Annotated in this window: 47 protein-coding genes; 30 read left to right on the top strand and 17 right to left on the bottom strand. The window is 64.5% G+C overall.

Features of this window, described 5'->3' with window-relative positions; translation table 11 throughout:
* Positions 1–133 precede the first annotated feature (133 nt).
* Positions 134–910: an enoyl-CoA hydratase gene (locus QCE83_RS11915; protein WP_309810047.1), complete on the bottom strand. Its 777-nt coding sequence runs from the start codon at positions 908–910 to the stop codon at positions 134–136.
* Positions 911–1,048: 138 nt separating this feature from the next.
* Between QCE83_RS11915 and paaN the strand changes: the two genes are divergently transcribed.
* The 4 genes from paaN to paaK all read left to right on the top strand — a co-directional run bounded on the left by paaN (position 1,049) and on the right by paaK (position 5,546).
* A complete protein-coding gene (gene paaN, locus QCE83_RS11920; RefSeq protein WP_309810050.1) occupies positions 1,049–2,758 on the top strand; it encodes a phenylacetic acid degradation protein PaaN in 1,710 nt (569 codons plus the stop codon).
* A 169-nt stretch (positions 2,759–2,927) separates the two neighbouring features.
* A complete protein-coding gene (gene paaG / locus QCE83_RS11925; protein ID WP_309810053.1) occupies positions 2,928–3,719 on the top strand; it encodes a 2-(1,2-epoxy-1,2-dihydrophenyl)acetyl-CoA isomerase PaaG in 792 nt (263 codons plus the stop codon).
* Between the two features lie 69 nt (positions 3,720–3,788).
* A complete protein-coding gene (paaI, locus tag QCE83_RS11930) occupies positions 3,789–4,175 on the top strand; it encodes a hydroxyphenylacetyl-CoA thioesterase PaaI (RefSeq protein ID WP_309811686.1) in 387 nt (128 codons plus the stop codon).
* 69 nt (positions 4,176–4,244) lie between these two features.
* Positions 4,245–5,546 carry a phenylacetate--CoA ligase PaaK gene (paaK, locus tag QCE83_RS11935; RefSeq protein WP_309810056.1) on the top strand — a complete coding sequence of 434 codons (1,302 nt, stop codon included), beginning with the start codon at positions 4,245–4,247 and terminating at the stop codon, positions 5,544–5,546.
* Between the two features lie 69 nt (positions 5,547–5,615).
* Here the strand turns inward: paaK and QCE83_RS11940 are convergent, their stop codons facing one another.
* Entirely contained in the window at positions 5,616–6,893 is a 1,278-nt protein-coding gene (locus tag QCE83_RS11940) for an MltA domain-containing protein (RefSeq protein WP_309810059.1), read from the bottom strand.
* Between the two features lie 110 nt (positions 6,894–7,003).
* The gene (apaG, locus tag QCE83_RS11945) at positions 7,004–7,378 is read right to left on the bottom strand and encodes a Co2+/Mg2+ efflux protein ApaG (protein WP_309810061.1); all 375 of its coding nucleotides are present in this window, start codon (positions 7,376–7,378) and stop codon (positions 7,004–7,006) included.
* Positions 7,379–7,641: 263 nt separating this feature from the next.
* Here apaG and rpe point away from each other — a divergent pair, with 263 nt between their 5' ends.
* The 8 genes from rpe (at position 7,642) to QCE83_RS11985 (ending at position 14,876) form a co-directional block, all read left to right on the top strand.
* Complete coding sequence (rpe, locus tag QCE83_RS11950; protein ID WP_309810063.1) at positions 7,642–8,331, top strand: ribulose-phosphate 3-epimerase; 690 nt, start codon at positions 7,642–7,644, stop codon at positions 8,329–8,331.
* Entirely contained in the window at positions 8,328–9,068 is a 741-nt protein-coding gene (locus QCE83_RS11955) for a phosphoglycolate phosphatase (protein ID WP_309810065.1), read from the top strand. The genes rpe and QCE83_RS11955 overlap by 4 nt, the downstream gene beginning before the upstream one ends.
* Before the next feature lie 392 nt (positions 9,069–9,460).
* Positions 9,461–10,957, top strand: a complete 1,497-nt coding sequence (gene trpE / locus QCE83_RS11960; RefSeq protein WP_309810068.1) for an anthranilate synthase component I — start codon at positions 9,461–9,463, stop codon at positions 10,955–10,957.
* A 12-nt stretch (positions 10,958–10,969) separates the two neighbouring features.
* The gene (locus QCE83_RS11965; protein ID WP_309810071.1) at positions 10,970–11,557 is read left to right on the top strand and encodes an aminodeoxychorismate/anthranilate synthase component II; all 588 of its coding nucleotides are present in this window, start codon (positions 10,970–10,972) and stop codon (positions 11,555–11,557) included.
* Positions 11,558–11,571: 14 nt separating this feature from the next.
* The gene (gene trpD, locus QCE83_RS11970; RefSeq protein WP_309810074.1) at positions 11,572–12,606 is read left to right on the top strand and encodes an anthranilate phosphoribosyltransferase; all 1,035 of its coding nucleotides are present in this window, start codon (positions 11,572–11,574) and stop codon (positions 12,604–12,606) included.
* Positions 12,607–12,617: 11 nt separating this feature from the next.
* The gene (gene trpC, locus QCE83_RS11975) at positions 12,618–13,403 is read left to right on the top strand and encodes an indole-3-glycerol phosphate synthase TrpC (RefSeq protein ID WP_309810076.1); all 786 of its coding nucleotides are present in this window, start codon (positions 12,618–12,620) and stop codon (positions 13,401–13,403) included.
* 21 nt (positions 13,404–13,424) lie between these two features.
* Positions 13,425–14,087, top strand: coding sequence for a CYTH domain-containing protein (locus QCE83_RS11980; protein WP_309810079.1), 663 nt, complete (start codon positions 13,425–13,427; stop codon positions 14,085–14,087).
* Between the two features lie 9 nt (positions 14,088–14,096).
* Complete coding sequence (locus tag QCE83_RS11985; RefSeq protein WP_309810081.1) at positions 14,097–14,876, top strand: uracil-DNA glycosylase; 780 nt, start codon at positions 14,097–14,099, stop codon at positions 14,874–14,876.
* A gap of 99 nt (positions 14,877–14,975) precedes the next feature.
* Here QCE83_RS11985 and QCE83_RS11990 read toward each other — a convergent pair whose 3' ends face one another.
* From QCE83_RS11990 to QCE83_RS12005, 4 genes are all read right to left on the bottom strand, one after another.
* Positions 14,976–15,572 carry an NAD(P)H-dependent oxidoreductase gene (locus QCE83_RS11990; protein WP_309810084.1) on the bottom strand — a complete coding sequence of 199 codons (597 nt, stop codon included), beginning with the start codon at positions 15,570–15,572 and terminating at the stop codon, positions 14,976–14,978.
* Positions 15,573–15,768: 196 nt separating this feature from the next.
* A complete protein-coding gene (locus tag QCE83_RS11995; RefSeq protein WP_309811689.1) occupies positions 15,769–17,568 on the bottom strand; it encodes a PDZ domain-containing protein in 1,800 nt (599 codons plus the stop codon).
* A 166-nt stretch (positions 17,569–17,734) separates the two neighbouring features.
* A complete protein-coding gene (locus QCE83_RS12000; RefSeq protein WP_309810087.1) occupies positions 17,735–18,466 on the bottom strand; it encodes a DsbC family protein in 732 nt (243 codons plus the stop codon).
* Positions 18,467–18,534: 68 nt separating this feature from the next.
* On the bottom strand, positions 18,535–19,707 hold the full coding sequence (locus QCE83_RS12005; protein WP_309810090.1) for a UbiH/UbiF family hydroxylase: 1,173 nt from the start codon (positions 19,705–19,707) through the stop codon (positions 18,535–18,537).
* A 222-nt stretch (positions 19,708–19,929) separates the two neighbouring features.
* Between QCE83_RS12005 and ychF the strand changes: the two genes are divergently transcribed.
* The 4 genes from ychF to QCE83_RS12025 all read left to right on the top strand — a co-directional run bounded on the left by ychF (position 19,930) and on the right by QCE83_RS12025 (position 24,671).
* The gene (gene ychF, locus QCE83_RS12010; protein ID WP_309810094.1) at positions 19,930–21,024 is read left to right on the top strand and encodes a redox-regulated ATPase YchF; all 1,095 of its coding nucleotides are present in this window, start codon (positions 19,930–19,932) and stop codon (positions 21,022–21,024) included.
* A gap of 224 nt (positions 21,025–21,248) precedes the next feature.
* Positions 21,249–21,557: a DUF3761 domain-containing protein gene (locus QCE83_RS12015; RefSeq protein WP_309811692.1), complete on the top strand. Its 309-nt coding sequence runs from the start codon at positions 21,249–21,251 to the stop codon at positions 21,555–21,557.
* A gap of 164 nt (positions 21,558–21,721) precedes the next feature.
* Complete coding sequence (gene ettA, locus QCE83_RS12020; RefSeq protein ID WP_309810097.1) at positions 21,722–23,389, top strand: energy-dependent translational throttle protein EttA; 1,668 nt, start codon at positions 21,722–21,724, stop codon at positions 23,387–23,389.
* Between the two features lie 154 nt (positions 23,390–23,543).
* Positions 23,544–24,671, top strand: coding sequence for a DUF748 domain-containing protein (locus QCE83_RS12025; protein ID WP_309810098.1), 1,128 nt, complete (start codon positions 23,544–23,546; stop codon positions 24,669–24,671).
* A gap of 19 nt (positions 24,672–24,690) precedes the next feature.
* Here the strand turns inward: QCE83_RS12025 and QCE83_RS12030 are convergent, their stop codons facing one another.
* The 3 genes from QCE83_RS12030 to QCE83_RS12040 form a co-directional block, all read right to left on the bottom strand.
* Positions 24,691–25,314 (bottom strand): HAD family phosphatase, encoded by a 624-nt coding sequence (locus tag QCE83_RS12030; protein WP_309810101.1) that lies wholly within the window; start codon positions 25,312–25,314, stop codon positions 24,691–24,693.
* A gap of 19 nt (positions 25,315–25,333) precedes the next feature.
* Entirely contained in the window at positions 25,334–27,163 is a 1,830-nt protein-coding gene (locus QCE83_RS12035) for an aminopeptidase P family protein (RefSeq protein ID WP_309810104.1), read from the bottom strand.
* A 95-nt stretch (positions 27,164–27,258) separates the two neighbouring features.
* On the bottom strand, positions 27,259–27,531 hold the full coding sequence (locus tag QCE83_RS12040; protein ID WP_309810109.1) for a hypothetical protein: 273 nt from the start codon (positions 27,529–27,531) through the stop codon (positions 27,259–27,261).
* Positions 27,532–27,884: 353 nt separating this feature from the next.
* Here QCE83_RS12040 and hemA point away from each other — a divergent pair, with 353 nt between their 5' ends.
* The 6 genes from hemA to QCE83_RS12070 all read left to right on the top strand — a co-directional run bounded on the left by hemA (position 27,885) and on the right by QCE83_RS12070 (position 33,087).
* Entirely contained in the window at positions 27,885–29,180 is a 1,296-nt protein-coding gene (hemA, locus tag QCE83_RS12045) for a glutamyl-tRNA reductase (protein ID WP_309810111.1), read from the top strand.
* Between the two features lie 95 nt (positions 29,181–29,275).
* A complete protein-coding gene (gene prfA / locus QCE83_RS12050) occupies positions 29,276–30,358 on the top strand; it encodes a peptide chain release factor 1 (RefSeq protein ID WP_309810114.1) in 1,083 nt (360 codons plus the stop codon).
* Positions 30,355–31,191 (top strand): peptide chain release factor N(5)-glutamine methyltransferase, encoded by an 837-nt coding sequence (gene prmC / locus QCE83_RS12055; protein WP_309810117.1) that lies wholly within the window; start codon positions 30,355–30,357, stop codon positions 31,189–31,191. The genes prfA and prmC overlap by 4 nt, the downstream gene beginning before the upstream one ends.
* Positions 31,192–31,275: 84 nt before the next feature.
* Entirely contained in the window at positions 31,276–31,587 is a 312-nt protein-coding gene (gene grxD, locus QCE83_RS12060; RefSeq protein ID WP_309810121.1) for a Grx4 family monothiol glutaredoxin, read from the top strand.
* A gap of 17 nt (positions 31,588–31,604) precedes the next feature.
* A complete protein-coding gene (locus QCE83_RS12065; protein ID WP_309810124.1) occupies positions 31,605–32,207 on the top strand; it encodes a UbiX family flavin prenyltransferase in 603 nt (200 codons plus the stop codon).
* A gap of 94 nt (positions 32,208–32,301) precedes the next feature.
* The gene (locus QCE83_RS12070; protein ID WP_309810127.1) at positions 32,302–33,087 is read left to right on the top strand and encodes a class III extradiol ring-cleavage dioxygenase; all 786 of its coding nucleotides are present in this window, start codon (positions 32,302–32,304) and stop codon (positions 33,085–33,087) included.
* 64 nt (positions 33,088–33,151) lie between these two features.
* On the opposite strand, the gene QCE83_RS12075 is transcribed toward QCE83_RS12070, so the two are convergent.
* Complete coding sequence (locus QCE83_RS12075; RefSeq protein ID WP_309810129.1) at positions 33,152–34,744, bottom strand: APC family permease; 1,593 nt, start codon at positions 34,742–34,744, stop codon at positions 33,152–33,154.
* A gap of 470 nt (positions 34,745–35,214) precedes the next feature.
* Here QCE83_RS12075 and QCE83_RS12080 point away from each other — a divergent pair, with 470 nt between their 5' ends.
* A complete protein-coding gene (locus QCE83_RS12080) occupies positions 35,215–35,418 on the top strand; it encodes a cold-shock protein (RefSeq protein WP_309810134.1) in 204 nt (67 codons plus the stop codon).
* A gap of 70 nt (positions 35,419–35,488) precedes the next feature.
* On the opposite strand, the gene QCE83_RS12085 is transcribed toward QCE83_RS12080, so the two are convergent.
* The gene (locus QCE83_RS12085; protein ID WP_309810137.1) at positions 35,489–36,739 is read right to left on the bottom strand and encodes an Hsp70 family protein; all 1,251 of its coding nucleotides are present in this window, start codon (positions 36,737–36,739) and stop codon (positions 35,489–35,491) included.
* A gap of 220 nt (positions 36,740–36,959) precedes the next feature.
* Here QCE83_RS12085 and QCE83_RS12090 point away from each other — a divergent pair, with 220 nt between their 5' ends.
* Complete coding sequence (locus tag QCE83_RS12090) at positions 36,960–38,423, top strand: MFS transporter (protein ID WP_309810140.1); 1,464 nt, start codon at positions 36,960–36,962, stop codon at positions 38,421–38,423.
* Between the two features lie 13 nt (positions 38,424–38,436).
* On the opposite strand, the gene QCE83_RS12095 is transcribed toward QCE83_RS12090, so the two are convergent.
* Entirely contained in the window at positions 38,437–39,033 is a 597-nt protein-coding gene (locus QCE83_RS12095) for a nitroreductase family protein (protein WP_309810142.1), read from the bottom strand.
* Between the two features lie 80 nt (positions 39,034–39,113).
* A complete protein-coding gene (locus QCE83_RS12100; protein ID WP_309810144.1) occupies positions 39,114–40,397 on the bottom strand; it encodes an MFS transporter in 1,284 nt (427 codons plus the stop codon).
* Between the two features lie 138 nt (positions 40,398–40,535).
* Here QCE83_RS12100 and QCE83_RS12105 point away from each other — a divergent pair, with 138 nt between their 5' ends.
* Together QCE83_RS12105 and QCE83_RS12110 are read left to right on the top strand one after the other, a co-directional pair.
* Positions 40,536–41,183 carry a TetR/AcrR family transcriptional regulator gene (locus tag QCE83_RS12105; RefSeq protein WP_309810148.1) on the top strand — a complete coding sequence of 216 codons (648 nt, stop codon included), beginning with the start codon at positions 40,536–40,538 and terminating at the stop codon, positions 41,181–41,183.
* Positions 41,180–41,737, top strand: coding sequence for a DUF1415 domain-containing protein (locus tag QCE83_RS12110; protein WP_309810151.1), 558 nt, complete (start codon positions 41,180–41,182; stop codon positions 41,735–41,737). The genes QCE83_RS12105 and QCE83_RS12110 overlap by 4 nt, the downstream gene beginning before the upstream one ends.
* On the opposite strand, the gene QCE83_RS12115 is transcribed toward QCE83_RS12110, so the two are convergent.
* Positions 41,738–42,613 (bottom strand): SAM-dependent methyltransferase, encoded by an 876-nt coding sequence (locus tag QCE83_RS12115; RefSeq protein ID WP_309810152.1) that lies wholly within the window; start codon positions 42,611–42,613, stop codon positions 41,738–41,740.
* A 377-nt stretch (positions 42,614–42,990) separates the two neighbouring features.
* On the opposite strand from QCE83_RS12115, the gene QCE83_RS12120 reads away from it, so the two are divergent.
* A complete protein-coding gene (locus QCE83_RS12120; protein WP_309810154.1) occupies positions 42,991–43,311 on the top strand; it encodes a DNA-binding protein in 321 nt (106 codons plus the stop codon).
* A gap of 60 nt (positions 43,312–43,371) precedes the next feature.
* Here the strand turns inward: QCE83_RS12120 and QCE83_RS12125 are convergent, their stop codons facing one another.
* A complete protein-coding gene (locus tag QCE83_RS12125) occupies positions 43,372–44,070 on the bottom strand; it encodes a FadR/GntR family transcriptional regulator (protein ID WP_309810157.1) in 699 nt (232 codons plus the stop codon).
* Positions 44,071–44,322: 252 nt separating this feature from the next.
* Between QCE83_RS12125 and QCE83_RS12130 the strand changes: the two genes are divergently transcribed.
* From QCE83_RS12130 to QCE83_RS12140, 3 genes are all read left to right on the top strand, one after another.
* The gene (locus tag QCE83_RS12130) at positions 44,323–45,447 is read left to right on the top strand and encodes a mannitol dehydrogenase family protein (RefSeq protein ID WP_309810160.1); all 1,125 of its coding nucleotides are present in this window, start codon (positions 44,323–44,325) and stop codon (positions 45,445–45,447) included.
* Between the two features lie 100 nt (positions 45,448–45,547).
* Positions 45,548–46,831 (top strand): MFS transporter, encoded by a 1,284-nt coding sequence (locus QCE83_RS12135; RefSeq protein WP_309810161.1) that lies wholly within the window; start codon positions 45,548–45,550, stop codon positions 46,829–46,831.
* Positions 46,832–46,842: 11 nt separating this feature from the next.
* Positions 46,843–48,384, top strand: a complete 1,542-nt coding sequence (locus QCE83_RS12140) for an altronate dehydratase family protein (RefSeq protein WP_309810165.1) — start codon at positions 46,843–46,845, stop codon at positions 48,382–48,384.
* A gap of 5 nt (positions 48,385–48,389) precedes the next feature.
* Here QCE83_RS12140 and QCE83_RS12145 read toward each other — a convergent pair whose 3' ends face one another.
* Positions 48,390–50,024, bottom strand: coding sequence for an NAD(P)/FAD-dependent oxidoreductase (locus QCE83_RS12145; RefSeq protein ID WP_309810168.1), 1,635 nt, complete (start codon positions 50,022–50,024; stop codon positions 48,390–48,392).
* Between the last annotated feature and the right edge of the window lie 282 nt (positions 50,025–50,306).

The following is a 50,306-nucleotide window of genomic DNA, read 5'->3' on the forward strand; positions in this document are numbered from 1 at the left end:
GGTGCATTCAACTACCTGCCCCACAACGCGACGTCCAACCCGTCTTTCCCGCTCCCTTCGCGTTCATCGAATCGCGAAGGAACGGAATTCTAGTGACCCGGATCGAGAAGCGCAAGCACTTTTCGATGCGCCATCACCGATGCTTGAACACAGGCTTCCGCTTCTCGACGAACGCCGCCATCCCCTCTTTCTGATCTTCCGTCGCAAAAAGCGAATGGAACAGGCGCCGCTCGAAATGCACACCCTCGGAGAGCGTCGTCTCGTAGGCGCGGTTGACAGCTTCCTTGGCCATCATCACGGCAGGCAGAGAGAAGCCGGCAATGATCGTAGCGGCCTCGATGGCTTCGTCGAGAAGTCGATCCGCGCCGACAACACGCGACACCAGACCTGCACGCTCAGCTTCGTTCGCGTCCATCATGCGCGCGGTGAGGCACATGTCCATCGCCTTGGCCTTCGACACGGCGCGCGGCAGACGCTGCGTCCCGCCCGCGCCCGGAATCACGCCGAGCTTGATTTCCGGCTGGCCGAACTTGGCGGTGTCGGCGGCGATGACGATGTCGCACATCATCGCGAGTTCGCAACCGCCTCCCAGCGCAAATCCCGCCACGGCCGCAATCACCGGTTTGCGAATGGAGCGGATGGCCTCCCAGTTACGCGTGATGTAGTCGCCCTTGTAGACGTCCATATAGGAATAGCCGGCCATCATGCCGATATCCGCCCCCGCAGCGAACGCCTTCTCGCTGCCGGTCAGAACGATCGCGCCAATGTTCTCGTCGGCGTCGAATGCCTTCAACGCACTTCCCAGCTCGTTCATCAGCGCGTCGTTCAACGCGTTCAGCGCCTTCGGACGGTGCAGCGTGATAAGTCCGACGCGATCACGCGTCTCGACCAGCAGATTCTCGTATGCCATTCGCTTCTCCTTGCGATCCTCAGGTAAGCCCTAATGAAAACAGTTCGTCACCCCCCAACCCGATGATGCTAACATTACCAACCAACCGGTCGGTTAATTATTTAACCCGGCGCCTTCCTCCGTTCTCCTCAAGCGACCATGACACATCCGCTATTCACGAAGCACGAAGCGACGCTCGATCGGGCGCTCGCCGCCATTGAAACGCGCGGCTACTGGAGCCCGTTTGCCGAAATGCCGAGCCCCAAAGTGTACGGGGAAACGGCCAATGCCGAGGGCGAAGCCGCGTTCAAGGCGCACCTCGGAAAGACGTTCGAACTCGATCAGCCTTCGACGGGTGAGACCGTCGGAAGCGAGCGTTCGCCGTTCGGCATCGATCTCGATATCCGCTATCCGAAGTCCTCCCCCGACGCGCTCATCCAGGCAGCCTCGAAGGCGCAGGCCGCCTGGCGCGCCGCCGGACCGCGCGCATGGGTCGGCGTGAGCCTCGAGATCCTTACGCGCCTTAACCGGGCGAGCTTCGAGATCGGCTATAGCGTCATGCATACGACCGGCCAGGCATTCATGATGTCCTTCCAGGCAGGCGGCCCGCACGCCCAGGACCGCGCGCTCGAAGCCGTGGTCTATGCCTGGGACCAGCTGCGCCGCATTCCGGCCGAAGCATATTGGGAGAAGCCTCAAGGCAAGAACCCGCCGCTGGCGATGCAAAAGCGCTTCGCTATCGTTCCGCGCGGCACCGGCCTCGTACTCGGCTGCTGCACGTTCCCGACCTGGAACGGCTATCCGGGCATGTTCGCCGATCTCGCGACCGGCAACACCGTCATCGTCAAACCGCATCCGGGCGCGATCCTGCCGCTGGCGGTCACCGTACGCATCGCCCGTGACGTGCTGCGCGAAGCGGGCTTCGATCCGAACGTCGTGACCCTGCTCGCCACCGAACCGAACGACGGTGCGCTGGTCCAGGAACTCGCCGTGCGCCCTGAAATCAAGCTCATCGACTTCACCGGCAGCACGCAGAACGGCACCTGGCTCGAACGCCATGCGCATCAGGCGCAGGTCTATACCGAGAAGGCGGGCGTGAATCAGATCGTCATCGACTCGCTTGACGACATGAAGGCCGCCGCCCGCAATATCGCGTTCTCGCTCGCGCTCTACTCGGGCCAGATGTGCACGGCGCCGCAGAACATCTACGTGCCGCGCGACGGCATTCGCACCGCCGAAGGTCAGCTGAGCTTCGACGACGTCGCCCGCACGCTCGCAGGCGCCGTCGAAAAGCTGACTTCCGACCCGGCGCGCGCCGTCGAACTGACGGGCGCGATCCAGAACGAGGGTGTCGTGGAGCGTATTGCCGAGGTACGCAAACTCGGCGACGTGCTGCTCGACAGCCAGTCGCTCACGCACCCGAGCTTCCCGCAAGCGCGCGTGCATACGCCGCTGATGCTCAAGCTCGACGCCCGGACGGACAACGCCAAGTTCACCCGTGAATGGTTCGGTCCGATCTCGTTTGTTGTCGCCACCGATTCGACCGCGCAGTCGCTCGAACTGGCCGGCGCCATCGCACACGAACACGGCGCGTTGACGCTCTCGGTCTACAGCACCGACGACAAGGTGATCGACGCTGCTCACGAAGCGGCCATCCAGGGCGGCGTGGCGCTCTCGATCAACCTGACCGGCGGAGTCTTCGTCAACCAGACCGCCGCGTTCTCCGACTTTCACGGCACGGGCGCGAACCCGGCAGCCAACGCCGCGCTCTCGGACGCCGCTTTCGTGGCGAACCGCTTCCGTGTGGTGCAAAGCCGGGTCCATGTTGCGCCGAAGGCCGCGCCGGCGGAAGTCGTCCAGACGGCCTAAGCCGCGCGACACAAACCGCACAATGCCGACTGCACCCGCTGCCGGGTGCAAGCGGCCTATGCCATTCGGCCTAATGGAAAGCGGCGCGGCGCGCGGCTAGTATCGGAACGGTAACGAAACGAACCCGCCACGCGCCGCTGCGGCAAGCATCGGCGACAGAGGAGAATCCATGTCCGAAAAATCCGTGTTGTTCCATGTCGATGGCGAAACACGCGTCGCAACCGTGACGCTCAATCGTCCCGACAAGCTGAACAGCTTCACGCGCGAGATGCATCGCGAGCTGAATCAGGCGCTCACCGAAATCGAAGCGAGCTCTGCGCGCGCGCTCATCATCACCGGCGCGGGCCGCGGGTTTTGCGCGGGTCAGGACCTGGCCGACCTCGACTTCACGCCAGGCGCCATGTCGGACCTCGGTGATCTGATCGATGCCCACTTCAACCCGCTGGTGCGTCGCTTGCAGGCATCGCCGCTGCCGATCATCGCTGCGGTGAACGGCACCGCCGCGGGCGCGGGCGCCAATCTCGCCATGGCTTGCGACCTCGTGATCGCGGCCCGTTCGGCGAGCTTCATCCAGGCGTTCGTGAAGATCGGGCTCGTGCCCGATTCGGGCGGCACCTGGCTCCTCCCGCGCCGCGTCGGCGAAGCCCGTGCGCTCGGCCTCGCGCTCACCGGCGAAAAGCTCGGCGCGGAGAAGGCGGAAGCGTGGGGCATCGTCTGGCGCGTCGTCGAAGACAGCGAACTGCAGCAGGCCGCAGCCCAGCTTGCCGCTCAGCTCGCCCAGCAGCCTGCCCGCGCCGTGACCGCGATCAAGCAGGCCATGCGTGCCAGCGCCACCCGGACATTCGAGCAGCAGCTCGACCTCGAACGCGATCTGCAACGCACGCTCGGCGCATCGCACGACTACATCGAAGGCGTCGCCGCGTTCAAGGAGAAGCGCGCGCCGCGCTTCGAAGGGCTGTAAGCGCACGCATCAGCAGACACGGAGAACCCTGTGACACCTCAAGAACTCGCCGAAGCCACCGCCCGCTCCATGTACGAAGCCGACGCCTGCTCGCGCGCGCTCGGCATCGAATTGATCGAAGTGCGGCCGGGCTATGCGCGCCTGCAAATGGATGTGCGGGCCGACTTCCTCAACGGCCACGCCATCTGTCACGGCGGCCTGATGTTCACGCTGGCGGATTCCGCGTTCGCCTTCGCGTGCAACTCGTACAACATCAGCACCGTCGCGGCGGGTTGTTCGATCGAGTTCCTGCGTCCCGTCCGAGGCGGCGATCGTCTCACTGCCGAAGCCGTCGAGCAGACGTTGAGCGGGCGCACCGGCATCTACGACATCCGCGTGACGAACCGCGAAGGCGAGCCGGTCGCGCTGTTCCGCGGCAAGTCCGCGCAGATCAAGGGCACCGTCATACCCGTCTGACCGAACTCATTCATGAAAGCGGACGGGGATATCAAGCCGCACCGCACAGTCAGCATCAAGGAGACAGCAATGAACGCACCGCTGCCGCTCGAGCCGATCGAGAAGGCGAGCCGCGACGAACTCGTCGCGCTGCAGCTCGAGGGCCTCAAATGGACGCTCAAGCACGCCTACGAAAATTCGCCGGTGTACCGGCGCAAGTTCGATGAAGCCGGAGTGCATCCCGACGAAGTCACGTCGCTGGCCGATCTCGCGCGCTTCCCGTTCACGACGAAGAAAGATCTGCGCGACAACTATCCCTTCGGCATGTTCGCGGTGCCGCAAGAACGCGTGTCGCGCATTCACGCTTCCTCCGGCACAACAGGCAAGCCCACGGTGGTCGGCTACACGGCGCAGGATCTCGACAACTGGGCGAATCTCGTCGCGCGCTCCATTCGCGCGGCCGGCGCGCGGCGCGGCGACAAAGTTCACGTGAGCTACGGCTACGGGCTCTTCACCGGCGGTCTCGGCGCGCACTACGGCGCGGAACGCGCGGGTCTCACCGTCATACCGTTCGGCGGCGGCCAGACGGAAAAGCAGGTCCAGCTGATCCAGGACTTCCGCCCCGACATCATCATGGTCACCCCGAGCTACATGCTGTCGATAGCGGACGAACTCGAACGCCAGGGCATCGAGCCGGCGAACTGCTCGCTGCGCATCGGCATCTTTGGTGCCGAGCCGTGGACGAACGACATGCGCCGCGCCATCGAGACGCGCATGGGCATCGATGCCGTCGATATCTATGGTCTTTCCGAAGTGATGGGACCTGGCGTGGCGTCGGAGTGCGCCGAGACGAAGGACGGTCCGACCATCTGGGAGGACCACTTCTACCCCGAGATCATCGATCCCGATACGGGCGAAGTGCTGCCCGATGGTGAATTCGGCGAACTCGTCTTCACGTCGCTCACGAAGGAAGCACTGCCGATCATCCGCTATCGCACGCGCGACCTGACGCGGCTGCTGCCCGGCACGGCGCGCACAATGCGCCGCATGGAGAAAATCACCGGCCGCTCCGACGACATGATGATCGTGCGCGGCGTCAACGTCTTCCCCACGCAGATCGAGGAACTGCTGCTGAAGCGTCCCGTGCTCGCGCCGCACTACCAAATCGTGCTGACCAAGGAAGGACCGCTCGACGTGCTGACCCTGAACGTCGAACCCTGCCCCGAATCGGCGCCGGACCTGGGCGCGCTCGACACGGCGAAGGCCGCGCTCGCCTATGACATCAAGGCAATGATCGGCGTCAGCGCAGTGATCAACGTGCTCGGCGTGAACGGCATCGAACGGTCGGTCGGCAAGGCGCGGCGCGTGGTCGATCGCAGGAACCTGACGTGAACGCATGAAAAAAAAGCTCGCGGACCCAGAAGCCGCGAGCTTTTCATCAACCGCTGCGCCAGGCCGCGGTCAGGAGTTCGGCATGAGCAGCCACATGCGGCCGCCCTGCTTCATGCGTCCCGCGAGATCGCCGGCGTCGTCGCCCAGACCCCAGAAATAGTCGGCGCGCACGCCGCCCTTGATCGCCGAGCCCGTGTCCTGCGCGAACACGAGACGGTTCATCGGCTGGTTGCTCAGCGGACGCGTCGTCTGCAGGAACACCGGCGTGCCGAGCGGAATCGCCGAAGGATCCACCGCGATCGAACGTTCCGGCGTCAGCGGCACACCCAGCGCGCCGATCGGACCGTCGCCAAGGCTCGCGGCCATCGCCTCGTTCGAAGGCATTTCGCGGAAGAAGACGAAGCGCGGATTCACGTCGAGGAGAGCATCGACCCGTGCCGGATTGGCTTTGGCCCACGCCTTGATGCCCTGCATGGTGGCCTGCGCAGGCGTCAGTTCGCCGCGATCGAGTAACTCCCTGCCGATCGACCGGTACGGCTGATTATTGGTGCCGCCGAAGCCGACGCGCATCACGCTGCCGTCTTCCATCGTCACCCGCCCCGAGCCCTGCACTTGCAGGAAGAACGCTTCGATTGGATCGTCGACCCATACCAGTTCGTTGCCGTTCAACACGCCCGAACGTTCGAGCTGCGCGCGCGGCGGCAGCGCCGAGCCCGCCTTGTAGCGATACGGCCAGCGATACAGCGCGTACTGATACGGCCCGTGACGCGTGCGCGAGCCGCGCAGCAAGGGCTCGTAATAGCCGGTCACGAGCCCGTCGAGCGTGCCGTCGTTATTGGCGAGCTGGAATGGCGTGAAATAGGCTTCGAAGAAACTGCGCGCCGCCGACATGTCGAGGTCGTCGAGCTGCTGCGCCGCCGCGCAGGCCTTCTGCCAGCCAGCCTGACGCGCAAGCCGGCTGCAGTTCTGACGCAGTGCCGCCGTGGCGCCGATCAGTGAATCGTCCTGCCAGCCCGGCACCTGCTGCCAGCTCACCGGCGTGAGGCGCGACGCGGCACGCTGGCCCGGGACGATGGGCGTGCCCGTCGCCGTGGTGGGACCGGGCTTCACATAACTGCCGCCGCCGCACGAGGCAAGCAGGACAGCGGTTGCGATCGATGCGGCCCAGGCCGCTGCCCGTGTAGCTGCCCGTGTAGCTGCCCGTGTGGCTGCCTGCGCGGCTGTCCGCGAGAAACCCCTACAATGCTCGTTCTTGATGGGAACCACCATGTCTGATCTGTTCGACGAATACCCGATGCTTATTTTCGCGCTCGAGTCGCTCGTGGCGCTTGGCCTGCTGATTTTCATCGTCGTATGGACGGCGTCAGGCAAGAAAAAGCACCAGAACCGCACCAACGACCCGGCGAAGCGGCGTTGAACCTGGCCGCCGTGCCCTGAAGCGACTTCGCGGGCGACGCTCAATGAAGCGTGCGCGGCATATGCAGCGCGAATTCCGCCACCGGCGCCTCGAAGCGCTCACCGTCTTCCGCCACGCAGAAATACTCACCGCGCATCGTGCCGACCGGCGTGGCGATCACCGCCCAGCTCGTGTATTCGAACTGCTCGCCCGGAGGCAGCAGTGGCTGGTGTCCGACCACGCCGAGCCCCTTCACTTCCTGCACGTGATCGTTGCTGTCGGTGATGATCCAGTGACGCGAGATCAATTGCGCCGCGACCTCGCCGGTATTGCGAATCGTCAGCGTGTAGGCAAAAGCGTACTGCCGGCTGTCGGGGTCCGACTGCTCCGGCAGATACCGCGTCTCCACGGATACGCTGAATTCGTACTGAGCCATCGTGATTCCAGTGACAGGTCGATGAATGCTTCGACCGAGCGACCGGCCGCTGCGCCGCGGCCAGATCCGGGAAACGGCGCGCAGCCGCGCCGCCATTGGTCTGGCATTCTGCTTGATGCGCGGCGTGCCCGCAACACGCACGGCGCCGCGACGCCACATTCATGCATTTTGCGCATTCGGCTTAAGCCGTTCGGACGAAGGACTCGTTTGAACAACGCGAGTTAAAATCACGCTTCCAAGTCGCTACTTCTCTTCATACGTCCATGGCGCCATTTCATATCGCTCCCAGCATCCTGTCGGCGGATTTCTCCCGCCTCGGCGAGGAAGTCCGCAACGTCGTCGCCGCCGGCGCCGACTGGATTCACTTCGACGTCATGGATAACCACTTCGTCCCGAACCTGACCATCGGCCCGATGGTGTGCGAGGCCATCCGCCCGCACGTCGACGTGCCCATCGACGTGCATCTGATGGTCGAGCCGGTCGACCGCATCGTGCCCGATTTCGCCAAGGCCGGCGCCAACGTCATCAGCTTCCATCCGGAAGGGTCGGTTCACATCGACCGGACGCTCTCGCTGATCCGCGATCACGGCTGCAAGGCCGGCCTCGTGTTCAATCCGGCCACGCCGCTCAACTATCTCGACTACGTGATGGACAAGCTCGATCTCGTGCTCATCATGTCGGTCAACCCGGGCTTCGGCGGCCAGTCGTTCATTCCCGAGGCACTCGTCAAGCTGCGTGAAGCACGCAAGCGCATCGACGCCTATCGCGAGCGCACAGGCCGCACGATCCATCTGGAAATCGACGGCGGCGTGAAGATCGACAACATTGCGGAAATCGCCGCGGCCGGCGCGGATACGTTCGTCGCGGGCTCGGCCATCTTCGGCAAGCACGACTACAAGCAGGTCATCGACGCCATGCGCGCCGAACTCGCCAAGGCGGGAGCACAGGCATGAGCGACACAGCAGCGGCGCAGGCGCCCTTCGTGAACCGGCCCATCCGGGCCGCCATCATCGATCTCGACGGCACCATGGTCGACACCGCGGACGACTTCGTCGCCGCGCTGAACGCGATGCTCGCGCGCATCGCGGTGGATCAGCCGGTCACGCGCGCCGAAGTCACGGACTACGTCGGCAAGGGTTCGGAGAACCTGATTCGCAGCGTGCTCGCGGCGCGGCTGCCGCACTCGCAGGCGGTTGCCCAGTTCGACGACGCCCTCGCCATCTATCAGAGCGAATACGCGAAGGTCAACGGCAAGCATTCGACGCTGTTTCCGGAAGTGCGGGAAGGGCTCGATGCCATGCGCGAGCTCGGCATCGCGCTTGCCTGCGTGACCAACAAGCCGCATCGCTTCGCCGTGGAACTGCTCGCGCACTTCGGCCTCGCGGATTACTTCAGGGTGATTCTCGGCGGCGACTCACTGCCCGCGAAGAAACCGGATCCCCTGCCGATGATCACCGCCTGCGAACGCCTCGACGTGCTGACGCGCGAAACCGTGGCCGTCGGCGACTCCGAGAACGATGCTCTCGCGGGCCGTGCGGCAGGCCTCGCAACCTTGACGGTTCCGTACGGCTACAATCATGGCAAGCCTGTGCAATCGGTGAAGTCCGATGGTATAGTCTCCTCGCTGCGCACGGCAGCACTGGCGATAGCCGCCACCTTGGCGCCGCCGGATACCACCCTGACTGAATAAGTCCATCCATCATGTTTCTCAACAGAAAACGGAGTCTGAGCAGCATCGACCGGGGAGCCTGGCCCTGGCGTCGCTGGTCGCGCTAACCTCGCCCGAGGTACGCTGAAGCCATGTCGCTCCCTGCCGCATCCGCTTCAGCATCCGTTTTTTGTTTCGCTGCGCACTTCCGCGCCGTTTCTGTCGAACCGTATTACGTGCATCTTGCGCACACCGCGCATCGAGCCGAACTTCGTTCGCGCGTCCCGCGTGAATGATTCGCCCGGAGCCGCTTCGCCTCGTCGAAGCGGCAAGGTCGCCGTATGCGATGATCACGGGAAACGACCGCCCGCAGCGCCCGCTTTTCCCCGATGCCGCGCCTCCCGAACCCCGCCCGGCACGCAAAGGATCGCAACATGACCGAACTCGAATTCCAATCGCTGGCGAACGAAGGCTATAACCGCATTCCGCTGATCGCCGAAGCCCTCGCCGACCTCGAAACTCCGCTCTCTCTTTATCTAAAACTCGCGCAGCCCGAGCGCAATGGCGCGAACTCGTTCCTGCTCGAATCCGTCGTGGGCGGCGAGCGCTTCGGACGTTACTCGTTCATCGGCCTGCCGGCGCGCACCATCCTCACCGTGCAGAACGGCAAGTCGCAAGTGCTCACCGACGGCAACGTCGTCGAGACGGATGAAGGCGATCCGCTGGCGTTCATCGAGACTTACCAGAAGCGTTTCAAGGTGGCGACCCGTCCGGGCCTGCCGCGCTTCTGCGGCGGCCTGGCCGGCTATTTTGGTTATGACGCGGTGCGCTACATCGAGAAGAAGCTCGCCGACACCGCGCCCCCAGACGATCTCAATCTCCCCGACATCCAGTTGTTGCTGACCGAGGAAGTCGCGGTCATCGACAATCTCGCGGGCAAGCTTTATCTGATCGTCTACGCAGACCCGACCCGCCCCGAAGCCTACGCCCGCGCGAAGCAGCGCCTGCGCGAACTGCGTGCGCGTCTGCGTGCGACGGTGCAGCCGCCGGTGACGTCGGCCAGCGTGCGCACCGAAACCTTCCGCGAGTTCAAGAAGGACGATTACCTGAACGCCGTGCGGCGCGCGAAGGAGTACATCGCGGCGGGCGAACTGATGCAGGTGCAGGTCGGCCAGCGCCTGACCAAGCCGTTCCGGGACAATCCGCTGTCGCTGTATCGCGCGCTGCGCTCGCTGAATCCGTCGCCGTACATGTACTACTACAACTTCGGCGGCGAAGTGCATGTGGTGGGTGCGTCGCCGGAAATCCTGGTGCGCCAGGAAAAGCGCGCCGACGATCACATCGTCACCATCCGCCCGCTCGCCGGCACGCGTCCGCGCGGCAACACGCCCGAGCGCGACGCCGAACTCGCGACCGAACTGCTGAACGATCCCAAGGAAGTCGCCGAGCACGTGATGCTGATCGACCTCGCGCGCAACGACGTCGGCCGGATCGCTCAGACGGGCTCGGTCACGGTGACGGACAAACTGGTCATCGAAAAGTACTCGCACGTGCAGCACATCGTGAGTTCGGTCGAAGGCAAGCTCAAGCACGGCATGAACAACTTCGACGTGCTGCGCGCCACCTTCCCCGCCGGCACGCTGTCCGGCGCCCCGAAGGTCCGCGCGATGCAACTGATCGACGAGCTCGAACCCGTCAAGCGCGGGCTGTATGGCGGCGCGGTCGGTTATCTGTCGTTCAGCGGCGAAATGGATCTGGCCATCGCGATCCGCACCGGCGTCATCCACAAGGGCAACCTGTACGTGCAGGCTGCAGCGGGTGTCGTCGCCGATTCGGTGCCCGAATCCGAATGGCAAGAAACGGAGAACAAGGCGCGCGCCGTGCTCCGCGCCGCCGAGCAAGTGCAAGACGGCCTCGACAGCGACTTCTGAGGAGACAAGACCATGCTGCTGATGATCGACAACTACGATTCCTTCACCTACAACCTGGTCCAGTACTTCGGCGAACTCGGCGAAGACGTGCGCACGTTCCGCAACGACGAGATCACGCTCGATGAAATCGCGAAGCTCGCGCCCGAGCGCATCTGCCTCTCGCCGGGACCGAGCAATCCGCAACATGCGGGCATCACGCTCGACGTGCTGCGCGAATTCTCCGGCAAGCTGCCCATTCTCGGCGTGTGCCTCGGCCATCAGGCGATCGGCGAGGCATTCGGCGGACGCGTCGTGCGCGCGCAGACCATCATGCACGGCAAGGTGAGCCAGATCGAGACGGACTGTAAAGGCGTGTTCGCCGACTTGCCCAAACACTTCAACGTGACGCGCTATCACTCGCTGGCCATCGAACGCGAATCCCTGCCCGACTGTCTGGAAGTGTCCGCGTGGACGCCGGACGGCGAGATCATGGGCGTGCGCCACCGTGAACTCGAAGTGGAAGGTGTGCAATTCCATCCGGAATCGATCCTGTCGGAACATGGCCACGCGCTGCTCGAAAATTTCGTGAAGCACACGGCCGTATCCGGCCAACGCGCTTGAACAGGCTCGACAACATGACCATTACTGCACAGGAAGCGCTGCAGCGCACGATCGAGCACCGCGAGATCTTTCACGACGAAATGCTGCATCTGATGCGCCAGATCATGCGCGGCGAGATGTCGCCCGTCATGTCCGCCGCCATCATCACCGGCTTGCGCGTGAAGAAGGAAACCATCGGCGAGATTGCCGCGGCCGCCACCGTGATGCGCGAGTTCGCGAATCACGTCGAGGTCGAGGACAACTCGAATTTCGTCGACATCGTCGGCACCGGCGGCGACGGTTCGCACACGTTCAATATTTCCACCGCGTCGATGTTCGTGGCCGCGGCCGCCGGCGCGAAGGTCGCGAAGCACGGCAATCGCGGCGTGTCGAGCAAGTCCGGCAGCGCCGACGTGCTCGAGGCGCTGGGCGTGAACATCGACCTGTCGCCGGAACAGGTGGCGGCATCGATTGCCGAGACCGGCATGGGCTTCATGTTCGCGCCCAACCATCATCCGGCGATGAAGAACATCGCGCCGGTGCGCCGCGAACTCGGCGTACGCACCATCTTCAACATCCTCGGTCCGCTGACCAATCCGGCCGGCGCGCCGAACCAGCTCCAGGGCGTGTTCCATGAAGACCTCGTCGGCATCCAGGTGCGCGTGATGCAGCGCCTGGGCGCGAAGCACGTGCTCGTCGTGTACGGCAAGGACGGCATGGACGAAGTCTCGCTTGGCGCCGCGACGCGCGTCGGCGAGCTGAAGAACGGCGAAGTGACCGAGTATGAAATTCATCCCGAGGACTTCGGCCTGCAGATGGTGTCGAACCGTTCGCTGAAGGTGCAGGACGCGCAGGAATCGAAGGCCATGCTGCTCGGCGCGCTCAACAACAAGGCCGGCGTCGCGCGCGAGATCGTCACGCTGAATGCCGGCACGGCGCTCTATGCGGCCGATGTCGTCGAGTCGATCGAAGTCGGCATGGCCGCCGCGCGCGAGGCCATCGAGAGCGGCGCGGCGCGCGAGAAGATCGACACGCTCGTCAAGTTCACGCAGCAGTTTGCGAAGAAGTAAAGGAAGCCAACATGAGTGACATCCTGGACCGCATCATCGCGGTCAAGCGCGAGGAAGTGCGCGCGGCGGAACTCAGCGCGCCGCTGGAAGAGCTGCGGCTCGAAGCCACGTCGCGCGATCTGCGCGACTTCGTCGGCGCACTGCGCGCGAAGCATGCGGCCAATCAGGCCGCGGTCATCGCCGAAGTGAAGAAGGCGAGTCCATCGAAAGGCGTGCTGCGCGAGCATTTCGTGCCCGCGGAGATTGCGCGTTCCTATGAGCAAGGCGGCGCCGCGTGCCTCTCCGTACTCACCGACGTGCAGTTCTTCAAGGGCAGCGTCGCCTACCTGCAGGAAGCGCGCGCTGCGTGCAGTCTGCCGGTACTGCGCAAGGACTTCATCGTCGATCCGTATCAGGTCATGGAAGCGCGCGCGATGGGCGCGGACTGCATCCTGCTGATCGCCGCCGCGCTCGAACTATCGCACATGCAGGACCTCGAGGCCTACGCGCACTCGCTCGGTCTCGCGGTGCTGGTCGAAGTGCACGACGCCGACGAACTGCGCGACGCGCTCACGCTGAAGACACCGCTCATCGGCATCAACAACCGCAACCTGCGCACCTTCGAAACGAGCATCGAGACAACCATCGGCATGCTGGAGATGGTGCCGGAGGATCGCATCGTCGTGACGGAGTCGGGCATTCTGTCGCGTGTTGATGTCGACCGCTTGCGCGCGATGCACGTGCATACCTTCCTGGTCGGCGAAGCGTTCATGCGCGCCGACGATCCTGGCGCGGAACTCGCGCGCATGTTTTTCTGAATCTATCGACGGGACCGGACCTTGGGCATCGAACGGGAACTGAAACTCGCGCTTGCGCCGTCGCAGCATGATGACGTCGCACGCTTCTTCGACGAACACACCGGCCCGGGCCGGCCGATCGAACTGACCAACGTCTACTTCGACACCTCCGCCTGCGCGCTGGCGAAAGCCAAGTCCGCGCTGCGCCTGCGCCGCACGCCGGAGCAATGGCTGCAGACCTACAAGACGCTGGGCAAGAGCGTCGCGGGCTTGAGCAACCGTCAGGAATGGGAGCTGCCGGTCGAGCGTGACGCGCTGCAGATCGACGCGCTGCTCGACGCCTGCGACGACGAAGCCGCGCGCGAGACGCTGCAACGCGCCGCGCCCGAACTGATCGCGCTGTTCAAGACCGATTTCCGGCGCATCGTGTGGGACCTCGAACGCGAGGGTTCGCAGATCGAAGTGGCGCTGGACCTGGGCGACATCACCGCGGATGTCGACGGCGAGACGCGTCGCGCGAAAATCAGCGAACTGGAACTGGAACTGAAATCCGGCGAGGAAAGCGCGCTGTCGATGCTCGCCGCCGAACTGCGCGGCGCGTTTCCGGAACTGACGCCGGAAGATCTCAGCAAGGCGCAGCGCGGCTATCTGTTGCGCAAGCCAGCGGATGAGAAGCATCGCGATGAAAAACATCCCGACGCCTGATTGCCCAGCATGAGCCAACAGTCTTCTCTCTTCGAGGATGCCGGCAACGCGCCGGCGTCGCCCGGCACGACGCTGGAAAGCCAGTTCGAAGCGCTGCCCGCCGACTGGCGCCGCCACCTGCAACCGTTCATCGACAGCAAGCACTATGCGGCGCTGTGCGCGTTCGTCGATGCCGAGCGCGCCGCCGGCAAGACCGTCTATCCCGCCGATGTCTTCCGCGCGCTCCGTCTCACAAGTCCCGCCGACGTGAAGGTCGTGATTCTCGGCCAGGATCCGTATCACGGCGAGGACAAGGGCGCGCCGCAGGCTCACGGGCTGGCGTTCTCGGTGCCCGCGCCGGTGCGTCCGCCGCCGTCGCTGCGCAACATCTTCAAGGAGATCCACGCGAGCCTCGGCGTCCCCGCGCCCGCGCACGGCTGCCTGGATTCGTGGGCGAAGCAAGGCGTGCTGCTGCTCAACACGTCGCTGACGGTGGAACGCGACCGCGCCGGCAGTCACGCGAAACGCGGCTGGGAGCCATGCACCGACACGCTGATCCACGAAATGGCGCTGCGCCATGACGGACTCGTGTTCATGCTGTGGGGCGCCCATGCGCAGGCGAAGCGCGGCTTGATCGAAGGCACGGGCAAGGCGCATTGCGTGCTGGAGTCGGCGCATCCGTCGCCGTTGTCGGCGTATCGCGGCTTCTTCGGCTGCGGGCATTTCGCGCTCGCCAATGAATACCTGACGAAGCATGGCCGTCCGGCGATCGACTGGCGGCTGCCCGCCGAGCCCGAACTGCTGGCCTGACGCTGCCGCGCCAGCCATGAAACGCAAAACGCCCCGCTGACACACATCAGCGGGGCGTTTTACTTGATGCCTTGATACCTTACTGCTGGAGCGAAACGCTTACAGCGCCGCGATCGCCTCGCGTGCCGACGCCAGCGCCGCACCCGCCACTTCCGGGCCCATGTTCAGGCCTTCGGCGTAGATGAAGTTCACGTCGGTCAGGCCGATGAAGCCGAGGAAAGTCTTCAGGTAAGGCGTTTGCGAATCGTTCGGCGTGCCCGCGTACTTGCCGCCACGCGCCGACACCACGAACACCTTCTTGCCCGTGACCAGGCCTTCCGGGCCGTTCGCGCCGTAGCGGAACGTCATGCCCGAGCGGGCGATCCAGTCAAAATACGTCTTCAGTTGCGACGAGATGCCGAAGTTGTACAGCGGCGCAGCGATCACGACGATGTCCGCTGCCAGCAGTTCGTTGATGAGCGCTTCGCTCTTGGCGTTGATGGCGGTCTGTTCCGCGCTGCGCTGGTCAGCCGGCGTGAAGAAGGCGCCGAGCGTGGCGTCGTCGAGATGCGGCAGCGACGCGCCCAGCAGGTCGCGCACGACAACCTTCGCGCCCGGGTTGCTTTGTTGCAGTTTTGCCGTGAGTTCGTCGGCGAGCAGCGTCGATTGGGCGCCTTGCGAACGAGCAGCGGAATTGATTTGCAGAATCGTCGTCATGATGGCTTCCTGTTCCTTGTCGGAGCACAGCGCGCGCTTGATCGGCCACTGTGTCCCATGCAGAGCTTTCGGGATTCGGGCGCTGTCCGCGCCCGGCTTAGGAAGCATTCTCCCCTTTCGACGATCGATTAAAAGCCATTCGCCCGTGACGGATTGTTGCAGGGGTAGAACAATCCGCCCGCCGGCTCCGGACGCCTCAGCCTTTCAGCCAGCGCTCGCGCCATTGTTTCGACGGCCCGCGTCCGTCGATGGCCGTCAGCAGGTAACGCACGACCTCGGGCCCGTCGAGCTTAAGTTCCGTGCGGCGCAGTTCGTCGCGGCGAAACGCATGGATCTCCACCTTCGCGCCCGGCAGATAGCGCGACAGCAGGCTGTCGAGATTGGCGCCGGTGACGCGCAACCCGTCGATCGCGACCAGCACGTCGCCCGCCGACAATCCGGCCTTCTGCGCCGCGCCGCCCTCGTGGACGACCGCAAGCGCGCACTCGGCCCCGCCGCGCACGCGCACGCCGAGCGTGGGCTTGAGCGCCGCGCCGTTGCCGGGCAGATCCGGCGCGAGCGCGATGCCGAACGGCTCCAGCAAGGCATCCAGCGGCAGGTCGCGGGTGCCGCGCACGCCGTCACGGAACAGCGCGCGCAGGTCCGCGCCGCTGGCTTCGGCAAACAGCGCCTCGACGTCTTCCTCGCGGATGCCGCGCGCCTTGCCGTGATAGAAGTCGCGTCCGTAGCGCTGCCACAGCAGGCGCATGACGTCGTCGAGCGACTTGCGGTTGTCGGTCTGCGCGCGGATCGACAGATCGAAGGCCAGCGCGACCAGCGAACCTTTCTGGTAATAACTGACGATGGCGTTCGGCGCGTTTTCGTCGGCGCGGTAGTACTTCACCCACGCATCGAACGAGCTTTGCGCGACCGACTGCTTGAAACGTCCCGCGCCCCGCAGCACGCCGCCGATCGTCTTGCCGAGCAGGCTGAAGTAATCGCCGGCGGTGATGAGGCCGCTGCGCACGAGCATCAGGTCGTCGTAGTACGACGTGAAGCCCTCGAAGAGCCACAGCAGCGTCGTGTAATTCTCCTGCGACAGATCGTACGGAGCGAAGGTCGCGGGCTTGATTCGCTTCACGTTCCACGTATGGAAGTATTCGTGGCTGCACAGGCCGAGATAGGTGCGATAGCCGTCGCTCAGGTCCGGCCGGCCCTGCACCGGCAGGTCCGTGCGATTGCAGATCAGCGCCGTCGACGCGCGATGTTCGAGCCCGCCGTAACCATCGCCGACGGCCAGCGTCATGAACACGTAGCGATCCATCGGCGCGCGCTTCGTGCGCGGCTCGAACAGCGCGATCTGCGCTTCGCAGACGCGTTTGAGATCGGCCTGGAGCCGGTTCATGTCGAGATTGACGACGCGCCCCGAGATCACGATGTCGTGCTTCACGCCATGCGCGGTGAAGCTGCCGAGCGCGAATTTGCCGAGCGTGACGGGATGGTCGGCGAGTTCGTCGTAGTTATCGGCCTCGTAGGTCCCGAAGCCGTAGCGCTTCGTGCCGCGCGCTTCGCGCAGCGCCGTCGCGACGCGCCAGGTGCGATAGGCACCGCCCTCGGGCGGCTGGATGTCGACCACGCACGGTGCGCCCGACTGCCCTTCCACCGCGAGGAACACGCTCGTCGCGTTGAAGAAGCCGATGCTGTCGTCGAGATGCGCGGCGCGCACCGACAGATCCCACGCGTAGACCTCGTAGCGCAGCGTGAGCGGGCCTTCGACGGGCGCGGCCTGCCACGCGTGCTTGTCGATCTTCTCGATCGCGACCTTGCGGCCCGCCGCGTTGAACGCCTGCAAGGTCACGATGTTGCGCGCGAACTCGCGGATCATGTAGCTGCCCGGAATCCACACCGGCAGCATGAAGCGCTGGCCGGCCGGATCGGTGTCGGCGACGGTCAGCGTGACTTCGAAAAGATGCGCGGCGGGTTTTTTCGGAACGATGCTGTAATGCACCGGTTGCAGGGAGGGTGTCATCGCGTGGTCCTTGTTCTTGTGCCGGGCGCGCCGCTTGTGCCGCTCGTGCCGCTTGCGACGCTCGCGCCCGCTATGCCCGCGGCCCCGGCCGGCGAACCGGAGCCCGTAAAACAAAGGAGGCGCCAGGCGCCTCCGTGCTCGTGCCGCATCGCGCTCACTGCGCGGCCGACAGTTCCTTCTCCAGCCGGTCGGCGGGCACGGCGCCCGGCAGACGGCGGCCATCGGCGAGGAAGACGGTCGGCGTGCCGGTCACGTTCATCGTGCGGCCGAGCTTCAGGTTCTTGTCGATCGCCGTGGTGTCGCAGTTCGCGGCCGTGGCCGGCGCCTTGTGATCGAGCATCCAGCTTTCCCATGAATTGCCGCGATCCTTCGCGCACCAGATCGACTTCGACTTGGCCGTGGAATCCGGCGACAGCACCGGGTACAGGAAGGTGTAGACCGTGACGTTGTCGATGGACTTCAGCGTCGATTCGAGCTGCTTGCAGTACGGGCAGTTCGGGTCCGAGAACACGGCGATCTTGCGGCTGCCGTTGCCCTTCACCACCTTCACCGCGTTCTCGAACGGCAGCTTCGCGAAGTCGATCTTGTTGGTTTCCGAGAGCCGCGCCTCGGTCAGGTTCTTGCTGCTGCGCGTATCGACGAGATCGCCGATCAGCACGTAGTTGCCGGTGGCGTCGCTGTAGATGATCTGCGAGCCCAGATTCACTTCGTAGAGACCGGGAATCGCGGTCTTGTCGATGCTCTTGATGCTGGCGTCGCCCATGCGCGACTCGAGCGTCGACTTGAGTTTGTCGGTGGTGGCGTCGGCGTGGGCCGGACCGGTCATGCCGAGCGTGACGGCAAGCGCCGCAGCCGTCGCGAGCGCAGAACGAAGAATGGTTTTCATGCGGTTTCCTGTGAGTCGGCCAGCGTCGCGCGAATGCCGCGCGTCTGAATATCAATCAATGTTTCGTTTCAACCGAGCGCCGCCGATACCAGCCAGCGCTTGACCAGCGGCTGCGCGCCGACGAACGCCATGCCGGTATTGCGCACCGCGCGCGCGAACGTGCCGGGCACGGCGAAGAGCCGCTGCAGGCCGTCCGTGGCGAACATGAGCTTCTGGATGTCTTCGCGGCGCGCGCGTTCGTAGCGGCGCAACAGGGTCGGGTCGCCGAGATCGCGGAACGACTCCTTGTTGGCGATGACATCCGCGAGCGCGGCGACGTCGCGCAGACCCAGGTTCATGCCCTGGCCGGCGAGCGGGTGAATCAGGTGCGCCGCATCGCCGACGAGCGCCACGCGCGGCGCGATCAGACGGTCGACGGTCTGCAGCCCGAGCGGAAAACCTTGCGCCGGCGTCACGCAGTCGAGCGTGCCGAGCTGGTTTTGCGTCGCGGTTTCGACCTGGGCGGCGAGCTGCGCGGGATCGAGCGCGAGCAGGTCGTCGGCGTGCTCGGTGCGCGCCGACCAGACGAGCGACACGTGATCGCCCGGCAGCGGCAGCAGCGCGATGATTTCGGAATCGCGGAACCACTGGTACGCGGTCTCGCCGTGCGGCCGCTCGGCCTTGAAATTGGCGACGACGCCGGTCTGGCGATAATCGCGACGGGTCATCTTCGCGCCCATTTGCGCGCGGACCCAGGAATGCGCGCCATCGGCGCCGACGATCAGATCGGCTTCCAGGGATTCGCCGCTGGCGAGCGCGATGTGGGCTGCGTCGGCCTCGACGGTCATGCCTTGCGCGCGCGACTCGAACCAGGACAGGCTCGGCTGGAAGCGCAAGGCGGCGTCGAGCGACTGCTCGATCAGCGACGATTCGACGATCCACGCCAGCTGCGGCACCGATGCCTGGAAGGCGGAGAAGTGCAATTCCGCGTGGGCATCGCCGAATACCCGCATGTCGAACACCGGCCCGAGGCGCGAGCGGTCGAGCGCCTGCCAGACGCGCAGCCGTTCGAGCAGCGCCTGCGAGCTGGACGACAGCGCGTAGATGCGCGAATCGAACGCGGCGCCCGGCGGCAGGCCGGCGGCGCGCGACGCAACCAGCGCGGTGCGCAGCCCGGATTGCGCGAGTGCCAGCGCGGCCGTCTTGCCGACGAGCCCGCCGCCGACGACGATCGCGTGGAATTTCAGTGGGTGCGAAGTCATCCGGGCATTATAGCTGTGGGGGTCGGAGGGGTTTGGGGGCTTGCAGATGCGGGCGCAGGCGTAGGACCGCCGACCTTCGAGGTCCAGCGCAACGGTACAATAGCGGCTTGCCTGGCCGCGGCACGCGGCCGCCGGTCGGAGCGGGCGTCATCGCCCGTCCATCGCGCACCATTTTTGACGAAAACGCGCGACTCGCGCCGTCTCACCAGTTCGAAGGATCCCATGAGCCTCCAATGCGGCATCGTCGGCTTGCCCAACGTCGGCAAGTCCACCCTCTTCAATGCGTTGACCAAGGCGGGCATTGCCGCCGAGAACTATCCGTTCTGCACCATCGAGCCCAACGTCGGCGTGGTCGAAGTGCCGGATGCGCGTCTCCAGGCGCTCGCCGACATCGTCAAGCCCGAGCGCATCCTGCCGGCCGTGGTCGAATTCGTCGATATCGCCGGACTGGTCGCGGGTGCGTCGAAGGGCGAAGGCCTCGGCAACCAGTTTCTCGCCAACATCCGCGAAACCGACGCCATCACGCACGTCGTGCGCTGCTTCGACGACGAGAACGTGATCCACGTCGCCGGCAAGATCGATCCGATCGCGGACATCGAAGTCATCAACACCGAACTCGCGCTCGCGGACCTGTCGACCGTGGAAAAGGCGCAGTCGCGCTATTCGAAGGCCGCCAAGTCGGGCAACGACAAGGAAGCGATCAAGCTCGTCGCCGTTCTCGAAAAGGTGCGCGCGCAACTCGATCAGGCCAAGCCCGTGCGCGGCCTCTCGCTGAGCGAAGAAGAATTGCTGCTCATCAAGCCGTTCTGCCTGATCACGTCGAAGCCGACGATGTACGTCGCCAACGTGAAGGACGACGGCTTCGAGAACAACCCGTATCTCGACGCAGTGCGCAAGCACGCCGAGGCGGAAAATGCGCCGGTGGTCGCGGTGTGCGCGGCGATCGAGGCGGAAATCGCCGATCTCGACGACGCCGACAAGACCGACTTCCTCGCCGACATGGGCATGACCGAGCCGGGCCTGAACCGCGTGATCCGCGCCGGCTTCAAGCTGCTCGGCTTGCAGACGTACTTCACGGCGGGCGTGAAGGAAGTGCGCGCGTGGACCATCCATATCGGCGACACGGCGCCGCAGGCGGCCGGCGCGATCCATACGGATTTCGAACGCGGCTTCATCCGCGCCCAGACCATTTCCTTCGATGACTACGTCGCCTTCAAGGGCGAGCAAGGCGCCAAGGAAGCCGGCAAGATGCGCGCGGAAGGCAAGGAATATGTCGTGCATGACGGGGATGTCATGAATTTCCTGTTCAACGTGTAAGGGCGGCGAACGAAAGAAACTCGCACCGGTGGTGCGAGGATTCACGCTTTATGCGGCTTGCCTGGAGGCCTTTCCCCTGCCCAAGGCCAAAGCGTCAAAAAACGTCTCAACGAGCTTGCCTCGCAAAGCGGAGTGTCCGATAAAGGAACTCCGCTTTTTTCATGAGCGGACGAGCCAGCGCCAACTCAGCGCCGACCGACAACAACAATGAGACAACAAGAACAATGAAGAAATTTGCTGCGCTTGGCGCCTATGCGGCTGTCGCCTGGCTCATCGCCGCCAGCCTCATCTGGACACCGGCCGCCTTCGCCTACCAGAACCACCCCTACCAGCAACAACCCGACGAATCCGATCTCGACAGCCACGGCCACTACACCAATCGCGACGGCGACACCGTTCACGCACCCGCGCGATCCCGTTCCGGCAACGTGCCCGCCGGCGCCACCGCCCAGTGCCGCGACGGTTCCTACAGTTTCAGCCGGCATCACAGCGGCACCTGCTCGCGCCACGGCGGCGTCGCGCGCTGGCAATAGCGGATCGCCTCGCGAAGTACAATGACGGTTCAGCCCGCCGCGCACCGCGCGCGGGTGGCGCCACCTTCCCGCGCCGCCAGACAGTATCAGCATCAGCATCGGCTGCCGCACCGCACGCGCGCGGCAGCCGCACTTCTCACCAGACGACCACCCAAGACATCCACATGGCCCAATACGTCTTCACCATGAACCGCGTCGGCAAGATCGTGCCGCCGAAGCGTCAGATCCTGAAAGACATTTCCCTGTCGTTCTTCCCGGGCGCGAAGATCGGCCTGCTCGGCCTGAACGGTTCCGGCAAATCCACGCTGATCCGGATCATGGCGGGCGTCGACCGCGACATCGAAGGCGAAGCCACGCCGATGCCCAACCTCAACATCGGCTATCTGCCGCAGGAGCCGCAACTGGATCCGCAGCAGACCGTGCGCGAAGCCGTCGAGGAAGGTCTGGGCGACGTGTTCCAGGCGCAGAAGAAGCTCGATGAAATCTACGCCGCCTACGCCGAACCCGACGCCGACTTCGACCAGCTCGCCGCCGAGCAGGCGAAGTACGAAGCCATCCTCTCGACCAGCGACGGCGGCAGCCCCGAGCAGCAGCTCGAAGTCGCCGCCGATGCACTGCGCCTGCCGGCGTGGGACGCGAAGATCGAACATCTGTCGGGCGGCGAGAAGCGCCGCGTCGCGCTCTGCAAGCTGCTGCTGCAAAAGCCCGACATGCTGCTGCTCGACGAACCGACCAATCACCTCGACGCCGAATCCGTCGAATGGCTCGAGCAGTTCCTCACGCGCTATCCCGGCACCGTCGTCGCGGTCACCCACGACCGCTACTTCCTCGACAACGCCGCCGAGTGGATTCTCGAACTCGACCGCGGCCACGGCATCCCATGGAAGGGCAACTATTCGAGCTGGCTCGACCAGAAGGAAGACCGCCTGAAGCAGGAAGAATCCAGCGAATCCGCGCGTCAGAAGGCCATCAAGAAAGAACTCGAATGGGTGCGCCAGAACCCGAAGGGCCGTCAGGCCAAGTCGAAGGCGCGTATCGCCCGCTTCGAGGAACTCAACAGCCAGGAATACCAGAAGCGCAACGAGACGCAGGAAATCTTCATTCCGGTCGGCGACCGGCTCGGCAATGAAGTCATCGAGTTCAAGAACGTCAGCAAGTCCTATGGCGACCGCCTGCTGATCGACGACCTGAGCATGAAGATTCCGGCGGGCGCGATTGTCGGCATCATCGGGCCGAACGGCGCCGGCAAGTCCACGCTGTTCCGCATGCTGACCGGCAAGGAACAGCCGGATTCGGGCGAAATCGTCAAGGGTCCGACCGTCAGGCTCGCCTACGTCGACCAGAGCCGCGACGCGCTCGGCGGCGACAAGACTGTGTTCGAGGAAATCTCGGGCGGCGCGGATGTCCTCACCGTCGGCAAGTACGAAACGCCGTCGCGCGCGTATATCGGCCGCTTCAACTTCAAGGGCAGCGACCAGCAGAAGATCGTCGGCAACCTGTCGGGCGGCGAACGCGGACGCCTGCATCTGGCCAAGACGCTGATCGCAGGCGGCAACGTGCTGCTGCTCGACGAACCGTCGAACGATCTCGACGTCGAAACGCTGCGCGCCCTCGAAGACGCGCTGCTCGAATTCGCCGGCTCGGTGATGGTGATCTCCCACGATCGCTGGTTCCTCGACCGCATTGCGACGCACATCCTGGCGTTCGAAGGCGACTCGCACGTCGAGTTCTTCGACGGCAACTATCAGGAATACGAGGCCGACAAGCGCAAGCGTCTCGGCGAAGAAGCCGCCAAGCCGAAGCGCCTGCGCTACAAGCCGATCACGCGCTAAGCCCGCGACGCCGCCCGCGCACTTGTGCGGGCGCGCGCACCGACATCCGGCGCGAAAGTGGCGACTGTGGGAGACGCGGTCGCCATTCTTTTTTGTCAGACAAGACTACACAGCGCGGCGACTTTTCAGCAGGACTTCCGGGAGACACACGCAGATGGCGGGATCGGGCGCGCGGCGGGGAGCGCTTTGGGCAGTCGGGATCATCGTGGCGCTCGTCGTCGTGGCGATCGGCGGATGGCTGTTCGTCGTGCATCAGATGAAAGAGCGGATTCTCGAGACGCTCGGTCCAAACGGGTCGGTCGAGGAAATCGACGTGGATTTCGGTCACGTGACGCTGTCGCGCGTGCGCCTGCGCGGCCCGAAGGACTGGCCCACCGGCGACGCGATGCGCGCCGAACGCATCGTGCTCGACGTCGACATGCGCTCGCTCATCACGCGCCCCATCCATCTGCGCAGCGTGAGCGTCGACAACTACTATCTGTCGATCGTCCGTTCCGCCGATGGCCGCGTGCGCATCCTGCCCGGTCTGAAGGAAACCGCCCGCGCCGCCGACGCAAAGTCGAACAACAGTCAGGCCGACGAGCACGCGCAAGAGGAAAAGGTCATCGACCGGGTCTCGTTCGAGCGCGGCTCGATGGAGTTCTTCGACAGCTCCGTGCAGAACCCGCCGTATCGCGTGCTGATCGGCGACGCGCGCGCGACCATCGATCGTCTTCACCTGCCCGCGCTCAACGAGCGCACCGACCTGTCCATGTCCGGCTCGATCAAGGGTCCGCAGCATACCGGCACGGTGACGTGGGGCGGCTGGATGGTCATCGCCAACAAGGATTCGCAGACGCGCGCGACACTGCGTTCCGTCGATGTCCAGACGCTCGATCCGTATCTGCTGAAGAAGGCCGGCGCGCGCGCGGCGGTGACGGGCGGCACCATCGACATGACCGTGGATGCCACCGTGAAGGACAACCGCATCCACGCGCCTGGCTCGCTGGTGCTGAATCATCTGCAGATCAGCGACTCGGGCAATCCGCTCGACACCTTTCTCTCGATCCCGACCAAGGCCGCCATCGCCGCACTGAAAGACCGCAAGGAGCAGATCAAGCTCGATTTCGTGCTCGACGGCGATCTGCGCGATCCGAAGTTCTCACTGAGCGAGAGCCTCTCGAAGAAGCTGACGGCGGGTTTCGCGAAAGCGCTCGGCGTGAGCGTGGAAGGCGTCGCGAAGGGCACGGGCGATACCGTGCGGGGAATCGGCAACGCGCTGAAGAATCTGCTGGGGCAGTAGCGCGCTTCACTTCGTTACGTCAAAAATTCAGCTTCAACGCCCGCAATTGTGCTTCCGTGCTCGATGCGTCCGTATGGTGAATGCCATGCCAGCCAAGCGCGGTCGCGGCCTGCGCGTTGTGGAGGTTGTCGTCGATGAAGACGAGTTCGGACGGCTGCACGCCCGGCAGATGCTTTTCGATTTCGTCGAACATCAGCGCGAAGATGCGCGGATCGGGCTTCACCAGCCCGACGCGCCCCGACACGACCACTTCGCGGAACCGGCGCAGCACGTCGAAACGCTCCCATGCATAAGGAAAAGTCTCCGCCGACCAGTTGGTGAGCCCGAACAGCGGCACGTCCGCGCGCTCCAGCCGCTCCATCAGCGCGACGCCCTCTTCCAGCACGCCCGCCACCATCTCGGGCCAGCGCGCGTAGAACGCGCGAATCAACGCTTCGTGGCCAGGATGAAGCGCGATCAGCTCGGCCGTGCCCGTTTCAATGGTCTGGCCGCCGTCCTGCTGCACGACCCATTCCATCTTGCAGACGTTGTCGAGAAACCAGCGGCGCTCGCTGTCGTCGGGGATCAGCTGCTGGTACAGATAATCCCGGTTCCAGTCGATCAGCACGCCGCCGAAATCGAACACGACTGCCTGGATGGTCATGATCCGACGCTCCCTTCGGTCAGATGGCTTGAGTGCGGGCTTCGAGCCACGCCAGCGCGGCGCCCGACACATGCGGCGACACGCGCCGGCGCACCGTCTCGTGATAGGCATTGAGCCACGCGCGTTCGTCCTCGCGCAGCAAGGACAAGTCGATGCAGCGTGTGTCGATCGGACACAAGGTCAGCGTCTCGAACTCGAGGAAATCGCCGAACTCGGTCTTCGCGGCGGCGCGGTTCATCGCGAGATTCTCGATGCGGATGCCCCACTTGCCGGGCCGGTAGAGTCCCGGCTCGATCGACGTGATCATGCCTTCTTCCATCGCCGTCCACGGTTCGGCGGGCGCGTAGTGGGAAATGACCTGCGGGCCTTCGTGCACGTTCAGGAAGTAGCCGACGCCGTGGCCCGTCCCATGGCCATAGTCCGCGCCCGCCTCCCAGATCGGCGCGCGCGCGATCGAATCGAGCATCGGCGAGCGGATGCCGCGCGGAAAGCGTGCGCGCGAAAGCGCCATCGTGCCCTTCAGCACCACCGTGAAGTCGCGCCGGTGCTCCGCCGTGATCTCGCCGACCGGCACGACCCGCGTGATATCGGTCGTGCCGCTCAGGTACTGGCCGCCCGAATCGATCAGCAACAGCCCGTTGCCCTCGATGACCGCGTGCGAGGCTTCGGTTGCGCGGTAATGCGGCATGGCGCCGTTGGCATTGAAGCCCGCGATCGTGCCGAACGACAGCGTGACGAAGCCCGGCCGGCGCGCGCGCGCTGCAGTCAGCTTTTCGTCGATGGTGAGTTCCGTGATGCGCTCGCGGCCCAACGCGTCCTCGAACCACGCGAAGAATTCGGCGAGCGCGGCGCCGTCCTGCTCCATCGTCGCGCGGACGTGTTCGGCTTCCGCCGCGGTCTTGCGCGACTTCGCGAAGGTCGACGGATTCACCGCCTCGACGATCGTGACCGTCGACGGCACCTTCTCCAGCAAGCCATGCGTGATGCGGCGCGGATCGATCAGCAGCGTCGCGCCCGCGGGCAACGCGGCCAGCGCGCCCGGCGCATCCGCATACGGCGCGACGCGCACGTGGTCGCGCAAGAGCGATTGCTGCAACGCTTCCGGCACCTTGCCGTCGGCGACGAAGAGCGTCGCGTCATCGGCGCCGATCAGCGCATGCGCGACGAACACTGGGTTGTAGCTCACATCGCCGCCGCGCAGGTTGAAGATCCAGGCGAGATCGTCGAGCGTGGACACGAAATGCCACTGAGCGCCTTTCGCGCGCATCGACTCGCGCAATTGCGCCAGCTTGTCGGCGCGCGCGACGCTGGCATGCGGCGCGGCGTGTTCGTAGACGGGTGCGTCGGGCAGGCCCGGACGCGCGGGCCAGACGGCGTCGAGCAGATCGAGATCCGTGCGCAACACGATGCCGCGTGCATCGAGCGCATCGGCCAGCGCGCGCGCCGCCGCGACGCCGAGCACGGTTCCGTCCACCGCCACGGTCTCGCCCTCCGGCACGTGGTCCGCGAGCCATTCGACATGCGGCGCGCTCTGCTGGCCGGCCATCATCTTCATCAGCACGATGCCGGTGCCGGCCAGCTGGGCTTCGGCCTGCGTCCAGTAGCGGCTGTCGACCCAGACGCCCGCGAAATCCGCCGTCACGACCAGCGTGCCGACCGAACCCGTAAAGCCGGAAAGCCACTGCCGCCCCTGCCAGCGTTCCGGCAGATATTCGGAGAGATGCGGATCGGCGGACGGAATGAGCACGGCGGCGAGATGGTCGAGCGCCATCTGGCGGCGCAGCGCGTCGATGCGGCGCGCGAACGTGGACGGCTCGGGAATGGCAGAATCTGCGATGCGATCGTTCATGGGGTCACCTGCTTCGAAACGTGCTTGAAAGCCCTTTGAGGCCCTTTCGGGCGCGACGGGCAGCAAGGATCACCCGCTGTCCGCCAGGAAAGAAATCAGCGGCGCGCCGCCAGTCCGACCGTGAGCGTCACGACGAGCAACGCGAAGACTGAGCACGCGAGCCATTCGAGCGTGTCGCCGTCGTGATAGAGATCGACGATGTTGCCGAGCATGCGCGCCACGATGCTCGCCAGTATGCCAGCCGCGACCGCCGTCCAGATCCGCCCCGCCGCGCCGCGGCCGACGCGTCCTGCGCGCCGCAGCGGATGCAGCCACCAGCTCGCGGCGCCGATTACCGCACCCAGGAAAATCAGTCCGAGCCAGCCCATCAGCGGCCGTGCTCCGTGGCAAGCGCCGGGCGGCCGCGTGAGACAGGGGAAGAGTCGAACATGCTTGATTCCGGGGTCTTTGAAAGTGGAAGGCTGAGTTTAGGGGCCGGATTTGTCGAAGGCAAGACTGCGGTCCAACGGGCAAAAAAGCGGGAAAAGACCGTTCGTGCGTCGATCAGCCGCGTCAAGACACAACCGCCTCCCGAGCCGTGCAAGCCAATGCCGGCAGGGCTTTCCGCCAGATTTCCCCAAGCGCGCCCCAAATAGCCCCTATAAATGAAGATTCACGCGAAACGCTATAATATTGGGCTATTGAAAGGCCATCGGCTTAGGCCAAGAGCATCGTTAAAACAATGCAGCTCCTCACGATCGGAATCAATCATCACACTGCGCCAGTCGCCCTGCGCGAACGCGTGGCGTTTCCGCTCGAACAGCTCAAGCCCGCCTTGGGCGCGCTGAAAGACATCTGGCTCGGTCCGCTCGCGAAGGTTTCGCCTGAAGCGGCCATCCTGTCGACCTGCAATCGCACCGAACTCTACTGCGCCACCGACGACTCCGCCGCCCGCGAAGCCGCCATCGAATGGCTGTCGAAGTATCACGCCATCCCGGTTCCCGAACTCGCGCCGCACGTGTACGCGCTGCCGCAATCGGAAGCCGTGCGCCATGCCTTCCGCGTCGCCTCGGGCCTCGACTCGATGGTGCTCGGCGAAACCCAGATCGTCGGACAGATGAAGGACGCGGTGCGCACCGCTTCGGAAGCCGGCGCGCTCGGCACCTATCTGAACCAGTTGTTCCAGCGCACCTTCGCGGTCGCGAAGGAAGTGCGCACGACCACGGAAATCGGCGCGCAATCGGTGTCCATGGCCGCCGCCGCCGTGCGTCTCGCGCAGCGCATTTTCGAGAACATCTCCGGCCAGCGCGTGCTGTTCATCGGCGCGGGCGAGATGATCGAGCTGTGCGCCACGCATTTCGCCGCGCAGAATCCGCGTGAACTCGTGGTCGCGAACCGCACCGCCGAACGCGGCGAGAAGCTCGCCGGCCGCTTCAATGGCCGCGCCATTCCGCTGTCCGACCTGCCCGCGCGCATGCACGAGTTCGACATCATCGTGTCGTGCACGGCGTCGACGCTGCCCATCATCGGTCTGGGCGCGGTCGAGCGTGCCGTGCGCGCGCGCCGTCACCGGCCCATTTTCATGGTCGACCTGGCAGTGCCGCGCGACATCGAACCGGAAGTCGGCAACCTGCACGACGTGTTCCTCTACACCGTCGACGACCTCGGCGCCATCGTGCGCGAGGGCAATGCATCGCGGCAGGCAGCGGTGGCGCAGGCGGAATCGATCATCGAAACGCGGGTGCAGAATTTCATGCAGTGGCTCGATGCGCGCAGCATCGTGCCGGTCATCCGCCACATGCACACGCAGGCCGACGCATTGCGCCGCGCCGAAGTGGAACGCGCCCGCAAGATGCTGTCGCGCGGCGACGACCCCGCGGCCGTGCTCGAAGCGCTGTCGCAGGCGCTTACCAACAAGCTGATCCACGGTCCCACGCACGCGCTCAACCGCGCGAGCAGCGAGGAACGCAACCAGCTCATCGACCTGATGAGCGGCTTCTACCGCCACGGCGACAAGGCCGATTCGTCGGACCGTTAGCGGCTTCATCTTTGCTATTCTTCAAGGCCGCGCGCCGCTAGCGCCGGCTTCCAATCGCAGTCACTCCCCGGCGCCCGCCGCGCCAACTCCGCACGATGAAAACGAGCATGCAAAGCAAGCTCGACCAGCTCGCCAGACGGCAGGTCGATCTCAATGAACTGTTGAGCCGTGAGGACGTCACGTCCGACATGGACCAATATCGCAAGCTCACGCGCGAGCACGCGGAAATCAGCCCGATCGTCGATCAATACGCGCTCTGGCGGCAGGCGCTCACCGATGAAGCCACGGCGCAGGAACTGCTCGCCGATCCGTCGATGCGCGATTTCGCCGAGGAAGAGATCGGCGAGGCGCGCGAACGCATGGCGGCCATCGAAGGCGATCTGCAGACCATGCTGCTGCCGAAGGACCCCAACGACGAACGCAACATCTTCATCGAGATCCGTGCGGGCGCGGGCGGCGACGAATCGGCGCTGTTCGCGGGCGACCTGTTGCGCATGTATCTGCGTTATGCGGAACGCAACCGCTGGAGCGCCGAAACGATGTCGGAAAGCGTATCGGATCTTGGCGGCTACAAGGAAGTGATCGTGCGCATCGCCGGACAGGGCGCGTATTCGCGGCTCAAGTTCGAGTCGGGCGGGCATCGCGTGCAGCGCGTGCCGGCGACCGAAACGCAAGGCCGCATCCACACCTCGGCGTGTACCGTCGCCGTGATGCCCGAAGCCGATGAAATCAGCGAAGTCGTGATCAATCCGGCCGATCTGCGCATCGATACGTTCCGCGCGTCGGGCGCGGGCGGGCAGCACATCAACAAAACCGATTCAGCCGTGCGCGTCACGCACTTGCCGACGGGTATCGTCGTCGAATGCCAGGACGACCGCTCGCAGCACAAGAACAAGGATCGCGCGCTGAAGGTGCTGGCTGCGCGCATCAAGGACAAGCAGTATCACGAGCAGCACGCCAAGGAAGCGGCGACGCGCAAGAGCCTGATCGGCTCGGGCGACCGCTCGGAACGCATCCGGACCTACAACTTCCCGCAAGGGCGCATGACGGATCACCGGATCAACCTGACGCTCTACAAGCTCGAATACATCATGGACGGCGATATCGACGAGCTGATCGGCGCGCTCGTCTCCGAGCATCAGGCGGAATTGCTGGCGGCGCTCGGGGAAGCGGAGTGAGCACTGCGGCCGACGTGCTGCGTGCGTCCGGACTGCCGCCGCTCGAAGCGCGCGTGCTGCTGATGCACGTGCTCGGCTGGCGCCGCACGGAACTCATCACGCGCGATCAGGAAACGCTCGATGACGCGTCCGTCGCGCGCTTCGAGGCGCTCGTCGCGCGCCGTCTGGATGGCGAGCCCATCGCGCAGCTGGTCGGCAGGCGCGAATTCTTCGGCCTCGACTTCGAGGTCACGCCCGACGTGCTGATTCCGCGTCCGGAAACCGAACTGCTGGTGGAAACCGTGCTCGGCATCATTGCCGGCACGCCGAACCCGCGCGTGCTCGATCTGGGCACGGGCAGCGGCGCGATCGCGGTGTCACTCGCTCACGCGCGACCCGATGCGAAGGTGTGGGCCGTGGATCGCTCGCCGGCCGCGCTCGACGTGGCGCGCTCGAATGCCGTGCGTTTGCTCGACGCCGCGCGCGCGGGCGGTCCGGTCACCTTCGTCGCCAGCGACTGGACCGCGAACCTCGAGCCGTCGCTGCTCTTCGAGGCGATCGTCAGCAATCCGCCCTATATCGCGAGCGGCGATCCGCATCTGGAGCAAGGCGACCTGCGCTTCGAACCGCGTGGCGCACTGACCGACGAATCCGACGGTCTGTCGGCAATCCGCGAGATTGTCGAGAAAGCGCCGTTCCTGCTCGCGATGAACGGCGCGCTGTGGCTCGAGCATGGCTACGATCAGGCCGACGCCGTGCGGCGGCTCATGCAGGCGCGCGGCTTCAGCGATGTGCATTCGCTGCGCGATCTCGCCGGCATCGAACGCTGCACGGGCGGCGTTTTCACGGCCTGAAGCGCCGGACGCCGTCAGCTCTCAAAAGCGAAATCCGCTATCATTTCAACCATCAGTCCCCCGACTTTCACGCGCAGGAACGCCATGGATACGCAAGAACATATCAAGCAGATCGTCGAATCGAACCCCGTCGTGCTTTTCATGAAGGGCACGGCGCAATTCCCGATGTGCGGCTTCTCGGGCCGCGCCATCCAGGTCCTGAAGGCCTGCGGCGTCGACAAGATCACCACCGTCAACGTGCTTGAAGACGACGCCGTCCGCCAGGGCATCAAGCAGTTCTCCAACTGGCCGACCATTCCGCAGCTGTACGTGAACGGCGAGTTCATCGGCGGCTCGGACATCATGATGGAGATGTATCAATCGGGCGAACTGCAGCAGCTCTTCGCCGCCGCCTGAGTCTCACCCGCCCGCCGATGCAAACCAGCCTGCCCGCCCCGCAGCGACGCCTGATCGTCGCAATCACCGGGGCGACAGGCGCCATCTACGGCGTGCGTCTGCTCGACATGCTGCGCCGCCTGGGCGGCGTCGAGACGCATCTGCTCGTCTCCAGCGCCGGTTGGCTCAATATCCAGCACGAACTCGATCTCGACCGCGCCGCCGTCCACGCGCGGGCGGATGTCGTGCACAGCGTGCGCGATGTCGGCGCGAGCATTGCCTCCGGCTCCTTCGCCACCGACGGCATGGTGGTCGCGCCCTGCTCGATGCGCACGCTCGGCAGCATCGCGCACGGTCTCTCCGATAATCTGATTACCCGCGCCGCCGATGTCGTCCTCAAGGAACGCCGCCGTCTCGTACTGCTCGTGCGGGAAACGCCGTTCAACCTCGCGCATCTGCGCAACATGACGTCCGTCACGGAAATGGGCGGCGTTATCTTCCCGCCGTTGCCGGCGTTCTATCAGAAGCCCGCGACCATCGACGAGATGGTGGACCACACCGTGGCGCGCGTCATCGATCTGTTTGGATTTGGGCAGCCGGTTGCGTCGGCGTGGCAGGGATTGCGCGCGGCGTCTGATTAGCAACAGCCGCGACACGATGCATTGCCGTTCGGACGGTTTATGAACGGCGTGAGCGGCCCTACATTGACGACATAGTCCACTGGAAATTGCCGTCATGAGCCCGACACCCACCGTTTTCATTTCCCACGGCGCGCCGACATTGCCGATCGACCCATCGATGCCTTCCGCCGAGTTCGCATCGCTGAGCGCGACGCTGCCGCGCCCGCGCGCGATCCTGATGCTGTCGGCCCACTGGGGCACCGCGCAGCCGGTCGCGAGCATCGCCGAGCGGCCGGAGACCATCCACGACTTCTACGGTTTTCCGCGCGCGCTATACGAATTGCGCTACCCGGCGCCCGGCGCGCCCGATCTGGCGAAGCGCGCGGCCGCCTTGCTCGGCGCGCAGGGCATTCCGGCCGCCACGACCGAACATGGTCTCGATCACGGCGCATGGGTGCCTCTCCTGCTGATGTTCCCGGACGCCGACGTGCCGGTCGCGCAACTGTCGATACAGCCGCACCTGGGCGCAGCGCATCATTTCGGGATGGGCCGGGCGCTCCGTGATCTGCGCGATGAGGGCGTGATGATCGTCGGTTCCGGCCAGATCACGCACAACCTGCGCATGGCCGATTTCAGCGCGCGTCCCGAAGATGCCGATCCGCGCGTCTCCGAATTCACCGACTGGTTCGAGGACCGCATGGCGGCACGCGACATCGACGCGCTGCTCGACTATCGCGCGCGTGCGCCCCATGCGGCGGTGATGCACCCGACGGATGAACATCTGCTGCCGGTGTTCAGCGCGCTCGGTGCCGCCGCGGATGACTACACGCTCGGCATACAGTCGCTCGGAACCTTCCAGCGCGCGCTGGCGATGACGAACTACGTGTTCTCGGACGCATGATGAAAAAAACCGCCTGAGCAGCCACTCAGGCGGTTTTCTGTCTCTCCACAAGACGCCGGAACGCTCAGGCGCCGACTTCGTAAAGGATGTCGTCGCGGCTTTCGCGCTCGTCGAGATAGGCGGTGCGATATCCGGTGTGCACGCCCCAGTAGTAGAACACCAGCGCCAACACAGCGACTGCGGCCATATCCCAGCCGTACGGCAGCAATCCACTGCCCCCAAAATCCTTGCTCCCGATCAGCGACATCACCGCCATGCACGGCAGATAGGCCACGAGCCACCACGCAGCCTTGAGATCGCGTCCCCAGCCGGCGAAGCCCGCCTTGGCCTGGAAGTAGAAGTACACCGGCAGCGCGACGACCATCAGCAGAATGATTTCGCCGGTGAGCGGCCACTTGGCCCAGAACAGCACCAGCGACGCGCACACGAACGCGAACGGCGCGACCGCGCCCATCATCGGCAGCCTGAGCGGACGTTCGAGGTCCGGCGCTGCGCGGCGCAGCGCCATCAGGCTCACCGGGCCCGTCAGATACGAGATCACCGTCGCCACCGAGATCACCGCGGCCAGCGAGCTCCAGCCACGGAAGAAGAACATGAAGATGAACGCGACGAACAGGTTGAACCACATCGCCGGACGCGGCACGCCGTAGAACGGATGCACGTTGCCGAAGATCTTCGGCATGGTGCCGTTGCGCTCCATCGCGTAGATCATGCGGGTGGTAGTCGCCATGTAGGTCGTGCCGGTGCCGCTCGGGCTGACGAAGGCGTCGACATACAGCAGGATGGCGAGCCAGTTCAGGTTGAGCGCCAGCGCGAGTTCCGCAAACGGCGACGCGAAGTTGAAATGGGCCCAGCCCTTCGCGACATCAGCGGGATTCACCGCGCCGATATACGCGATCTGCAGCAGCACGTAGATCACGAGCGCGAGCAGGATCGAGCCGATCACCGCGAACGGCACGCTGCGCGCCGGATTGCGCGCTTCGCCGGCGAGGTTCACCGGGCTCTGGAAACCGTTGAAGCTGAACACGATGCCGCTGGTCGCGACGGCGGTCAGCACCGCGGGCCAGCCATAGGGCGCGAAAGTCGACGACGTGCCGAAGTTCTCCGAATGGAACCCGGCGAAAATCAGCCCTGCGATGGTCGCACCCGGAATCAGGAACTTGAAGACCGTGATCAGCGAGTTTGCACGAGCGAATACCTTCACGCCCCAGTAGTTCAGCATGAAATAGATGATCACGAGCAACGCCGAGAGACCGATGCCGGTCGGCGTGAGCGACTCGTCGACGAACAGCGCATGCGCCCAGTCATAGGGCCAGGTGCTCATGTACTGGATGGAGGCTTCGGCTTCGATCGGAATCACCGAAACGATCGCAATCCAGTTCGCCCACGCGCTGATGAAACCCACGAGCGCGCCATGCGAATAGCGGGCGTAGCGCACCATGCCGCCGGACTCGGGAAACATGGCGCCCAGTTCGGCATACGTCAGGGCGATCGCCAGAATGACGATCGCTCCGATCACCCAGGCGGCGATCGCGGCAGGTCCGGCGATCTTGGCGGCCTTCCATGCCCCGAAGAGCCATCCCGAGCCGATGATGGATCCCAGACCGGTCAGCATCAGGGCCATCGGGCCGATGTTTCTCTGTATCGAACTTTTCACTTCTTCTCTCCGTTGTCTCGCGCCGCTCGTGCTGCTTGCGGCTTTGCCGGCTTCCGATTGGCTGCCAGGCCGCGGGTGCGACGGTTGCCAGAATCATTCCCGCCAAGCCCGCACGTCCGGTGCAACCCATTGAAAATGGTCGCGTAGTTTAACGGTTGCACCTTTCGAATGCAGTGCGGAGGTCGAGCAGTTTCACCTTTTTTGCCTCTTTTTCGTGCAGTACGAGGCAAGAATCCGCTTATTGCGGTCCGAATTCGTATGGAGTAAAGAAATCCCTTCAGAGTTGTCGGATATTAATTGACCGCGAAATGGTTTCGCCGTATAAAGCTTCTTGCAGGATTTCAAGTGGCGAGTGAATTGGTTCTTTCGAGTTCGCCATCACGGTACTCCGGTTGGTCCCATTGCCCCTTCCTTGATCTTTTGCACCCCTGGGCTTCGGCCTTATTCATCATTTTTTTGGAACAAGTAACATGGAAACCGGTACCGTCAAGTGGTTCAATGACGCAAAGGGCTTTGGCTTCATCACTCCGGATGGCGGCGGCGAAGATCTGTTCGCGCACTTCTCGGAAGTCCGTGTCGAAGGCTTCAAGACGCTTCAGGAAAACCAGAAGGTTACCTACGAAGTGAAGACTGGCCCGAAGGGCAAGCAAGCCGCGAACATCAAGCCGGCCTAAGTTCCGCCTGATTCGTAAAAAAACCCCGCCTACGCGGGGTTTTTTATTTGCGGCGCGCTTTCGGGTGAAATCAGGCGAAAACGCGCTGTGCGTAGATGCCGAGGCCCTTCGCCACGCTGGCAAGGCGATCGCCGAACACCGGCTGCGCAGCAGGAAACGCCGCCGCCAAAGCCTGCGACAGAAACCGCAGCCCGGTCGTCCCACCGGTGAAGTACACGGCGCCGACGTCCGTATCCGCCACGCCCGCGCGCCGGATGGTCTCGCGCGCGGCGTCCACGATGCGTCGCGTTTCCTCGGCGCCCGCCTCGATCAAGCGCGCTTCGTCGAACGCGACGCGCAACGCTTCCTCCACCTCTTCCATGTCGATTTCCGTCGCCCCGCCCGCGGCAACTTCGATCTTCGCCTCTTCCGCATGCGCGGTGAGCGCGTGCCCGAGCCGGCGATCCACAACGCGCATCAGGCGGTCATGATGGCGCACTTCCGGGTAGAGATGGCGCATCAGCTGCAGCTCGCTGACACGCTTCGGCGTGTAGACGGTGTTGATCAGATGCCACGTGGAGAGATCGAAATAGATGCGGCTCGGCACTTCCCGGCCTTGCGGATCGAGCGATTGATAACCGAGCTCGCGCAGCACGGTCGCGAGTTCGACGCGGCGGTCGAAATCCGTGCCGGCGACATGCACGCCGTGATGCGCGAGCACGTCGCTCTTGCGGTCGAGTTCGCGAGCGCGTTCCGGCCCGACGCGCACCAGCGAAAAGTCTGACGTACCGCCGCCGATATCCGCGACCAGCACGAGCCCTTCCTGCGTCAGACCGGCTTCGTAATCGAAGGCGGCGGCGATCGGCTCGTACTGGAAGTGGATCTCGCGCAAACCGACGGCGTGCGCGCAGGCCTCGAGCTGCTTCTGCGCCAGGTTGTCGGCGCGTGGATCGTCGTCGACGAAAAACACCGGACGGCCAAGCACCGCGCGCGACAGCGGCTCGGCAGCGATCGCCTGAGCCTTCTGCTTCAGGTGCTGCAGGAACAGCGTGATGACGTCGGTGTACTTGATGGCCGAACCGTCGCCGAGATCCGTCGTGCTGTCGGCGAGCGCCGAGCCGAGAATGCTCTTCATCGAGCGCATCAGGCGGCCGTCGAAACCGTCGATGTACGCCTCCAGCGCGGCGCGTCCGTAGGCCTGGTTATTCTCGTCGGTGTTGAAGAAGACGGCGGTGGGCAACGTGGTCGCCTCGCCTTCGACAGGCGCCAGCCGAATGGCCGGGCCGTCCGGAAGGGCGACGGCGGAATTCGACGTGCCGAAATCGATCGCGCAAAAATTCATGATGCTGAGCCACGTCCGCCAGGACGCCGCGTTGGACATGGACGGCGTTTTTAACACGTTCCCGGGTAGGCATCAACCGCGGCCGGAGATTTTTAAACCATTGACTTCATTCGACAAAAGCGGAATGTAACTTGCTCGTTCGAAAGCCGCTTGCGGTTTTTTCCGCGCACGCGCGGCGCATCGCCGGCGACAAGAGCAAAACAATGACGAGGAGAACCGTTTGAACGATCGACCGACGGAGCACGCCACGCAACCCGGCATCATCGAAACCGATCTTCCCGGGCGCCTCGACCGCCTGCCCTGGGGACGCTTCCATACGCTGATCGTGCTCGCGCTCGGCATCACCTGGCTGCTGGACGGACTCGAAGTGACCTTGGCGGGCGCCGTCGCCAGCGCGCTGAAGACGAGCCCGGCGCTGCAATTCTCGAATGCCGATGTCGGCATCGCCGGCAGTGCGTATATCGCGGGCGCGGTGCTCGGCGCGCTGGGTTTCGGCTGGCTGACGGACCGGCTGGGCCGCCGCAAGCTGTTCTTCATCACGCTGTTCCTCTACGCGGCCGCGACCGCCGCCACTGCGTTCTCGTGGGATCTCGCGAGTTTCGTGCTGTTTCGCTTCCTGACGGGGGCCGGCATCGGCGGCGAGTACACCGCGATCAATTCGACGATCCAGGAGTTCACGCCCGCCCGCCTGCGCGGCTGGACCGATCTGGCGATCAACGGCACGTTCTGGATCGGCGCGGGCATCGGCGCGGCAGGATCGCTGGTCCTGCTCGACCCCGGCCTGCTGCCGCCCGACTGGGGCTGGCGTGCGTGCTTCCTGATCGGCGCGGTGCTCGGACTCACGATCCTCTTCATGCGGATGTGGGTGCCGGAAAGCCCGCGCTGGCTCATCACGCATAATCGCGCGGACGAAGCGAAGCAAGTGGTCGAGGAAATCGAAGCGCATTTCCGCCAGCACGGCGTGACGATTCCCGACACGCCTGTCAAACCGCTGCGCCTGCGTGCGCGCGAGGGCACGCCGCTCAGCGAGGTCGTGCATACGCTCTTCAAGGCGCATCGCAGCCGCTCGCTCGTGGGTCTCACGCTGATGACCGCCCAGGCGTTCTTCTACAACGCCATCTTCTTCACCTACGCGCTGGTGCTGACGGACTTCTATCACGTGCCCGGCGATCACATCGGCTGGTACGTGCTGCCGTTCGCCGCCGGCAATTTCCTGGGGCCGGTGCTGCTCGGCAAGCTCTTCGACGTGCTCGGCCGCCGCCGCATGATCGCGTTCACGTATGCGACGTCCGGCGTGCTGCTGACCATCAGCGGCTGGATGTTCATGCACGGCATGCTGAGCGTGACCACGCAGACTATCGCGTGGATGGTGATCTTCTTCTTTGCGTCGGCGGCAGCGAGTTCAGCGTATCTGACGGTCAGCGAAACCTTCCCGCTCGAAATCCGCGCGCTCGCCATTGCCGTGTTCTATGCGTTCGGCACGGCGCTGGGCGGCATTATCGGGCCGGCGCTGTTCGGGCATCTGATCGACACGCACGAGCGCGGCGCCGTGTTCGCGGGCTATCTGATCGGCTCGGTGCTGATGATCGCGGCTGCGGTCGTCGCCGGCATCTGGGGCGTCGCGGCGGAGCGCAAGTCGCTGGAAGACGTGGCTCGTCCGCTGTCGGCGGCGGACGAGCAGTGAGGCACAGCGGGATTTATTCGAACGCGCGGCTCCACGCGCCTTCGTACACCGTTTCGCCGAGCGCCTTGCGCACGCGCGGTGCGGCTTCACGCTCCTGCAACGTCTCGTCGAGCTGGCTGGCATCGCCGTGATGACCGATCGCCACCATCGCGATGATCTGCACATCCTCGGGAATCGAGAACGCCTGGCGGAACGCGTCGCGGTCGAAGCCGCCCATCTGATGCGCCGCGAGGCCGAGCGCGTGTGCCTGTAGGACCAGCGCCATCGCGGCCGCGCCCGTGTCGTAGGCGGCCGTGCGATTCGGCTCGCCCTTCGCCGTGAGCGTCGCGGCCGTCACGCAGACCAGCACCGGCACGTTGCCGTTCCACTTCTGGTTGCCGGGCATGAGCGTGTCGAACGCGCGCTGGAAGGCGGCTTCGTCGCGATGACGGTCGAACGCGATCAGACGCCACGGCTGCTGATTGCTCGACGAAGGCGCCCAGCGCGCCGCTTCGAACACCTGATGCAGTTGCGCACGCCCGACCGGCTCCGTGGAAAATGCGCGCGGACTCCAGCGGCCGGCGATCAGTTCGTGGATGTCGATATCGGTCGGAGCGGGTTTTGCGTTCATGGTTCGAGTCCTTGACGGTTGGATAAGCAGGCAGGCCGTCAAGGATAGCAAGCCCGTTGCGGCCGCTTCATTTCACCACTTCAGGTCGCCGCCACGCCCATCGCCCGTCCTGCGCGATTGATGCGCAGCACGATCACCGCCGCGACGAGGCACAGTCCGCCCGAAATCATCGTGGCGACCGTATAGCTGCCGAGGCTCGAACGCAGCATCCCGCCGCCGAGCGCCGCGAACGCCGCGCCCAGCTGATGTCCCGCCACGACCCAGCCGAACACGATCGGCGCGCTTTCCTTGCCGTAGACATCGGTGGCGAGGCGCACGGTCGGCGGCACGGTGGCGATCCAGTCGAGACCGTAGAACACGGCGAACAGCGGCAGGCCGAAGAAGTCGATGCCGAACGCATACGGCAAGTAGATCAGCGACAGCCCGCGCAGTCCGTAGTACCAGAACAGCAGCACGCGGGCATTGAAGCGATCGGAGAGCCAGCCGGACAGCGTCGTGCCGAACAGGTCGAAGATGCCCATTGCCGCGAGCAGGCTGGCGCCCTGCACCGGCGTCATGCCGTAGTCCGAGCACATGGCGATCAGATGCGTGCCGACATAGCCGTTCGTGCTCGCACCGCAAACGAAGAAGCTGAAGAACAGCAGCCAGAAATCGCGCGTCTTGCTGGCCATGCCGAGCGTGCTGAACGCGACCTTGATCGGGTTCTTCGGGGCGGGGACGGCGGCCGGCGGCAGATCGGCCTTCTCGCCGACCGGACGCAGCGACAGATCCGCCGGCCGTTCAGGCAGGAGCCACGCGACGAACGGCAGCACGATCACCGCCGCGCCCGCGACGACGAACACCACGGGACGCCAGCCGTAGTGCTCGGAAATCGACGCGAGGAACGGCAGGAACACGAGCTGGCCGGTGGCCGAGCTGGCGGTGAGAATGCCCATCGCCAGACCGCGATGCGTGGTGAACCAGCGGTTGACGATGGTCGCCGAGAGCGTCAGCGCCGCGACGCCCGTCGCGCTGCCGACCATCACGCCCCAGACCAGCACCATTTGCCAGGGCGCGGTCATCATCGACGAGAGCGCGACGCCCGCCGCCAGCGTGGTCAGCGCGGTCAACACCGTGCGACGCACGCCGAAGCGCTGCATCGCCGCCGCCGCGAACGGCCCGGCGAGGCCATACAGCGCCAGATTGATCGAGATCGCCAATGAAATGGTGCCGCGCGACCAGCCGAACTGCTTTTCGAGCGGCAGCATCATGACGCTCGGCGTCGCTCGCGTGCCCGCCGCGGCGAGCAGCACGAAGAACACCACGCCCACCGCAATCCATCCGTAATGCATCCGGCCGTTCAGCCGTCTCGCTACCCAATTCATCGCCGCTCCGTTCCGTGGTTCGGTTGATCTCTGCCCCGGACGACATCACTCGTTACCGGTCTGTCACATCAGAGTTGCGAGCTTAGTGACCGATCTGTAACATGTCAAGCATGCAGTTCGCATGACGAGGAAGCGACTTTGACACGAACATCCACGGAACAACCCAAAGCCCCTGCCCGCCGCAGTGTCCGCACGGACGGCGCGACGGCGCAGGAACAGTTGCTGGATGCCGCGCAGGAGCTGTTTTATCGCGATGGCGTTCGCGCCATCGGCGTCGATGCGGTCGTGGAGCGTGCCGGCGTCAACAAGATGAGCCTGTACCGGCGCTTCGCATCGAAGGACGAGCTGGTGGTGGCGTATCTCGACCGCATGGACGAGCGCTTTCGGGGACGCTTCGAAGCGAGCGTCGACAAACATCCGGGCGAGCCGGCTAAACAGCTGATCCAGGCGTTCGACGATCTGGTGAAGCGCGCGTCCGCACCGGACTATCGCGGCTGTCCGTTCCTGAATGTCGCGTGCGAATTCGGCGATCCGGAGTACGCCGCGCGCGAGCCGGTCGAGCGCAATAAAAAATATCTGATGAATCGGCTCATCGAAATCTCGACGGCGGCAGGCGCTGCCCAGCCGCATGAACTCGCCGATTCCCTCGCGCTGCTGGTCGAAGGCGTCTATGCGAGCAGCCAGACTTACGGCCCGGGCTCCGGCCCGCTGGTCGCGGCGCCGCGCATCGCACGCATGCTGATCGACGCGGCTTGCAAGGCCCAACCCGGACAGGAAAACGCATGAAGCCAGGCAGTTCCCACGAAGACGTCATCGCGGCAACGCAGCACTGGCTCACGCGCGCGGTGATCGGACTGAATCTCTGTCCGTTCGCGAAGAGCGTGCATGTCAAGGAACAGATTCGCTACGTGGTGAGCGAGGCGCGCGCCGTAGACGACCTCGTCGTGGAACTGGCCGAAGAGCTTCGCTTGCTGAAGGAAACGGACCCGGATCTCGTCGACACGACGCTCTTCATCACGCCGAACGCCTTCGCCGATTTCGCCGAGTACAACGACGCCCTGTTCTTCGCCGACCGTCTGCTCGGCGACATGGGGCTCGCGGGCGAAGTGCAGATCGCGAGCTTCCATCCGCACTATCAGTTCGAAGGCAGCGAGCCGGACGATATCGACAACTACACGAACCGCGCGCCCTATCCGATCTTTCACTTGCTGCGCGAGGCCAGCATCGACCGCGCGGTGGCGGCCTTTCCCGATGCCTCGGACATCTACGAACGCAACATCGACACGCTGCGCCGCCTCGGCCCCGACGGCTTCAATGCGTGGATGAACGATAAAAGCTGATCAATGCGCGGGCGCGAAAAAACGCTCGCGCAACTCATCCAGTCCGAGCGTCTCCAGCACCTCCGACAGCCGTTGCGCCGGCCGCCCGCGCGGCAGATCCTTGAACTGCGCGACGATCAACTCGTTCTTCATCGAGTGCTCCCAGCCGACGAGTTCCGTCACGCTCACCTGATAACCGTGCGATTCGAGTTGCAGGCAGCGCAGCACGTTGGTGATCTGACTCCCGAATTCGCGCGTGTGCAGCGGATGCCGCCACATTTCGGTCAGCACGTTCTTCGAGAGCGAGTGCCCCTTGTTCTTGCGCAGCACCGAAGCCACTTCTGCCTGACAGCACGGCACGACCACGATGTACTTCGCCTTCTTCTGCAGAGCGAACTGGATAGCGTCGTCGGTGGCGGTATTGCACGCGTGCAGGGCGGTGACGATGTCGATCGAAGCCGGCAAGCGGTCCGAATGCATTGATTCGGCCACCGACAGATTCAGGAACGACATCCCGGTAAACCCGAGTCGAGCCGCCAATTCCTCTGACTTTTTCACCAGTTCTTCGCGTGTCTCGATTCCAAAGATGTGTGACCGATCGCGCAGAGTCTTGAAGAACAGATCGTAGAGAATGAACCCGAGATAAGACTTGCCCGCGCCGTGATCCACGAGCGATACCGCTCCCTGGCGCGCATGCACGTCGGCGAGCAGCGGTTCGATGAACTGATACAGGTGATAGACCTGCTTCAGTTTGCGGCGGCTGTCCTGATTCATCTTGCCGTCGCGCGTGAGGATATGGAGTTCCTTCAGCAGTTCGATCGACTGCCCGGGGCGAATCTCGTGTTTGGCGGAGGGATCGGGGCTCTCCGAACCCGGCGCGGGGGACTTCCTGGTCATCGTGAAGGTCTGTCGAAAAAATAAGGCGGAGCGTGTTTGCGCTGAATGTGCGCTAACCGCTGGTACTCACGCCTGAAAAGGGGAAGTTTACCCAAAAGCGCAAAGACGCTCTGTGTTCCGGCCATCGGCTCATCGGCCAGTGCGTAGCAGGATCACGCATGGAACAGATTGTGCATCGTCCGACAATGAGGCCATTGGAAGAGACGACACAGCGCGGCTCCGCGTCGCGTACCGATGCGGCACGCAGGAGCAGCAAGCTGGCAGGCCACGCTTCGACACGCATCCGCGATGTCACCGCACCCGGCTTTGTTACGTAACACCTAAACGCACAGCGCGGCGATGCGACTCGCCGGCGCCACGAACATGAGAGGACGGCGATGGACGCGATCCCCGACAAGAAAGCAGAGAAGCAGTTTCAGGACATGCTCGCAGCATTGACGGCGATGCCCGCGTGGAGCGAGAAGCAGCAACTCGAACTGGAGATGGCCCGAGAGATTTCCGTGGAGATGTTGCGCCTGGCAGAATCGATGCGCGACGGCTCCACCGATATCGAAAGCTGCCTGACCATGCTGAAGTACGCGAAGGTCATGGACTTTGTCCTGACGACGCTGGCCTCGCGCCGCGAAATCGCGCCGCAGACGCTGCGCGTCATCTTCAAGCTGGCTGGTCTGAAAGTCGATGAAGCCTATCCGGGCTGAACGGCGAGCCGGGCTTCACGGCTCGCTGATTCCGGTGCGCGTCGCGGACCCGGACCGGCTTCAGCCCTTGCGTCTCGTCATCAGCCGCGCCGCCGACTGACGCATGTGCCGCTGCATGGCGGCCTGCGCCTGGACGGCGTCGCGCGCTTCGAGCGCTTCCAGAATCTCCCGATGCTCGCCCAGTGCGGCGAGCCACGTTTCCTCCCCTTCGAAATGCCCCCGCAAGGTCGATGACAACGGACTATGCCGTTCGTCGTACAGACTGCCGACCGTGCGCACCAGCACGTCGTTGCCGGCCATCTGCGCGATCGCGATGTGGAACGCACGATCGGCGGCCATCGGCACCTGGCCGTTCGCGACTTCGCGCGCCATCGATTCGTACAGCGCGCGCAGCGCCTTCAACGCCTTCGGCTTGACGAACGGCGCCACGCTCGCGGCGATCGCGCCTTCGATCACGCTGCGTGCGTTCATGATCTCGATCGGGCTCTCGCCGAGCTCCGTCTCGGTGGCCGGAGGCTTGGCGACCGGCGCGGCGACGATATACACCCCCGATCCCATGCGGATCTCGACACGCCCTTCCAGTTCGAGCGCGACCAGCGCCTCGCGCACCGATGGCCGCGAGACGCCGAGCCGCTGCGCGAGTTCGCGCTCGGACGGCAGGCGGCCATTCGGCGCGAAATCCTGCTGCTCGATCAACCCGCGCAGCTTATCGGCGATCTGGAGATAAAGGCGGCGCGTCTCGGGAGGTTTCACGCTCACGTGCTGGGCTCCTGCTTTCGGGTCGGGGAAAACGTGGATTGTAATCAGCCGAAGGGGACGAGCACCGCAAAACCGCGCTCACCCTCGATCCGGCCGCTTTCAAGTGGCTTGACCAATTCTATTTCGAGCCACTAGTATGCAATCCGGTAAGGCCAGGTTGGCCACTTTTTTTACGGCGATCTGGAACCGTTCCCACTCGATAAACGACCGACCGGGCGCTCGCGCCAACGGTTCGAACGGCCCCGCATACTCATGAGCCATCCGATTCTCCAGTTCGGCACGAGCCGGTTCTTGCAGGCGCACGTGGATTTCTTCGTCGCCGAGGCGGCGCGGCGCGATCCGGCGAAAGCGCTCGGCAAGATCACCGTCGTGCAGACGACCTCCAGCGCCGACAGCCGTGCCCGTATCGAGGCGCTGAAACACACGGGCCGCTACCCGGTGCGGATTCGCGGCCGCCGGCGGGACGAGACCATCGACGAAACCATCGAGTGCGATGCCATCGGCGAAGCGCTCCATGCGGACGAGGACTGGCCGCTGCTCAAGGCGCGCATCGAGCGAGACGTGAAGGTCATCGTCTCGAACACCGCGGATGCCGGCTACGCCCTCTTCGACGAGGACACGCGCGACCTGCTCGACAGCCCGCGCGCGCCGCGCGGCTTCGCGGCCAAGCTCGCGGTATTGCTGTACGCGCGCTTTAACGCCGGCGCCGCGCCGATCACGCTGCTGCCCTGCGAACTGGTGTCCCGCAACGGCGACACGCTGCGCGATCTGGTGATCGGCGTGGCGCGCGGCTGGGACTTGAGTGCGGCCTACATCGACTATCTGACGAACGATTGCGTGTGGGTGAATTCGCTCGTCGACCGCATCGTGTCGGAGCCGATCCAGCCGGTGGGCGCGATCGCCGAGCCATACGCGCTGTGGGCGATCGAGCGCCGGGCGGGCATGGTGCTGCCGTGCGAGCACGAGGACATCGTGATCACCGACGACCTCGCCCACTACGAGCGCCTCAAGCTCTTCCTGCTGAATCTCGGCCACACGATGCTCGCGGAAATCTGGCGCACGCGCGACGCCGCCGCCGACATGACCGTCCTCGACGCGATGCGCGACGCCGCCTTCCGCGATCCGCTCGAAGCAACCTGGCGCGATGAAGTGCTGCCGGTGTTCGCGGCGCTCGGTCAACGCGACGTCGCCACGGACTATGTGGCGAGCGTGCGCGACCGTTTCGAGAACCCGTTCCTGGTACACCGGCTCGCGGACATCGCGCGGAATCATGGCGAAAAGAAGCAACGCCGCTTCCAGCCGGTGATCGATCTGGCGCGCGAACTCAAGCTCGATCTTGCGCAGAAGCGTCTGCGCGACGCCCTCGAATCCGCCTGAAGAGCGGAACGACCCTTTTCGAATCACGACGCGCCGCGCCGGCATTGCGGCGACGTCATCAGACATTAAAAGTGCCGCCCCATCACGGAGGAGACAAGCAATGCGCAAAATGCGTTGGGTAGTGATTTTTCTCGCCTTTCTGGCCATCGCGATCAATTACATCGATCGTGCCAACCTCGCCGTCGCGGCGCCGCAGATCGAGAAGGCGCTCAACATCGGTCCCGCCGAAATGGGCTTCATCCTGAGCGGCTTCTTCTGGAGCTACGCGCTGATGCAGATGCCCTTCGGCTGGTTCGTCGATCGCGTCGGCGCGCGCATCGCGCTGCCGCTCGCAGTCGGCTGGTGGTCGGTCTTCACGGCCTTGACGGCCGTCGCGACGAGCGTCGCCGGCATGTTCGGCTGCCGCCTGATGCTCGGCATCGGCGAGGCGGGCGCGTATCCGTCGTGCGCGAAGCTCGTGTCGCAATGGTTCAGGAAGGAACAGCGCGCGTTCGCCACCAGCATCTTCGACAGCGGCTCGCGCGTCGGCTCCGCACTGTCGATTCCGGTCGTCGCGCTGATCATCAGCACGTTCGGCTGGGAAGCGTCGTTTGTCATTACCGGCGTGATCGGTTTCGCGTGGATTCTCGGCTGGTTTGTGATCTACCGGAACAAGTCGCGCGGCGACCTGACCGGTGAAACCGATGTCGCGCCGGTGCCGGTCGCGCCGCGCAACAAGGTGTCGTGGGCGTCGCTGTTCAAGTACCGCACGCTGTGGGGCATGATGCTGGGCTTCTTCTGCCTGAACTTCGTGATCTACTTCTTCATCACCTGGTTTCCGAGCTATCTCGTCCAGGCACACGGCTTCTCGCTCAAGTCGCTCGGCACGCTCGGCACCATTCCCGCACTGATGTCGATTCCGGGCGGCTGGTTCGGCGGCTGGGTCTCCGACGCGCTGTTCAAGCGCGGCTGGAGCCTCACCGCCGCGCGCAAGACCTGCATGGTCGGCGGCATGCTGCTGTCCTCGGTCATCACGCTCTGCGCGTTCGTCGAGAACATCTACCTGATGCTCGCGTTCTTCGGCATCGCCTACGCCAGCCTCGCGTTCGCCGCGGCCAGCATCTGGTCGCTGCCGAGCGACGTCGCGCCGACGCCCGATCACGTCGCCTCCATCGGCGGCATCCAGAATTTCGCGTCGAATCTGGCGGGCATCGTCATCACGACCTTCACCGGCGTGATGCTCGCCATCACCAAGGGCTCGTTCGTGATTCCGCTGTGCGTCGCGGGCGGCTTCTGCTTCCTGGGCGCATTCAGCTATCTTGTGATTGTCGGCAAGATCGAACCGCTCAATCGCGCCGAAGAAGAACAGGCGCGGCGCGACAGCCACGCCCCCTCCACGGTCTGAGAACATAAACCATGTCCACCCCACTCAACGACCATGCCGTCATCCGGCTGCATCCGAAAGACGATGTCGTGATCGCGACGCGTCAGCTGGTTTCGGGCGCGCGCATCGCGTCCGAGGATCTCGTCGTCGCCGGGCTGATTCCGCCGGGACACAAGATCGCCACGCGCGACATCGCCGCCGGCGAGCCCGTCAAGCGCTACAACCAGATCATCGGCGTGGCGCGCGAGGCGATTGCGCGCGGTCAGCACGTCCACACCCAGAACCTCTCGATGGCCGATTTCACGCGCGAGCACGAATTCGGCGTCGATCTCCATCCGACGCCCTTCGTCGATGCGCCCGCTACGTTCATGGGCATCCGCCGCGACGATGGCCGGGTGGCGACGCGCAATTTCGTCGGCGTGCTGACGAGTGTGAATTGTTCGGCGACGGTCGCGCGGGCCATCGCGGATCATTTCCGGCGCGACGTTCATCCGGAAGCGCTGGCGGATTATCCGAACGTGGACGGCGTGATCGCGCTGACGCACGGGCTGGGATGCGGCATCGACATGAAGGGCGACGGGCTCGGCATCCTGCGCCGCACGCTCGCGGGTTACGCAGTGCATCCGAATTTCTATTCGGTGTTGTTCGTCGGCCTGGGCTGTGAAACGAACCAGATTTCGGGCGTGCTCGAATCGAGCGGGCTCAAGGACGGCGAGAAACTGCGCAGCTTCACCATTCAGGACAGCGGCGGCACGCGGAAGACGATCGAGCGCGGCATCGCGATGGTGAAGGACATGCTGGCAGAGGCGAATCGCGTCAAGCGCGAGCCGGTGCCGGCGGCGCATTTGATCGTCGGCCTGCAGTGCGGCGGATCGGACGGCTATTCGGGCATTTCGGCGAATCCGGCGCTGGGCGCAGCAGTGGACAAGCTCGTCGCGCACGGCGGCACCGCGATTCTTTCGGAAACGCCGGAAGTGTATGGCGCCGAGCACCTGTTGACGCGACGAGCCGTCACGCGTGAGGTCGGCGAAAAGCTGCTCGCGCGCATCAAATGGTGGGAGGACTACTGCGCCCGTAACGGCGCGGCGATGGACAACAATCCTTCGGCAGGCAACAAGGTCGGCGGGTTGACGACCATTCTCGAAAAATCGCTGGGCGCGGTCGCGAAGGGCGGCACGACGAATCTCGTCGAGGTCTACGAGTATGCGCAGCGCATCGACGCGAAGGGCTTCGTGTTCATGGATTCGCCCGGCTACGATCCGATGTCGGCCACCGGGCAGGTAGCGTCCGGCGCGAATCTGATCTGCTTCACCACCGGACGCGGCTCCGCCTACGGCTGCGCGCCCTCGCCCTCGCTCAAGCTCGCGACCAATACCGCGCTGTGGGAGCGGCAAGAGGAGGACATGGACATCAACTGCGGCGGCGTGATCGACGGCAGCGCGACCATCGATCAACTCGGCGAACAGATTTTCCAGATGATGCTCGACTGCGCGTCAGGCGTGGCGTCGAAGAGCGAGCTGCATGGGTACGGGCAGAGCGAGTTCGTGCCCTGGCAGGTGGGTGTGGTGACCTGAGCGACTCAAGTGGTCGCGGCGTGCTCGGCCATCATCTTCAGGGCGAGCGCTTCCGCGACCTCGATGCCATCGATCGCCGCGGAATAGATGCCGCCCGCATAACCGGCTCCCTCGCCCGCCGGATACAGTCCTTCGACGTTGACGCTCTGATAGTCATCCTTCCGACGCAGCCGCAACGGCGACGACGTGCGCGTCTCGACGCCCGTCAGCACGGCATCGTGCATGGCGAAACCTTTGATCTTCTTGTCGAGTTCAGGCAGGGCTTCGCGGATCGCTTCGATCACGTAGTCGGGAAGCGCGGTGCTCAGGTCGGTCGGCTTCACGCCCGGCTTGTATGACGGCGTCACCGAACCGAGTGACGTCGAGGGCCGCCCGGCGATGAAGTCGCCCACCAGTTGGCCTGGCGCGCAGTAATCGCGGCCGCCCAGTTCGAAGGCGCGCTCTTCCCACTTGCGCTGGAAGTCGATGCCGGCGAGCGGCCCGCCCGGGTAGTCATCCGGCGTAATGCCGACGACGATGCCCGCATTGGCGTTGCGTTCGGCGCGCGAGTACTGGCTCATGCCATTCGTCACGACGCGCCCCGGCTCCGACGTCGCCGCGACCACCGTTCCGCCCGGGCACATGCAGAAGCTGTAGACCGCGCGGCCGTTGCTGGCGTGGTGGACGACCTTGTAGTCGGCGGCGCCCAGTTTCTCGTGTCCGGCGAACTTGCCGAAGCGGCTGCGATCGATCACGCCTTGCGGATGTTCGATGCGGAAGCCGAGTGAAAACGGCTTCGCTTCCATGTAGACGCCGCGGTCGTGCAGCATCTGGAAGGTATCGCGGGCGCTATGGCCAATCGCGAGCACGACGTGATCGCATCGCAGCGTCTCGCCGGACGATAGACGCAGGCCGCGCACTTTGCCGCCTTCGATCTCGATGTCTTCGACGCGCTGCTGGAATCGGACTTCTCCGCCCAGTTGATGAATCTCGGCGCGCATCTTTTCGACCATGCTGACGAGCCTGAATGTGCCGATGTGCGGCCGGCTCAGGTACAGGATGTCTTCGGGTGCGCCGGCCTTGACGAATTCGTCGAGCACCTTGCGGCCGTAGTGTTTCGGATCCTTGATCTGGCTGTAGAGCTTGCCGTCGGAGAACGTGCCGGCGCCGCCTTCGCCGAATTGCACATTCGACTCGGGATTGAGCTCGTTACGCCGCCAGAGGCCCCATGTGTCTTTCGTCCGCTCGCGTACGGCTTTTCCACGTTCGAGGATGATCGGACGGAATCCCATCTGAGCCAGGATCAAGCCGGCAAACAATCCACACGGCCCCATGCCGATCACGACGGGCCTGAGTTGCATCGATTCCGCCGGTGCTTTCGCTACGAAGTGGTAGGCCATGTCCGGCGTCGGAACGCAATGCGGACTCGGCTGTAATTCGAGCCGCTTCAGGACCGCGGCTTCGTTCTGCAACTCGACGTCGATGATGTACGTGAGTTTGATGTCTCCGCGCTTGCGTGCGTCGTGCGCGCGGCGGAAGACATGGAACTGCACGAGTTCCTTGGCCGCCACGCCAATCTCATCGAGACGAGCGATGACCGCAGCTTCGATCGCGGACTCGGGATGATCGAGCGGGAGCTTGATTTCGCTTAGACGTAGCATGGGAACTCGGTAGGCGATTGCCTTGGCAGATACAAAAGAGAAATTCTAGCGCGCGGGTGGTTTTGGTTTGATTCTTGGTTGGCGCGTTATGGTTGGACTGGCTTAGCGTGAGTCTGCTATTAGCGCTGAGTCGGTCAGAAACGCAAAAACCCCACCTTTGTGGGGTGGGGTTTTTGTTTGGAACATGAGGAGCCTGACGATTACCTACTTTCACACGGGTGATCCGCACTATCATCGGCGTGGAGTCGTTTCACGGTCCTGTTCGGGATGGGAAGGGGTGGT

This window comes from Caballeronia sp. LZ034LL (assembly GCF_031451215.1).
Classification (GTDB): Bacteria; Pseudomonadota; Gammaproteobacteria; order Burkholderiales; family Burkholderiaceae; genus Caballeronia.

What these genes read in the sequence shown, in the direction of transcription:
- QCE83_RS11915 (WP_309810047.1), bottom strand. Translation starts at nt 910, where the DNA reads ATGGCATACGAGAATCTGCTGGTCGAGACGCGTGATCGCGTCGGACTT.
- paaN (WP_309810050.1), top strand. Translation starts at nt 1,049, where the DNA reads ATGACACATCCGCTATTCACGAAGCACGAAGCGACGCTCGATCGGGCG.
- paaG (WP_309810053.1), top strand. Translation starts at nt 2,928, where the DNA reads ATGTCCGAAAAATCCGTGTTGTTCCATGTCGATGGCGAAACACGCGTC.
- paaI (WP_309811686.1), top strand. Translation starts at nt 3,789, where the DNA reads ATGTACGAAGCCGACGCCTGCTCGCGCGCGCTCGGCATCGAATTGATC.
- paaK (WP_309810056.1), top strand. Translation starts at nt 4,245, where the DNA reads ATGAACGCACCGCTGCCGCTCGAGCCGATCGAGAAGGCGAGCCGCGAC.
- QCE83_RS11940 (WP_309810059.1), bottom strand. Translation starts at nt 6,893, where the DNA reads ATGAAAATCAGCAGGCCAAGCGCCACGAGCGACTCGAGCGCGAAAATA.
- apaG (WP_309810061.1), bottom strand. Translation starts at nt 7,378, where the DNA reads ATGGCTCAGTACGAATTCAGCGTATCCGTGGAGACGCGGTATCTGCCG.
- rpe (WP_309810063.1), top strand. Translation starts at nt 7,642, where the DNA reads ATGGCGCCATTTCATATCGCTCCCAGCATCCTGTCGGCGGATTTCTCC.
- QCE83_RS11955 (WP_309810065.1), top strand. Translation starts at nt 8,328, where the DNA reads ATGAGCGACACAGCAGCGGCGCAGGCGCCCTTCGTGAACCGGCCCATC.
- trpE (WP_309810068.1), top strand. Translation starts at nt 9,461, where the DNA reads ATGACCGAACTCGAATTCCAATCGCTGGCGAACGAAGGCTATAACCGC.
- QCE83_RS11965 (WP_309810071.1), top strand. Translation starts at nt 10,970, where the DNA reads ATGCTGCTGATGATCGACAACTACGATTCCTTCACCTACAACCTGGTC.
- trpD (WP_309810074.1), top strand. Translation starts at nt 11,572, where the DNA reads ATGACCATTACTGCACAGGAAGCGCTGCAGCGCACGATCGAGCACCGC.
- trpC (WP_309810076.1), top strand. Translation starts at nt 12,618, where the DNA reads ATGAGTGACATCCTGGACCGCATCATCGCGGTCAAGCGCGAGGAAGTG.
- QCE83_RS11985 (WP_309810081.1), top strand. Translation starts at nt 14,097, where the DNA reads ATGAGCCAACAGTCTTCTCTCTTCGAGGATGCCGGCAACGCGCCGGCG.
- QCE83_RS11990 (WP_309810084.1), bottom strand. Translation starts at nt 15,572, where the DNA reads ATGACGACGATTCTGCAAATCAATTCCGCTGCTCGTTCGCAAGGCGCC.
- QCE83_RS12000 (WP_309810087.1), bottom strand. Translation starts at nt 18,466, where the DNA reads ATGAAAACCATTCTTCGTTCTGCGCTCGCGACGGCTGCGGCGCTTGCC.
- QCE83_RS12005 (WP_309810090.1), bottom strand. Translation starts at nt 19,707, where the DNA reads ATGACTTCGCACCCACTGAAATTCCACGCGATCGTCGTCGGCGGCGGG.
- ychF (WP_309810094.1), top strand. Translation starts at nt 19,930, where the DNA reads ATGAGCCTCCAATGCGGCATCGTCGGCTTGCCCAACGTCGGCAAGTCC.
- QCE83_RS12015 (WP_309811692.1), top strand. Translation starts at nt 21,249, where the DNA reads ATGAAGAAATTTGCTGCGCTTGGCGCCTATGCGGCTGTCGCCTGGCTC.
- ettA (WP_309810097.1), top strand. Translation starts at nt 21,722, where the DNA reads ATGGCCCAATACGTCTTCACCATGAACCGCGTCGGCAAGATCGTGCCG.
- QCE83_RS12025 (WP_309810098.1), top strand. Translation starts at nt 23,544, where the DNA reads ATGGCGGGATCGGGCGCGCGGCGGGGAGCGCTTTGGGCAGTCGGGATC.
- QCE83_RS12030 (WP_309810101.1), bottom strand. Translation starts at nt 25,314, where the DNA reads ATGACCATCCAGGCAGTCGTGTTCGATTTCGGCGGCGTGCTGATCGAC.
- QCE83_RS12035 (WP_309810104.1), bottom strand. Translation starts at nt 27,163, where the DNA reads ATGAACGATCGCATCGCAGATTCTGCCATTCCCGAGCCGTCCACGTTC.
- QCE83_RS12040 (WP_309810109.1), bottom strand. Translation starts at nt 27,531, where the DNA reads ATGGGCTGGCTCGGACTGATTTTCCTGGGTGCGGTAATCGGCGCCGCG.
- hemA (WP_309810111.1), top strand. Translation starts at nt 27,885, where the DNA reads ATGCAGCTCCTCACGATCGGAATCAATCATCACACTGCGCCAGTCGCC.
- prfA (WP_309810114.1), top strand. Translation starts at nt 29,276, where the DNA reads ATGAAAACGAGCATGCAAAGCAAGCTCGACCAGCTCGCCAGACGGCAG.
- grxD (WP_309810121.1), top strand. Translation starts at nt 31,276, where the DNA reads ATGGATACGCAAGAACATATCAAGCAGATCGTCGAATCGAACCCCGTC.
- QCE83_RS12065 (WP_309810124.1), top strand. Translation starts at nt 31,605, where the DNA reads ATGCAAACCAGCCTGCCCGCCCCGCAGCGACGCCTGATCGTCGCAATC.
- QCE83_RS12070 (WP_309810127.1), top strand. Translation starts at nt 32,302, where the DNA reads ATGAGCCCGACACCCACCGTTTTCATTTCCCACGGCGCGCCGACATTG.
- QCE83_RS12080 (WP_309810134.1), top strand. Translation starts at nt 35,215, where the DNA reads ATGGAAACCGGTACCGTCAAGTGGTTCAATGACGCAAAGGGCTTTGGC.
- QCE83_RS12085 (WP_309810137.1), bottom strand. Translation starts at nt 36,739, where the DNA reads ATGAATTTTTGCGCGATCGATTTCGGCACGTCGAATTCCGCCGTCGCC.
- QCE83_RS12095 (WP_309810142.1), bottom strand. Translation starts at nt 39,033, where the DNA reads ATGAACGCAAAACCCGCTCCGACCGATATCGACATCCACGAACTGATC.
- QCE83_RS12100 (WP_309810144.1), bottom strand. Translation starts at nt 40,397, where the DNA reads ATGAATTGGGTAGCGAGACGGCTGAACGGCCGGATGCATTACGGATGG.
- QCE83_RS12110 (WP_309810151.1), top strand. Translation starts at nt 41,180, where the DNA reads ATGAAGCCAGGCAGTTCCCACGAAGACGTCATCGCGGCAACGCAGCAC.
- QCE83_RS12115 (WP_309810152.1), bottom strand. Translation starts at nt 42,613, where the DNA reads ATGACCAGGAAGTCCCCCGCGCCGGGTTCGGAGAGCCCCGATCCCTCC.
- QCE83_RS12120 (WP_309810154.1), top strand. Translation starts at nt 42,991, where the DNA reads ATGGACGCGATCCCCGACAAGAAAGCAGAGAAGCAGTTTCAGGACATG.
- QCE83_RS12130 (WP_309810160.1), top strand. Translation starts at nt 44,323, where the DNA reads ATGAGCCATCCGATTCTCCAGTTCGGCACGAGCCGGTTCTTGCAGGCG.
- QCE83_RS12135 (WP_309810161.1), top strand. Translation starts at nt 45,548, where the DNA reads ATGCGCAAAATGCGTTGGGTAGTGATTTTTCTCGCCTTTCTGGCCATC.
- QCE83_RS12140 (WP_309810165.1), top strand. Translation starts at nt 46,843, where the DNA reads ATGTCCACCCCACTCAACGACCATGCCGTCATCCGGCTGCATCCGAAA.
- QCE83_RS12145 (WP_309810168.1), bottom strand. Translation starts at nt 50,024, where the DNA reads ATGCTACGTCTAAGCGAAATCAAGCTCCCGCTCGATCATCCCGAGTCC.